This is a genomic window from Oceanimonas marisflavi (assembly GCF_003049725.1).
GTDB classification, from domain to species: domain Bacteria; phylum Pseudomonadota; class Gammaproteobacteria; order Enterobacterales; family Aeromonadaceae; genus Oceanimonas; species Oceanimonas marisflavi.
Map to the genome: position 1 here is coordinate 57,227 of NZ_QAGM01000011.1, position 52,664 is coordinate 109,890.

Consider the following 52,664-nt stretch of genomic DNA (forward strand, 5'->3'; position numbering starts at 1 on the left):
TTTGAGCAGGTGCCCAAAACTCACGGCCGGGCCCATTTCGGCTCGCGGCTTGCGTTTGATCCCGATGGTTATCTTTTTATTACCACAGGCGATCGTTATCACAGCCGCCATCAGGCACAAAAACTCGACAATCATCTCGGCAAGATACTGCGCCTGCACGACAACGGCCGGGTGCCCGCCGACAACCCTTTTGTTAACACACCCGGCGCCCGGCCCGAAATCTGGAGTCTGGGCCACCGCAATGTGCAGGGGGCCGCGATTCATCCGGGCACCGGCGAGCTGTGGGCCCACGAACACGGTCCTCAGGGTGGTGACGAAGTCAACCACATCAAAAAAGGCGCCAACTACGGCTGGCCGGTGGTGACCTTTGGTGAAGAATACGGCGGCGGCACCATTGGCGAGGGCACCAGCAAGGCCGGCATGGCGGATCCGCTCTGGGTGTGGGTGCCCTCCATCGCTCCCTCGGGCATGCTGTTTTACAGCGGTAATGCCTTTCCCGAATGGCAGGGAAACCTGTTTATCGGCGCCCTGGCCGGACGAAAACTGGTGCGGCTGGAACTGGACGGAACCCGGGTGACGGGTGAGCATCATTTGCTGCGTGATCTGAATATGCGTATTCGCACCCTGCATCAGGCCGCCGACGGTGGTATTTACGTGCTGACCGATGCAGACGACGGCCGGTTGCTGAAGCTGATGCCGGCTTCAGCCAAGGGCTGATTTTGCCGCTGAAATGGGGTAACCTGTAACAACTGTACTTTATTTAAGTTACTTTTGTGAACAATAAGGAAGGCAATATGAGCGACAAGATCTGGAACGTCTACCTCTCCGGCGAGATCCACACCGACTGGCGCGAGCAAATCATCAATGGCTGCGAAGCCAAGGGCCTGAAAGTGCGCTTCAGCTCCGCCGTGACCGATCACGACGCCAGCGACATGGTCGGCGTGAACATTCTGGGCAGCGAGGAAGACAACTTCTGGCGTGATCGCAAGGCCTCCGGCATCAACAGCATTCGTACCTCCACCCATATCAAGGAAGCGGATCTGGTAGTGGTGCGTTTCGGCCCCAAATACAAGCAGTGGAACGCCGCTTTTGACGCCGGCTTTGCCGTGGCGTCCGGTGTGCCCATTATCACCCTGCACGATGCCGAAAACGACCACCCGCTGAAGGAAGTGGACGAGGCTGCCAAGGCGACCTGCCGCCACCCCGAGCAGGTGGTAGAGATCCTGGCCTACCTGATGTCCTGATAGACAGCAGTGAAAATCTTCAAACGGAGCCTTAATGGCTCCGTTTTTACTTCCATGTGCCGGTTTCTGTCGGCCGGTGGCCACCTGTGGCTTTGTGACACCCGGTTCTGCTTTACACTGTGGACGAATGTTACTGAACAGGTTTGGCTTTCATGAATGCCCGTTTCCTTGCCCTGCTGCTTCTGGCCACGCCGTTAATGGCCGCCGAACCAGTCTGGGTGGATGTACGCAGTCCCGAGGAGTATCAGCAGGACCACCTGCCGGGCGCCGTGCTCATTCCCCATACTCATATCGCCCGGGGCGTGACCGAGCGCTTTCCCAACCGCAGCACGCCCATCAACCTCTACGGCGAAGACGGTCACCGCTCGCGCATGGCCATGGAAGCCCTGCAGGCACTGGGCTACAGCCGGGTGGAAGACTTTGGCAGCCTGAACAATATTCGTGGCGAAGAGCCTGCACCGGCACTACTGCCACAAGCTGCGGGACACGTTCTGCCTGCGGAGTAAGCCGTTATCACGACGGCTCATGCTCACGCATACCTACTTTCAGAATGCGATCGCCGTCGACATCCGCGACCGTCCAGATCATGCCGTAACGTATAAAGTGATCCCCCACCACAGGATGACCGCTGCTGCCGGCCAGCATAAAGTCCCCCAGGGTCAGATCCTGCTCGTCGAAAGGCACATCCACACCATACATCAGCGCCACATCCCCCATGCGCGCACTGGCATCAAGAATAAAGTCGCCAAAGAAAGCCCGGGCTTTTTCACGGGCCACCTCAATATCACCACCAAACATATTGTTCAGGGTCTTGAGGTGAGTGCTGCGGCCAATGACGCAGAGCACATCATTGATGGCCAGCCGGGTGCTGCCCGACGCAGGCAGCAGGTTTTCGCCCCGGAATACCGCCGCCACCCGGCAATGGGGGGGGAAAGTCAGCTGCCGCACCACCACACCGTCGAGGGACTGACTTTCCACCTGATAGAGAAACATTTCAAAATCGTCTTCCTTGAAAATACCCAGCATGGAGCGACGCCGGGGCGCCGGCTCCGGCGGCACTTCCACTTCCAGCCAGCGGGCGACCGGTGGCAGCGTGGAGCCCTGCACCAGCAGGGAAATCAGCACCACAAAGAAGGCCACGTTAAACAGCATGCTCCCTTCCTCAATGCCGGCCATCAGCGGGAAAATCGCCAGCACAATGGGCACGGCGCCCCGCAGCCCCACCCAGGAGATAAAGCCCAGTTCCCGGGCATTAAAACGGAAAAACGGCAGCAGTGAAGCCAGCACCGCCAGCGGCCGGGCAATAAAGATCATGGCCAGGGCAATCAGGCTGGCGGGCAGCACCAGCGCCCACATGTCGGCGGGCGAAATGAGCAGCCCCAGCACCAGAAACAGGCCAATCTGGCTGAGCCAGGCCAGACCGTCGAACACCGGCAAAATCGCCTCCAGATTGCGCAGCCGGGAGTTGCCCAGCACCAGTCCGGCCAGGTATACCGCCAGAAAACCACTGCCTTCCAGCACGGCGGTCAGGGCAAACAGGGTCAGGCCAAAACCGGCCACCAGCAGTGGATATAATCCCGAAGCCAGGTGCACCCGCCGAATCAGCTGTACCAGCAGCCAGCCGCCCGCCAGGCCGGCCAGGGCCCCCACGCCAAACTGACTCAGCAGAAACAGCAGGGCGTCGCCCATGCTGTTCATTTCACCGGTGATCAGCGCAATCAGGGTCAGGGTCAGAAAGATGGCCATGGGATCGTTGGTGCCCGATTCAATCTCAAGCGACGCGCCCACCCGCTGGTTCAGCTGCATGCCCCTGCCCCCGAGCAGGGAAAATACCGCCGCCGCATCGGTAGAGCCCACAATGGCCCCCAGCAGCAGCCCCTGCAGCCAGCCCAGATCGAGAATATACACCGCCAGCAGACCGGTAATGCCGCTGGTGATCACCACTCCCAGGGTCGCCAGGCTGAGCGCCGGTTTGAGCCCCACCCGAAAGGTATCCATGCGGGTGCGCATGCCACCATCGAGCAAAATAATGGCCAGGGCCAGGTTGCCCACGGTATAGGCCAGGGAATAACTCTCGAACTGAATGCCACCGGGCCCGCTTTCACCGGCGAGCATGCCAATTAACAGAAAAATCAGCAGAATGGGAATGCCTGAACGCGCCGACACCAGGGTGGCCAGCACGCTCAGGCACAACAACACGCCGGTCAGCAAAAACAGATGTTCGATATTATCCAATATTGTTATTCCAGTGCGTTTTTAGATGCGAGTGTTATATCACAATCGAGTAGAAACCCCGGAAGTGAATTTTTAATGGCTATTTTGAAATATAAATTCAACCAGGATTTTTCCACTCGTTCAGCACCCGCTGATAACAGGCCAGATCGGCGTCACTGAACAGCACAAACCGGACTCGCTTCAGACTGCTGCAAGCCGGCAGCGTTGTTAAGACGGTATTGATCGCCACCTGCGCCGCCGGCTCGACAGGATAGCCAAAGATGCCGGTGGAAATGGCCGGAAAAGCCACCGACAAAAGCCCGTGTTGCTCGCACAATGTCATGGCCTCGCGATAACAGGACGCCAGCAGAATATCGGCGGGCTCATCCACCCCGTAGACCGGCCCCAGGCAGTGGATCACATGGGCATTAGGCAAGCGGTGCCCTCCGGTGATCACCGCCTGCCCCGGCCGTATGGGCGCCAGCGGCCGGCATTCCTGCGCCAGCCCGGGACCGGCGGCCCGGTGAATGGCCCCGCACACCCCGCCCCCGGGCAACAATGCGCCGTTGGCGGCATTGACGATGGCGTCCATGTCGGGCTGCTGGGTAATGTCGCCCTGGACACATTCGATGCATACATTGTCTTGCCATCGTTTCATGAGCTTGCCTCCTCGCCGTTAAAGTTCCAATCGAAACCCAAACCCTGCAATTTAACAACGGCCCCGACCACCACCGTCATCAAAGTGTCACTCCAGTGTCACACTGTAATAAAACCGTCATATTGGGGCGGCATAGTGCGCGCATCATGACGATGAGGATGTACCATGAGCACTGACACTTCCGCCCTGCCCGCTTCCGCCGCCCCCGGTCAAAGCCTGCCCCGCTGGGCGTCCTGGCTGCTGGTGGCCACCCTGGTTTATCTGCTGCTGGCTGCTGTGGGCGCCATTGGCAGTGGCTTTAAGGCCGCCGCCGGCGACGATGCCAAGGCCCTGTTTGAATTTGCTTCCAATCCGCTGATTGCGCTGATTATCGGTGTGGTAGCCACGGCGCTGATCCAGAGCTCCAGCACCGTCACCTCTATTATCGTCGGCATGGTGGCCGGCGGCCTGCCGGTGGCCATTGCCATTCCCATGGTGATGGGTGCCAATATCGGCACCTCCCTGACCAGCACTCTGGTGAGTCTGGGCCATGTGCGCAACGGCGAGGAATTTCGCCGCGCCTTTTCTGCCGCCACCGTGCACGACAGCTTTAACCTGCTGGCGGTGGCCATTGTGCTGCCCCTGGAACTGCTGTTCCAGCCCCTGGCCACCGTATCGGGCTGGCTGTCGGCGCTGCTGGTGAGTGATGCCAGCATGAGCATAAAAGACATGAACTTTATGAAGGCCATGCTGGCGCCCGCCACCGGCATGATGAAGGAAAGCGTGGCCTGGCTGCCCGGCATCTGGTCCGGCGTGGCGCTCATTCTGCTGGGTATCGGTCTGATCCTGATGGTAGTGACCCAGATCGGCAAGGTGCTGCGCACCCTGATGGAAGGCCGGGCCATGGGCATTCTGCGTACCGCCGTGGGTCGCGGCCCGGTATCCGGCATGGCCTCGGGCACCCTGGTCACCGTGCTGGTGCAGTCTTCCTCCACCACCACTTCGCTGATTGTGCCCCTGGCCGGCTCCGGCATGTTCAGCCTGAAGCAGGTGTATCCCTTTATTCTGGGCAGCAATATCGGTACCACCATTACCGCTCTGCTGGCCGCCACCGCCATTACCGGCGCCTCGGCCATGGTAGCCCTGCAAATCGCTCTGGTGCACCTGCTGTTCAACATCATGGCCATCGCGCTGATTTACGTGCTGCCGGTGCTGCGCGCCCTGCCCATGTACATGGCCGAAGGTCTGGCCGGGCTGGCCCAGCGCAACAAGGGCTATGTGGCAGCCTATATCGTCGGCGTCTTCTTCGCCCTGCCTCTGGGCCTGGTGGGCCTCAGCCAGTGGCTGTAAGCTGACCACCCGAGTGGAGTTATCAAAAGCAGGCCGCTAAAATGGCGCCTGCTTTTTTTCTTGCCGGACAACGCCATGGACACCACCGCCCTGCCTGCCTTTCAGGCTCACCTGCACACCGCCCTGGAACACCTGCCCGCCGAGGCCCGCCGGCTGTTTCACGGCCGGGGCCGGCGCTGGCCCGGGCTGGAGCAGCTGACTGCCGACTGGCTCGATGGCCAGTTGCTGGTCAGCCTGTTCCGGGAGCCGGCACCTGAGTTTCTGAGCACCCTGGTCAGCCTGCTGAAGGAGCTTGCCACCACTCAGGCCTGGCAACAGAGCGGGGCCAGGGCGCTACTGCTGCAGCACCGCGGCCGCGAGGGCGCACCGCTGGAGGTGATCTGGGGGGAGCTTGAGCCCAGCCCTGTGGTGCGCGAGCACGGGCTGAACTACCAGCTGACCCTGGGCCGCAACCAGAATCACGGCCTGTTTCTGGATATGCGCCTGGGCCGGCAGTGGGTGCGACAGCAGTCACAGGGCAAACGGGTGCTAAACCTGTTCGCCTACACCTGCGGCTTTTCCGTGGCCGCCATCGCCGGCGGTGCCGAGCGAGTGGTGAATCTGGATATGGCCAAATCGTCACTCTCCCGGGGCCGGGACAACCACCGGCTGAATCATCACGATCTGAGCCGGGTCGGCTTTCTCGGCCACGAACTGTTCAAGTCCTGGGGCAAGGTGCGCAAACTGGGGCCTTACGAGCTCATCATTATCGACCCGCCGTCGTTCCAGAAGGGCAGCTTTGCCCTTACCAAAGACTACGCAAAGATCCTGCGCCGGCTGCCGGAGCTGCTAACCGAACAGGGCACCGTGCTGGCCTGCGTCAACGATCCCGATATTGATTCCCGCTTTCTGATCGACGGCATGAAAGAGCAGGCACCACAGCTGCGCTTTGTACAGCGCCTCGACAACCCGCCCGAGTTTGCCGACATTGATCCCGAGGCGGGGCTCAAGGCGCTGGTGTTTGCTCAGGGTTAAGGTCCGGATCCCCTTCACGGGCGTATTTCTGCGCCAGCACGGCGCACACCATCAGCTGGATCTGATGAAACAGCATCAGCGGCAGCAACGCCGGCCCCAGCATGGCGCCGGCAAACAACACCTTGGCCATGGGCACGCCCGTGGCCATGCTCTTTTTGGAGCCGCCAAAAATAATGGTGATGCGATCTGCCCGGTTAAAGCCCAGGCGCCGGCCGAGCATCGCGGTCAGACACAGCACCAGCGTCAGCAAGGCGCAGCACACCAGCGCCAGCATCGCCAGCCGGGTCATGGATACCGTGTGCCACAACCCTTCCACCACGGAGGCACTCAGCGCCGTGTAGACCACCAGCAAAATGGAGCCCTGATCGATTTTGCTCAGCCAGGCCCGGTTGCGATCCACAAAGCCGCCAATGACAGGGCGCAACAGATGGCCGGTGGCAAAAGGCAGCAGCAGCTGGGCGCTGATGGACAGAATGGAGTCGATCGGTGATACCGCCTCACCGGCCTGCATGTTCAGCAATGCCGCCACCAGCAGGGGGGTGAGCAGGATGCCCAGAATGCTGGATGCCGAGGCACTGCACACCGCCGCCGGCACATTGCCGCCCGCCAGCGAAGTAAAGGCGATGGCCGACTGCACCGTGCCCGGCAGCACACACAAAAACAGCACGCCCATATAGAGCTGCTCTCCCAGCAGCGGCAGCAGCAGCGGCTTTAACAACACGCCAATCAGCGGAAACAGCACAAAGGTACAGCCGAATACCAGCAGGTGCAGCCGCCAGTGAGTGGCACCGGCCACAATGGCCTGACGGGACAGCTTGGCGCCGTGCATAAAAAACAGCAGGGCAATGGCCGCCGTGGTCAGCCAGTCAAACAGCACGGCACCCTGCCCCTGGGCCGGCAACAGAGTGGCGGCGGCCACCACCGCCAGCAGGATCAGCGTAAAATTGTCGAACAGCAGACGTAACATTTTTAGCATGACAGTGTCCTGATTGTGACAAGTAGGGTCAGCATTATAATGAGCACATCACTATGACTTTATCGGCAAAAAGAGATGAAGTATCGACAAACGGACAAACAGCAGCATCTTCTGGACCAGCTGGCCCGGCTGCAGCTGCCCCGGCCGCTGCTGGGGCAGCGGTGGTCCTTGCCCAATCAAGCCATTCACACTCCCCATGCTCATCCCTGGATACAGCTGTCCTGGGCCGCCGAAGGGGTGATCACGGTGGACACCCCCCATGCCCGTTTTGTGGCCCCGCCCAGCCGGGCGGTATGGATACCCCCCGGCCTGAGTCACGGTGTGCACTGCACCGCCGGCACCCAAATCCGCAGCCTGTATATCACGCCCGATGCGGTGCCGGCACGGCCCTGCGAGGTGGTGGAAATCAGCCCGCTGCTGCGGGAGCTGATCCTGGCGTTCAGCCACTTTGAGGTGGAATACGATGAGAGCGGTGCCGAAGGCCGGCTGGTGGCGGTATTGCTGGACCGGCTGACGGAGGCACCGGGCTGCGCCCTGATGCTGCCCTGGCCCGACGACAAGCCCCTGGCCGGCATCTGCCGGTATCTGGCCGCTCACCCCGACTGCCGCCGGCCCATGGGTTATTTCAGCCGGCAACTGGGCGTGAGCGACAAGACCCTGGGCCGGTATTTCATGCGCCACACCGGCATGGGCTTTCGCCAGTGGCGTCAGCGCGCCCGCCTGCTCGCCGCCCTGCCCCTGCTGGAGCACAACCTGCGCATTACCGATGTGGCGCTGGAATGCGGCTACGACAGCCTGTCGGCCTTTATCGCCGCCTTTGGCGAACTGATGGGCTGCACACCGGGCGAATATATGCGCAGAAAGTATGAAAGCTCGTGACTTCTGCTTCACCACAAAGCGAAGCAGCAGTGCGGTTGCACTCCGCCGACACGCTTCAAGCCCATCCCTGGGACGCTCGGCACATGCCATCCATGGCATGTGACGGTCGGCTCCGGCAAGCCCCACTGCCGCTTCGTGAAACGCCGGCGCTACCTGCCACTGAGTTTTTCTATTCCCCGGTCCCTATTCCCCAATCCCCTTTTTTGCCCCTAATCCCTCGCTTTTAACGGCAGGGCCGTGGTGTACTTGATTTGCTCCATGGCAAAGCTGGAGGTGATGTCGGACAGGCCTTCGGTGCTGTTGATAAGCTTTTTGTAAAAGCGATCAAAGGCCTTGATGTCGGCCACCACCACCCGCAGCATGTAATCCCATTCCCCGGACATGCGGTAAAACTCCACCACCTCGTCAAAGGCAGTCACCGTTTCGGCAAAGCGCGCCAGCCAGCGGCTGTCGTGGTGCTGGGTTTTTATCTGCACAAATACCGACAGTCCCAGCCCCAGCCGCTCGGCATCGAGCAGCGCCACCCGGCCACGAATGTAACCGGCCTCTTCCAGCCGCTTCACCCGCTTCCAGCAGGGGGTGGTGGACAGGTTCACCGCCTCCGCCAGATCCTTCAGCGCCAGGGTGGCGTCCTGCTGCAACAGAGCCAGTATTTGGCGATCGAAATTATCCATTCGCTTAAACGCTCATTGAGAGAAAAATTTTCTCAAAATTATCCACCATACCGGGAACAAGAGAAAACTTTTTTCGTTGAGTGAGAATACAATTCCTGTTATTCCCCAGTTTTCACGGACGCCTTCTTATGAGCCAGTGGACCCGCACCGCCCTTAAAATTCTCTCCAGCGATCAGCTGCGCACTTCCGATACCCACCTTTACCGGCTGGATATTCCCGCCCTTGACGGCATTGATATCTACCTCAAGGACGAAAGCACCCACCCCACCGGCAGCCTCAAGCACCGGCTGGCCCGCTCGCTGTTTCTGCACGCCATCTGCAGCGGCAAGGTGCGGGAAGGCACCCATGTGGTGGAAGCCTCATCAGGCAGCACGGCGGTGTCGGAAGCCTATTTCGCCAAGCTGCTGGGACTGCCCTTTACCGCCGTGATGCCCGCCTCAACCACCCGCAGCAAAATCGCTCAGGTGGAGCGCCTGGGTGGCCGTTGTCACTTTGTGGAGCATGCCAGCGAGGTCTATGCCGCCGCCGAGCAGCTGGCCCATGACACCGGCGGCCACTACATGGATCAGTTCACCTATGCCGAGCGGGCCACCGACTGGCGTGGTAACAACAACATTGCCGAAAGCATCTTCCGCCAGCTGGCGGAAGAGCCGCACCCGGAGCCAGACGCCATTGTAATGAGCGCCGGCACCGGCGGCACCTCGGCCACCCTGGGCCGTTACATTCGCTATGCCGGCCTGAACACTCGGCTGGTGGTGGTGGATCCGGAAAACTCGGTGTTTTTTGACAGCTTTCAGCAGCAGGATGCCAGTCTTACCAGCCGGGCCTGCGGCCGCATTGAAGGCATTGGCCGCCCCCGGGTGGAGGCCTCGTTTCTGCCCGAGGTGATCGACCGCATGATCAAGGTGCCCGATGCCGCCAGCATCGCCACCATTCACTGGCTGGAGCGCATGCTGGGACGCAAGGCCGGCGGCTCTACCGGCACCAACCTGTGGGGCGTACTGCAACTGGCGCAGGAAATGCAAAAAGCCGGCAAAACCGGCTCCCTGGTCACCCTGATGTGCGACGGCGGCGAGCGCTACCTCGACACCTACTACAACCCGGAATGGGTCGCCGAACATATCGGCGATATTCGGCCCTGGAGCGAACAGCTGGCCCTGTTGGGCTAGCCTGAGCTGTAAGCTATCAGCTTTAAGCTGTAAGAAAAACCAAAAGAATACCGCCAAAAGACATGAAATCTTCATGAACTATGGCGGTATTTTTATAAACGGTCTTGCTTACAAGCACCACACCGCACTCTCCATTTTTCACCACTTATAGCTGACAGCTTATAGCTTACAGCTGCTTTCCGGCTTACAGCTCCCTCGAAGAGGGGTTCAAGACCAGCATGCAGGGAGTGAGCAGCAGGGTCAGCAGAGTGGCAAAGGCCAGGCCACCGGCAATGGCGCTGGACAGCTGGGTCCACCACTGGGTGGACGGCGCGCCCAGCCCCAGAGACGGCGCCAGCAAGTCCACATTCACCCCCAGCACCATGGGCATCAGCCCCAGTACGGTAGTAATGGCGGTGAGCAATACCGGACGCAGACGCAGGCAGCCGGTTTCCAGCGCCGCCTCCACCGGGCTCATGCCATCGGCCCGCAGCTGGTTGAAGGTGTCGATCAGCACGATATTGTTGTTCACCACTATGCCCGCCAGGGCGATGATGCCCATGCCCACCATCACAATGCCGAACGACTGACCGTTCAGCAGCAGCCCCATCAGCACCCCGGCGGTGGAAAACACAATGGCCGACAGCACCAGGGCAGTCTGGTACAGGCTGTTGAACTGGGTCACCAGGATCAGCGTCATCAGCAATACGGCCACCATAAAGGCGGTGGTCAGAAACTGCGCAGCCTCCCGCTGATCCGCGTCTTCTCCGGCCACGGCCAGGGCCACACCTTCGGGCAGTACCACACCGCTTCGCTGCAGCGCCGTCAGCCGCTCGTCGAGGCGAAAGCCCTCGGCAATGTCGGCCTTGATGGTGACGGTGCGCTTGCCGTTTACCCGGTGCAGGGTGCCTACCTTGGGGGCCGGGGTCAGGGTCACAAACTGGCTGAGCGGCACCTGCCCCCGGTGGGTGTTCAGGGTCAGGCGGGAGAGCTGATCCACCGAGCGCCAGTGGCCGGGCAGCCGCACCCGAATATCCACCTCGTCGCTGGCGTCTTCCGGCCGGTAGCTGGCCAGGCGCAGGCCGTTGGTCACCAGCTGCACCGCATTGCCCACGCTGAGCACATCGGCCCCCATGCGGGCGGCGGCTTCCCGGTTCACTTCCAGCCGCCATTCAATGCCCGGCAGGCTGCGATCGTCTTCAATATCGGCAAAACCGCCCAGCTCGCTCATGGCGGTGCGCAACCTATCGGTGGCCTCACTCAGGGTCGCGTCGTCGCTGCCCGACAGCCGGATTTCCACCGGCTTGCCACCTCCCGGTCCCATTTGTTGCTCTCGAAATTCCAGTACCACCCCGGGAATATCGGCGGTACGCGCCAGCATGGTTTCCCGAATGGCGTTGGCCGGGCGGCGCAAATACCAGTCAATAAACTGAAACTGCAGCACGCCAATCACATCGCTGCCGCGCTGGTTGTCGGCCATGGCAAAGCTGCGGGCATAGAGCGCCTTCACCTCGGTGAGGCCGGTCAGCCGACTTTCCACTTCCCGCAGCAGCGCATCCTTCTCATAAACGGACAGATCCCCTCTGGCCCGAACCTGCAACTGAGCGCTGTCGGGCTCGATATCGGGAAAGAACTCCACCCCGTGGTTAAAGCGGGCATAACCGGCATAGATAAGCGCTATCAGCCCGAGGGTACCCAGCAGGGTCAGCCCGGGGCGGCGCAGCAGCCAGGCCAGCAGCCGGCGATAGTGGTTCAGTCCGGGCACCACCACAGGCGCTTTGGGCACGCCGCCGGCCCGGCCCAGGCCGCCCATGGTGGGCAAAAACACCAGCGCCATGGCCAGGGACGCCAGCAGACAGATAATCACGGTGGCGGGCAGATACTGCATAAACTGCCCCACTACCCCGGGCCAGAACAACAGCGGCAGGAACACCGCCAGGGTGGTCAAGGTGGAGGCGATCACCGGCCAGCTCATGCGGTGAGCGGCATTGATCCAGGCTTCCTTTGAGGGCTGACCTTCATGCAGATGGCGGTCGGCCAGCTCGCTCACCACGATGGCGCCGTCCACCAGCATGCCCGCCACCAGAATAAGGGCAAACAGCACGATAATGTTCATGGTAAAGCCAATGCCCCAAATGATCAGAATACCGGTGAGAAAGGCGCCGGGAATGGTGAGCCCCACCATCACCGCCGAGCGCACCCCCATGGTGGCGAGAATAAGAATAAGCACCAGCACCACGGCGGTGAGCACGTTATTGAGCAGGTCCGACAGCATGGTCTCAATCTGAATGGACTGATCCATGATGTAGTCGATGCTCACGCCCTCGGGCAGCAGGGGCTGAGCCTGCGCCAGCAGTGTCTTCACCTGCGCTATGGTCTCGATAATGTTGGCCCCGGCGCGCTTGCTCACCTCCAGCACCACACCGGGCTGGCCGTTAATGCGGGCAAAGCCGGCGGGATCCTTGAAGGTGCGCCGCAGGGTGGCCACATCCCCAAAGGTCACCACGGTATCGCCGCTGACCTTGATGGGCAGACTCAGGATGTCATCCAGATCTTCAATGACGCCGGGCACCTTGATGGCCAGCCGGCCGGCGCCGGTATCCAGGCTGCCGGCGGCCACCAGCCGGTTGTTGCGGGACACCAGATTAAACAGTTGCACATAGTCGATGCCGTAGCCGTCCAGCACCTGAGGGTCCACCAGGATCTCCAGCACGTCTTCCCGGTCACCGCCGATATCCACCTCCAGCACCTCGGCAATGCCTTCAATCTCGTCCTTCAGCCGGCGGGCAATCATCACCAGCTCGCCTTCAGACAGCGGCCCCGACAGGGCCACCGACAGCACCGGAAACAAGGCCACGTTGATCTCGTGCACCACCGGCTCATCCGCCTCCTGAGGCAGATCGCTGCGGGCCGAGTCCACCTTTTCACGCACCTCCTGCAATGCCTGCTTCGGGTCAAAGCCGGCATCGAACTCCAGCATCACGGCGGCATGGCCTTCACTGGCGGTGGAGGTCATTTTCTTGATGCCTTCCAGGGTGCGCAGCGCCTGCTCCATGGGCCGCACCAGCAGGCGCTCGCCGTCTTCCGGACTGATGCCTTCCAGCCCCATGGACACATACATGATGGGAATGGTCACATCGGGGTTGGCTTCCTTGGGGATCACCTGATAGGCCCCGACGCCTCCCAGCAGCAACAGCAAAAAGGCCAGCAGGGTGGCCCGGCTGCGGTACACGGCGGCGGCAATCAGGGCTCTCATTGCTCCGGCTCCTGCACCACCACCTTGTCACCGGGTTCGGCAAAGCCGGCCCCCCGGGTCACCACCCGGGCCTGCTCGGGCAAGCCGGCCACCCAGGCCTCATCGGGGGTAATGGCCAGCAGGGTCACCGGCAACAGCTGCAGACGCTCCTGCTCATCCACCACCGGCACGCCGGGCCGGCCCCGTTGATCCAGACTCAGCAGCGCCGGCGACAGCCGGTGGGCCGGACGGGGCGGCAGCCTGATCACCAGCTCGGCGCTGACCCCGGCCAGCCGCAGGCTCTGCGGATTGGCAAAGCGGCCTTCCACCGCAAAGCTGCGGGTAGCGGCATCGGCGGCGCTGGCCACAAAGGTCAGGCTGCCTTCAAGCTCGCGGCCGTCCAGCAGGGTGGCGGTCACCGGCAGTCCGGGCTGCAGCCCCGCCACCTTCTGCTGCGGTACGGCGGCGGCCAGTTTCAGGGCACTGGCGTCCACCAGGGTGAGCAGCTCGTCCCCGGCCCTGACATAGTCCCCCGGCTCCACATGGTGCGCATCCACGGTGCCGGCAAAGGGGGCCACCGGCCGGCTGTAATCCAGCGCCAGCCGGGCCTGGAGCAGCGCCGTCTCGGCCTGGGCGGCGGCAGACTGGCGCATCAGGTAATCGGTTTCCGCCAGCAGCCCCTTGCGCCTGAGCCGCTCGGCGGCGGTCAGCTCGGCCCGCCGCAATGCCAGCTCCGCATCGGCCCGGGCCAGCGCGGCCCGGCGATCATCCACACTGAGCCGAAGCAGCTCTTCGCCGGCGTTCACCGCCTCGCCCAGCCCGGACAATCGCTCCACCACCCCCTCGGTGCGGGCGCGCAGCACCAGCCGCTGCACCGCCTGCAACTGCCCCTGCAGCACCACCTGAGGCTGATAGAGCTCGGCGGTCAGGGTCTGCACCTGCAGCCGAAGCCCGGGGGCGGGCTCCGCGGTAGCAGGTTCGGGGGCCTCGCTCGCCGCCTGGTACAGGGTGCCCCGCCACAGCCAGAACGCCACCACCAGCAGCACCGCCACTCCCCATGCCCACCCGTTATGATTTTTTATGCGCGCGCGCCAACCCCGAGCCACCATCTGCCTTCCATACCATCAGAGCGATAACTCAGCATACCAAGTTGAGATCGACTCAAACAGCCCTGACACCACGGCACCGGTCCGCCAGACAGGCACCCATGAAAAAGCCCCGCTTTGCAGCGGGGCTTTTTGCATATTACGGTAAAGCGAACTCAGTTAAGCTGACTGCGCAGCCAGTCGAGCACAATGCCGTAGCTGGCGGGGAGCATGGGCTCCAGCTTGTCCAGGGCGGCTTTGGTGTCGGCCGCATTGCTCAGGCAGAAGTTGATATGACCCACCTTGCGACCGGGGCGCACTTCCTTGCCATACCAGTACAGCTCGGCGCCAGGCACCGACAGCCAGTCGTCATTGCGCTCTGTGCCTACCAGATTGACCATGACGCTGGTGCTTTTCACCGTCGGCTCAACCAGCGGCAAGCCGGCCACGGCGCGCAGGTGCGCTTCAAACTGGCTGACGTTGGAACCCGCCTGGGTCCAGTGACCACTGTTGTGCACTCGGGGCGCCAGTTCATTGATCAGCAGATGATCGCCGACCCGGAAGCACTCCATGGCCATGACGCCGACATAATCGAGATCATTCATCAGGGTGCTGAGCATGCGCTCGGCTTCACCCTGCAGGTGTGTCAGCCGCGCCAGGGGCGAGACCGAGCCCAGCAGAATACCGTTCACATGCAGGTTGAGGGTCAACGGATAGAAATAGCACTGGCCGTCTTCACCACGCATGCCAACGATGGAGGCTTCCTCGTCAAAGTCGATGGCCTGTTCGGCAATGGCCTGTTCGTGCCAGTCGTCGGGAATCGCATCCCGGCCCGGCTCGCGCAGCCAGTGCTGGCCACGGCCGTCGTAGCCGCCGGTGCGCCGCTTGAGCAGTACCCGCTCGCCCAGAGCCTGATGCAGATCCTCGGCGCTGGTGTCGGTTTCCACCAGACGCCAGGGTGCGGTGGCCAGACCCAGCCTGTCGATCAGTGACTTCTGGGTGTAGCGATCCGCCAGAATGGGAAAGGTGTTCAGGTTCACAAAGGCCGGGTGGGCCGCCAGCTGTTGAGTGGCGGCGGTCTCGGGCCACTGCTCGCGCTCGGCGGTGACCTTTTCATGGGCTTCCAGCGGAAAGGTTTCTTCGGACTCAATATCAACCGGACGCACGTCCAGATTGAGGGGCATGCCCGCATGTTTCAGCATCTGGCCCAGCTGGCCGGCTCCCAGTACCCAGATACGGCTCATGCGTCCTCCCGCGGATCCGGGCTGCCCAGTACGGTGCTGGTTTGCTCGGTACGGAAGCTTTCCAGTCGCTCGGCCAGTTCGGCATCGTTGTTGGCCAGCATCTGGCAGGCCAGCAGGCCGGCATTAAAGGCACCGGCGGTGCCGATGGCCAGGGTACCCACGGCCACGCCCTTGGGCATTTGCACGATGGACAGCAGGCTGTCGAGGCCGCTCAGGGCCTTGCTCTGTACCGGCACGCCCAGCACCGGCAGGCGGGTCTTGGCGGCCACCATGCCCGGCAGGTGCGCCGCGCCGCCGGCACCGGCGATGATCACCTGATAACCGCGTTCGACGGCCTTTTCACCGAATTCCATCAGTTTGTCGGGGGTGCGGTGCGCCGACACCACTTCCACGGTATAGGAAACCTGCAGCTTGTCCATGATCTCTGCAGCACCCTGCATGGTGGGCCAGTCGCTTTTCGAGCCCATGATGACGGCAACTTTTGCTTGCATGACTACTCCTGTTCAACAACGTTCAGCATATTCTGGTGGATCTGGGGGAGCGCGGATTATAGCGAAACGGCGGTTTTGCGGCTAGCGGCAAACGCTCCGGGGGTGGACATTACCTGACTCTGTCGCTAAGGTATGACCCATGTAACAAATAAGGGTATTGCAACATTGAGGAGGTGTACGCCTTATGATGGGCGCGACCGAAGATTTACCGTAACGCACGACCCTGTGTCGTCGACCGCACAATACCAGGCTAACGCCAACGTCTTTAAGCGCACTGCTTCGCTGCAAAACATACTCGAATTGTTTGCCGAACCCTAACCGGTTCTACACGTCCGTTGCCGTCAGCCAGGTCGTCCAAACCGCGCCCCGCATTTCACCCTGGGTGATGCTGCTGGCGCTTGTCTGTGTTTTTCGCAAGACAGGGAGATGAACTTGGAACTCTATCAATTTTCCAGCACGACTGTGCTGCTGCTGCTGGCCGCCTTCTACGGCGGAACCTATCTGATCACCACCTTCATCAAGAAGGAAGAGGAAGACACCGACGCCTTTATGGTGTCCAACCACAGCGTGGGCTTTGGCATGGGGGCGGCCAGCATGACCGCCACCTGGATCTGGGCCGCCTCGTTTTATGCCGCCGCTACCTCGGGCTACACCTACGGGGTGTCGGGTCCGCTTCACTATGGTCTGTGGGGCGCACTGATGATTTTGTTCATCTACCCCTTTGGCCGTCGCTTCCGCGCCCTGGCGCCCAACGCCCATACTCTTGGGGAAGTCATTCACGCCCGTCACGGCTCCTCGAGCCAGTTGATCCTGGCGTTTTCCAACCTGCTGGGCAGCATCATCAGCCTGATGGTGAACTTCACCGCCGCCGGCGCCCTGGTGTCGGTGCTGTCGCCGCTGTCCTTCCAGACCGGCGTGATCATCGCCGGCGTGGGCGTACTCAGCTACACCCTGTGGTCGGGCTTCCGCGCCTCCGTGCTCACCGACTTCGCCCAGCTGATCGCGCTGATGGCCATCGCCGTGGTGATCATTCCTGCCGTGCTGTTCGCCATGGGCGGCCCGGCCGAGGTGATGAACGGCTTTGATCACCTCACCGCCGAGCAGGCCAACCTGTTCTCCACCGATGCCGTTCTGCATCAGGGTGCGCCCTACTTTGTGGCGGTGCTGGCCTATGCCATCGGTAACCAGACCATTTCCCAGCGGCTGTTTGCGGTCAACGAGAAGCACATCAAACCGACTTTCCTGACCGCTACCCTGGGCTACGGCGCCATTGTGATTGGTCTGGGCATGATCGGCCTGATGGCCCTGACTACAGGTGTTGAGCCGCTGAACGGTGACATGAACAACCTGATCCCGCAGATGGTGTCCAGCTACCTGCCGCCGGTATTTATTGCCCTGTTCTTTATTCTGGTGATCGGCTCGCTCTCATCCACCGCCGACTCGGATCTGTCTGCCCTGTCCGCCATCGTGATGGCCGACGTTTACGGCAAGAACATTGCCAGGGGCAAGGCCGATCCCAAGCGCATGCTGTTTATCGGCCGGCTGACCATGGTGGTGGCCACCATGCTGGGCATTGTCTTTGCCAGCTTCTCTCTCGATATTCTGGTGATGCTGGTGTTCGTGGGCGCACTCTGGGGTGCCATCGTATTCCCGGTCATCGCCAGCTGCTTCTGGAACCGGGTCACCAACCGGGCCTTTACTACCTCGGTAGTGGCTGCCCTGATCATGTTCTGCGTGGCCCGCTTTGAGCTGCTGCCCATGACCGGCGCCGTGGCCGTGCTGTTTGAACTGCTGGCCAGTATCGGTGGCGGTGTGGTGATCGGCCTGATGGCGTTCGGCTTCTTTGGGCGCCACGTCGGCTTTATCGCCGGCATCCTCGCCGGCCTGGCGCTGATGTTCTTTGCCACCGGTTTCCTGCGGGAATATACCGTGTTGCTGTCTTCTCTGGTGGCCTACGGCGTCAGCACCCTGGTTTGCGTGCTGGTGAGCCTGATGGACGACCAGAAGTTCGACTTTAATCTGATTAAAAAGCGTGTGGGCAACTACGACGACCGTTTCGAGCATGCTGCTCCGGCTGCCATGAAAACCGCTCACCTTGCCAAGGAGTCCTGAATGAATGAACTGACCCTGGGGGCCTATATTCTGATCTGGCCCGCCCTCACCCTCTGGGTGCTGATCATGATCTGCCGCGGCGTGTGGAAAGACATCGTCGCCGCCAAGAAGGAAAACCGCGAGCTGGTGTAAGCCACCGCGGAGAGCAAAAAGCGGACCTCAAGGGGTCCGCTTTTTTTGTAATCATACGAAGGCAAGCGATTCATTAGCTTCACGAAGCAGCAGCGGGGATTGCCGTAGCCGACCGTCAAATTCCAGGGATGGAATTTGCCGAGCGTCCCACGGATGGGCTTGGAGCGTGTCGGCGGAGTGCAACCACGCTGTTGCTTCGCATGCTGTGTATATCAGGCCGCCAGCCAGCGGGCGTAGAGCGGAATGCCCACCAGTACATTAAAGGGAAAGGTCACCGCCAGTGAGGCCAGCATGGCGAGGCCAATGTCGGCCTTTTCGATGGCGGCGCCAATGGCCGCCGGGGCGGCAATATAGGAAGCACTGGCCACCAGCGCCACCAGGATCAGCGCGCTGCCCGCCGGCAGACTGAGCGCCGAGGCCGCCACAACCCCCAGGCCCGCCAGCACCAGGGGGGCTGCCAGGGCAAACAGCATCACCGGCCAGCGCTTCCAGGGCACCGGCGTCAACGCCTTGGCCGCGCACAGCCCCATTTCCAGCAAAAACAGCGCCAGCAACGCCTTGAAGGCGTGAATAAACAGATCGCTCACCGGCGCCGCCCGCTCGGGACCGTAGAAATAGCCGATAAGTACGCCGCCGGTAAGCAACACCACGCCCCGGCTGGTGAGCGCTTCATGCCAGACGCTGCCGCTGCTGGCAACACCATCCTGTCCCGCCAGCCGTTTGTACAGGGAAATGGCCACCACGATGGCGGGCAGCTCCAGCAGCACCAGGTAAAGGGTGGTTTCCGGCGCGATTTCCAGCTGCAGGGTCTGGGCATAGGCCAGCGCCACCGCAAAGGTGCCGGCGCTCACCGAGCCGTAGTGGGCGGCCAGGCTGGCGCTGTTGGCCTGATCGAGACGCAGCAGCCGGCGCGCCAGCGGATAGCACACCAGCGGGATCAATACTCCCAGGGACGCCACCGCCAGCAGCTCCGGCACCAGCTGCCAGTGCAGGTTGCCGTGCAGCGCCAGCCCGCCCTTGAAGCCGATGGTCAGCATCAGCAAAATCCCCAGGGTATCGTAGGCGGCCTTGGGCACCTGCAAGTCCGAGCGGGCCAGCCCCGCAACTACCCCCAGCGCAAAAAACGCCACCACTATATCCGGCATATCATTCCCCCTTTGTCTGATAAATAACGTCTGGTAAATCACGCGCACAGCCGGGCCTGCGACAGGGCCAAGGGCCTGCCGGCATGGCAGAAAACGGGCTGTAAACGAGTGCCGGCCGAAGCCGAGTCTGGAAAGTGGGGACATTGTGCGTTGCCGGCGCTATAGTTACCAATAAATGTTATTTAAGCTATATATAGATAATTGTCCATGAATGTACGCCACCTGACCTTCCGCCTGCTGCAGGTATATGTGGCCGTGGTGCGGCTGGGATCCGTGTCCCGGGCCGCCGCCCAGTTGCATCTGACCCAGCCTACTGTTTCCCAGCAGCTCAAACGCCTGGCCGAGGCGGTGGGCGAACCACTGCTCGATAACCAGATGAAACCCACCTTTATCGGCACCGAGCTCTACCATGCCGCCCTCGACGCCCTGTCCCGCTTTGAGGATTTCGGCGGTTTTCTGCAGGATGCCCGCCAGGGCACCCGAGGCAGCTTCAGCATTGGTGTGGTGACCACCGCCAAGTATATTCTGCCCCGGCTGCTGGGGCCCTTTAATCGCCAGTTTCCGGGGGTGGAAGTGTCCATCAGCGTGGGCAACCGGGGCTATATTCTGGAGCGCCATCGCCATCAGCAGGACGATCTGTATTTGTTCAGCCATCCTCCCGCCGGCGAGCACACCCTGAGCGGGCGTTTTATTCACAACCCGCTGGTGCTGATCACCCCTCCGGACCACTGGGCGGTAAAAAACCCGCCGGCCAGCTTTGGCGCCCTGCTGAACGAACGTTTTCTGCTACGGGAACCGGGTAGCGCCACCCGGCTGGTATTCGAGGAATGGCTGCGCAGCCACAATCTGCAGCTGAAGCGGGTAATGCAGATAGAAAGCAACGAAGTCATTCGCATGAGTGTGGAGCAGGGCCTGGGGCTGGCGGTACTGTCGGAGCACACCCTGGCGGAAGGCCAGCACCGGCTGGGCCGCCCGGCATTGCCGGAGTTTCCGCTCACCAGCCACTGGTATCTGGTGTGCCACGGCAACCGACGCTTGCCCTACCCCGCCGCCAACTTTGTGCATTTTGTCAACGACCATCTCGCCCGCTGCGTGGACGAGCGCTACATTCACAACGATCTGGCCGCCCTGCTGGCACACCTTGATCGTTCCTTGTAACTTGTAATAAGCACCATTGAACGGTCAGGCTCACCTGACAGTAATAAACAGATTATCAATGCGATTACCCATTAGCAGGCGGGCTCTGAACCGGCCGCCAGCTCAAGACCATCAATCCCGCCAGGGCGGAAAACACGGAGGCAAGAAATATTCCCGTTTTGGCCGCATCGAGCAGACTATCATCAAACGCCATGTCTGCGATAAACAACGCCATGGTAAAGCCGATCCCGGCGAGCAGACCGCCGCCAGCCAACAGAGGCCAGCTGAGTCCGGGTGGCAGAATGGCAATATGCAGCCGCAGCGCCAGCCAGCTGAACAATAAAATGCCAACCGGTTTACCAAGCACAAACCCCATAAACACCGCCAACGTGACCGGCCCTCCCAAATGATTGAACGACAATGTCACTCCGGCGTTGGCAAAAGCAAAAAGGGGCATAATGACGAACCCCACCCAGGGGTGCAGCGCCATTTCAAGCCGCTCTACCGGCGATAGCGTTTCACGAGCCGCTATTTCCGCCATTTTCAGGGTCTCCCTGTCCTCGGTATGCCCGCTGTTGCCTTCTCGACCAGCGGGATGTGCCACCACCTGATTTAGAATCGCGTACAAACGAGTGTCACTGACCCACCGGCGCGCAGGCGTCATCAGACCCAATATGACTCCGGTTATGGTGGCATGCACTCCGGAGGCATCCACCACGAGCCAAATCAGGACACCCATCAGAATATAGAGTGCAAAACCACGAATCCCCATTCTCGACATCCCTCCGACCACAGCCAGCCCCAGCCCGGCGACGATCAGAAGTGGCCAGGCGATGTCAGTGCTGTAACCGATGGCCACGATCAGAATGGCGCCAATGTCGTCCACTATCGCCAAAGACAACAGAAACATGCGCAGGCTTTGAGGTATACGCGATCCCAGCAGGGCCAGGCAACCGATCACAAACGCCGTATCGGTCGCCATAACGGTCCCCCAGCCTGGCTGGCCGGGCTGAGCATATTGCAACAGCAGGTAAATGGCAGCCGGAACCAGCATCCCCCCCAAAGCGGCAGCAATGGACAAGGCCGCCACTCGTGGCCGACTCAATTCCCCAAGCACCCACTCCCGCTTTAGCTCCAGCGCAACCAGAAAAAAGAACAGCGTCATCAGACCATCATTAATCCACTCACGCAGGGAGCGGACCAACACCATTGGTCCGGCACTCAAGCCTGCCGGCAGCTCCCAGAAATGTTCAAAAGACATCGCCCAGGGTGAGTTGGACACCGCCAGTGCCGCAAGGGTAAACAGCAGCAGCATGGCTCCGGCCGTTGTCTCAACCTGAACAAAACGTACAAAGGGATTTGTCAGCCGCTCGACCAGTGCTTTTGGCAATCGGGTGGTATTGGAAGGAACTGTCGGGTCCGTGTTCATCATGGAATTTCCCGTATAGGAGGCATGGTGCGCTCAGCTTGCATACCAGAGCACCGCAAAGTAATGGCAAACAGTGCCTCCCATCACAAAGAGGTGCCAGATGAAGTGGCCGAAGCGCAGCTTTGAATCGGTTGCAAAAAACACCACGCCCAGGGTGTAGAGCAACCCGCCTCCCGCCAGCCACAGCAGTCCCGGCATGGGCAAAACAGACAACAAGGGTCCGGCAGCCAGCACAATCAGCCAGCCCATAACCAGATAAAGGCCGGTAGCCACCACCGGATGAGGACGTCTCGCCACAATATTCAACACAATGCCGGCAGCCGCCATCCCCCAAATCAACCCGAACAGGGTCCATCCCCAGGCGCCACTGAGCACGCCCAGGGTAAATGGGGTGTAAGTACCGGCAATAAGCAAAAAAATCGCGGCATGCTCAATACGCCGGCACAGCCGCTTGAGACCGCCGGGCCAGAGCAGGTGATAAAGCGCCGAGGAGAAATACAGCAACATGGCCGTTGTAGCAAAGACACTGGCACCCGCCACATCGGCCGCCGTGCCGTAACGCACCTTGTTTATAATCAGCCAGGGGGTGCCGATCGCCATGGCAACCAACGCCAGGCCATGACTGATGCCATTTGCAAGTTCTTCACCGCGCGACTGCTCGCGCGATAGCCTGGAGTCAAATGAACGCATATGGTTGCCTGTCAGCGCGACCGGCAAAATGGTCGTCTCAAACGAGGTTGAGTGCCAAGGAAAATCAAACCGGCTTTGTTCAGCATAGTGGCAGACCTGAACATTGCCTATTAATACGCCATCTGTTGTCAGAACAACACGGCAGCCGAGACCTGAGCAAGAGCCAAAAAAATCGTTGTCGTTAGCATTTGGCAGAGCTCTGGATATCCAGCTGCCACTTGGCCTGCCGGCGGTGCAGCAAGCGGCCCTGTGGCCCCCGCCCCTGCTCCAGAATTCTCACCCGGCCCTGCTCCATACTCAGCACCGTCTGGGCCCGGGTGCCGTAATCGTCGCCGGTAATAAAAATCGACGACAGCCGGCGCTCCAGCTCAAAGGGAATGCCGGTATCGGGCAGGGCGCCGTCGGGAGCTCGCGTGGCGTCGCTCAGCAAGGCCATGGCGGCGCCTTCATCGCCGGCGGACAGCGTGGCCAGGCCGCGTTTCAGCCGCACCGTCTTGGGCCAAGGGGTATTGAGCAAGCCGTTGGAGAGTCCGTAAAGACCGGCCGGCAAGGCGCGGGGCTCAGCGCCAGGGCGGTTGCCGCCATAGTGCAGCTCGCCGGTGAGCAAGTCTCCTGCCAGCAGGTTAAAACCGGCGTACTCTTCTCCCCTGGCCAAAACTTGTTGCAGGTAGTGATGGGGAGATGACTCGCCGGTGAGAAACCCGGTGACCAGCTCGCCCCGGCTGCGCTTGCCGGCCTGGGGCGCGCCTTCCCGAAAATTGGTAAGCGCGGCAAAACGGCCGGCCTGAGTAATGCCCAACCAGGTGCCGCCCGCCTGCCGATCCCGGCCGGCCCAGAGCCCGGGATATTCCGGCCACCAGCCGGCGGGATCCGTGGGCCGGGCATGGAATTCATCCCGGTTGGCCAGCAGCAACAGGCGGCCATCGGCCGGTTGCCAGTCAAAGGCAATTAAACACAAAACGGTTACCCCTTTACATTTACATCGAATTTAACTGGCCCGGACCGGGCTCCGGCCTATGGATTCAGCGGTTCGCGCACCCGCCAGAAGCTGGCAAAACGGGGCAGCCCGGTGGCGGTCTCGCCACGGTAGCGGTACGTCACCACAGTACCCGGCGCCGGCGGGTTGCGCCGTTGCACATCGGTGAAGCCGGTACCCAGTTTAAAGCGCCGGCCATCTTCCGTTTCCACCAGCAGGGATCCCATCATGCCGGCATATTTTCCCTGCCCCGGCAGCTGCGCCAGCACGGTGGCCTCGGCATCCTGAAACTGTTTGAGTTTCAGCAACTCCTGATTACGCTCGGCTGCATAGCGGCTGTGCCGATGGCGCAACATCAGGCCTTCACCACCCTGATCCGTTATTTCATCCAGCAAGGCCGCCAGGGCGGCGGCATCGGCCACCTCACGCTGTTCCACCCATTGCAGCCAGGGTACCTTCAGTGCTGCCAGCAAACGCCCCAGGTGTGCCGCCCGCTGCTCAAAGGGCAGATCGCTTGCCGGTGAGTCAAACACCATAAAACGAATCTCACGCCATTCCTCCTCCACAGGTTCAAAACGGCGCACCGCCGCCGACAGCTCGGCAAACCGGCCGCGACCGATCCACAGCTCACCATCGAGGGGTGTGTCGGGAAAGTCCGCCATAAACCAGCCGGGTGCAGCAAAAACATGGCCGCTGCGCGACACCAGTTGGCGGCCGTTCCAGTATGCCCGCACGCCGTCGAGCTTTTCGCTCACCAGGTAATCAACCGGGTTGTGATGAGGGGCATACTCCGCCGCCAGCTGCAGCGGCGGGGCCTCGGCCAGGGCCGGTACTATTAATCCCGGCCACAGCAGTGGTAATACCAGCGGAAAGTGTTTCATAACGTGCTCCTTGTTGTTGTCCGGCAAAGTCTAGCCGCCCACAACAAAAGCCGTTATTTATCCCGATCGGGCACCACATTAACCGGCCGGGACGCCACCCAGCCACAGCCGAACTGCAGCAATTGCAGGGCCATCATCAGCAGCAGGGCCCCCTGCCAGGCGCCTTCAAGATCCCGTATCACGCCCAGCGCCGCCGGCCCGGTGGCCGCCAGCAGGTAACCGATGCTCTGGGCCATGGCCGACAGCGCCGTGGCCTGGGCGGTATTGGTGGCCCGCAACACAAAAAACGACAACGCCAGGCTGAGCGCACCACCACACCCCACCCCGATCAGCGAGGCCCACAATAAGGGAGCCGTGGCCGGTTGCCACCAGAGCCCGGCCAGACCGGCAAAGGAGGCAAGGAAGATGCCCAGCACCAGCCGGTGCTGACTGGCCATGCGCGCCGCCAGTATGGGCACCACAAAGTTGAACGGAATACTGACCAGGTTGATCAGCGCCGTGGCGGTGCCGGCATGGTGGGCATCCAGGCCGCTTTCCAGCAGTATTTTGGGCAGCCAGGTGGCCATGGAATAAAAGTAAAACGACTGCAGCCCCATATAAAAGGTAATGGCCCAGGCGGTTTTATCCCGCCACAGGCTCACCCTGACCGGATGGGACGGGCGCCCGACACTCTTCACCTTCAGCATGGGCAGCCAGAACAGCACGCACACCAGCGGCAGTACCGCCCACAAGGCGACCGGGTAATGCCAGTGACCAAACCGCTCCAGCAAGGGCACCGCCAGATACACGCCCAGACCGGCACCGGTGCTGAGGGTGACCGAATAAAGGCCGGTCATCAGCCCCACCCTGCGGGGAAAAAACGCCTTCACCAGCCCGGGAATAAGCACATTGAGCAGGGCAATGGCCGCGCCCAGCAGCAGGGTGCCCAGCAACACCACGGCGTAATCGTCTGCCAGCCGCAGCAGCACGCCGAAACTTATTACCAGCAGACCGGCAATGGCCAGCACCTGGGGTGACCAGCGCCGGGACAAGGCCGGCACGCACAGGGAAATAATCCCGAAACAGATCAGCGGCAGTGTGGTCAGCAGGCTGAAGGCACTGGCGCTGATATTCAGGCCGGCGCGGATCTGCTCCACCAGCGGCCCCACCACCACCAGGCCGCCGCGCAGGTTGGCGGCGGCCAGCAGCAGGGCCACCACCGCCAGAAAGGAGACAAAGGGACGACCGAAAAACGGATCGTCCACATCAGGTTGCGTGCTCATTATTGTTATACCTTGTTGTTATGAAAGGGCGTACCGGCCAGCCATGTTAGGAGGGAAAACGGGGCGGCTCAAGCAATTAAAAACCCCGGTAGTGTGACCACCCCCTCTCCCGGGGCATGCTATAAAGAGTTAAAATACATAAAGAAATCATTGAAACGGAAGAGGCCATGCTGGATCCGAAAGACATTACCGCCGTCATTCTGGCCGGTGGCCGGGGGCTGCGCATGCAGGGTGCCGACAAGGGACTGCTGCCCCTGTGGGGCCGTCCTCTGGTCAGCCATGTGCTGGAGCGGCTTGAACCTCAGGTGGGCCGGGTGCTGATCAATGCCAACCGCAACCTGGAACATTACCGGAAGCTGGCCACGGTGATTCCCGACGATGAATATCATTTTGCCGGTCCGCTGGCGGGGTTTGAGGCCGGGTTGACTCATGCTCCCAGCGAGTGGGTGCTGTTCGTGCCCTGCGACAGCCCGCTGGTGCCCGCCGATCTGGCTGTGCGGTTATGCGCTGCCGTACACCGCCACGATCAGATCGCCGTGGTGGATGACGGCCATCAGCTTCACGCCGCCACCGCCCTGATGCACCAGTCGCTGCTGCCATCCCTGTGCAATTATCTGGATGGCGGGGATCGCAAACTGCAGCTGTGGTATGAGCGACACCAGCTGGTGCCGGTAGACTTCAGCGATCAGGCCAGTGCCTTTTGTAACCTGAATACCCCCGAAGCGCTGATTGAGCTGGAAGGGCGCGGAGCGTAAAAAAGGGGTCGGAGTCATTTTATTTAAATGACTTCACCCCTTTTATTGTTTAACGGCCGAAATAGCGCACAAACCGGGCCGGGTCACGCTCGGGCAGCTTGCGTACTTCCACTTCCGGGGTGCCCAGATACAAAAATCCGACGATCTGATCCTGCTCTTCCAGCCCCAGATCCCGGTGCACGCCCCGGTCAAAGGCAAACCAGCCGGTACGCCAGATGCCGTTGAAGCCCATGGTCTGTGCCGCCATCTGCATGGCCATCAGGGCGCAGCCGGCGGACAGTTCCTGCTCCAGACGCGGCACCTTGTCGTGCTCCTTTACCTTGGCCACCACGGTAATCACCATGGGAGCCCGCAGCGGCGCATTGCGGGCCTTGTCGATGGCGTCTTCGCTTTCCCCCTTCGCCTCGGCGGCGGCAGCCAGCACACCCCCCAGGGCCCGGCGCTGCTCGCCTTCAAACACGATAAATTCCCAGGGCATCAGCGCGGCATGATCCGGGGCGCGCAGGGCGGCGCGGAACAGGGTGTCCAGCTGCTCGCCGGCAGGGGCCGGCGCCACCAGACGGGGGTTGGAATGGCGGTTCAGTAACAGTTCCAGTGCGTCCATTTTTTTCTCCTGTTTTGAGACCGCGCTACCTTACCAGCCCCCGCCCGGGGCATAAAGCCTTCTGCCATGGCATACCCAACAGACTTTTTCTTCGGGTTTCGTGAGGCAGCCTTCAGTTGCCGGGGCTATCCGTGGCAATGTCAGCGGCCTCACGTCATAATGGAGCAATTCGACCCTCTTTTATTTCAAGGCGCTGCTATGTGGTCTGCCATCAAATGGTTGTTTCGCACTCTTGGCCGGGTGCTGACTCTTCTTCGCACCTTGCTTGTAAACCTGTTTTTCCTGCTGGCCCTGATTTCCCTGTTTATTCTGTTCTTTGGCGAAAAGGAAGCGCCCGTTCTGCCCGCCACCGCCGCCCTCACCCTGGACATTAACGGCCCGGTACTGGAGCAGGACGCCCAGACCGGCCCGCGCCGCCTGCTCAACAAATGGCTGTCCGGAGACAATACTCCTCCCCCCCTCACTCTGGGGCAGATCAAGGAGGCCCTGGCCGCAGCCCGGCACGATGATCGCATCAAGGTGGTGGTGCTCAGGCTGCAGAACATGACCGAATCCAGCCTCACCCGGCTGGATGAAGTCGGCGCCGCCCTTGAGGCCTTCAAAACCTCGGGAAAACCGGTTTATGCCATTGGCGATTACTACACTCAGGGCCAGTATTATCTGGCCGCCCATGCCGATGAAGTCTGGCTGAACCCCGCCGGGGCCGTCACCATTCAGGGGATGGGGGTCTACCGGCTGCACTACAAGTCGGCCTTTGAGCGCTTTGACATCACGCCCCATGTGTTCCGGGTAGGCACCTACAAATCCTTTGTGGAGCCCTATCTGCGAGACGACATGTCCGATGAAAGCCGGGAAGACGCCCTGCGCTGGCTGGGCCAGCTGTGGCAGCATTATCAGGACAATATCAGCACGTTGCGCAATATTCCCGCCGATCACATCAGCCCGGGCAAGGAGCTGCTGCTGAGCCGGTTTCGTGCCGTGGGCGGCGATCCGGCCCGCTATGCCCTGGAGCAGGGTCTGGTAGACAAGCTGGCAACCCGTCACGATATGCTGCGCCACATTGGCGAACAGGTGGGCTGGAACCACAGCGCCGGCAGTTACCAGAGCCTGAGTGTGCCCCGTTATCTGGCACACCGCTCTCAGGACGACAGCACGGCCCCGGCGGTGGGCCTGATCACCGCCAGCGGCGCCATCATGAGCGGCGAGCCAGCACCCAACACCATCAGCGACGAACGCTTGGCACGGCTTATCGACCAGGCCCGGCGCGACAATGATCTCAACGCCCTGGTGCTGCGTATTGACAGTCCCGGTGGCAGTGCCTTTGCCGCCGAGCAGATCCGTGCCGCCCTGCTGCGCTTCAAGGAGAGCGGCAAGCCGCTGGTGGTGTCCATGGGCAGCACCGCCGCCTCCGGCGGTTACTGGATTGCCGCCGATGCCGACAAAATCTACGCCGCCCCCACCACCCTCACCGGCTCCATCGGCGTCTTTGGGCTGTTTCTCACCTTTGAAGACGCCCTGGCCAAACTCGGCCTGAACACCGATGGCGTCGGCACCACCGATTTTGTCGGCGCCGGGCTGACCACCGGCCTGCCCGAACATGCCCGGGAACTGATTCAATTGGGGGTTGAACACACTTATGATCAGTTCGTGACCCTGGTGGCCAATGGCCGTGAACTCAAGCCCGAGCAGGTGGAAGCCGCCGCTCAGGGGCATGTATGGACCGGTACCGACGCCCAGGCGCTGGGGCTGGTGGATGAACTCGGCTATCTGGACGATGCCCTGGCCGGTGCCGCCGAACTGGCCGGGCTGGCCGAATACCGGGTAAAAAAGGTGCTGCTGCCCCGTTCACCCAAGGATTTGCTGATGGAGCAGCTGCTGGAGTCCAATATCGACGCTCGGGCTCTGCTCCAGGCCAGCCTTCCCGAGGCCTTGCAACCGGCCGGCGAACAGCTGGGCCGCGAGCTGGATGCCCTGTCCCGTTTTAACGACATTCGCGGCCAGTATGTACTGTGCGTGGAATGCCAGGAGTTTTAATGAGCCGCAAAAAAATCTATATCGCCTACACCGGGGGTACCATCGGCATGCAGAAATCCGCCAAGGGCTATGTGCCTCTGGCAGGCTTTATGACCGACAGCCTGGCCGCCACCCCGGAGCTGCACCGCCCGGAAATGCCGGCCTACCATATCAGTGAATATGATCCGCTGATCGATTCGTCCGACATGACCCCTGCAGACTGGCAGCGCATTGCCGACGACATTCGCGCCCATTACCACGATTACGACGGTTTTGTGGTGCTGCATGGCACCGACACCATGGCTTTTACCGCCTCGGCGCTGTCGTTCATGCTGGAAGATCTCGACAAACCGGTGATCGTCACCGGCTCCCAGATACCGTTGGTGGAGCTGCGCTCCGACGGCCGCACCAACCTGCTTAATGCCCTCTATATCGCCGCCGAGTATCCCATTCACGAAGTCGGTCTGTTTTTCAACAACCGGCTCTATCGCGGCAACCGGGCCAGCAAGGTGCACGCCGACGGTTTTAACGCCTTTGATTCGCCCAACTTTCCGCCCCTGCTCAATGCCGGTATTCATATCAGCCTTGAGGCCGGCAAGCTGAGCCAGCCCAGTGGCAAAACCCTGACTGTCAGCCCCATCACGCCCCAGCCTGTCGGCGTGGTCATGCTGTATCCGGGCATCAGCCCGGAGGTGATCGCCAACCTGCTGCGTCAGCCGGTAAAAGCCCTGCTGCTGCTGTCTTACGGTGTGGGTAATGCGCCTCAGAACGAGGCCATGCTGACCCTGCTGGCCGAGGCCTCGGCCCGGGGCGTGATCATTGTTAACCTCACTCAGTGCCGGCGCGGCTCGGTCAACATGGAAGGCTATGCCACCGGCAAGGCCCTGGCCGATGCCGGGGTTATTTCGGGCTATGACATGACCACGGAAGCGGCCCTGACCAAGCTGCATTATCTGCTGAGCAAGAACCTGCCCCCCAACGAAATACGGTTATTGATGGGGCAAAGCTTGCGGGGAGAGCTGACATCCTCTGCCAGCTAAGGCCAATTACATGTAAAAGGTTATGCGGTAGCTGCCACTTTAGTTGGCAGGGCCTGTGCAACAGGCCTTGAAGACACAGTCGTCTGCAGATTTGCGCCGGCTAAAGCGGCGCCTACAGCTCAGGTACGAAATGAGTGCATGATTAACGACACCCACAACGCAAAAAACCCGCCGAAGCGGGTTTTTTAAGGTTTTAAATCATTCAGAAAATGATTACAGAACCTGAATCTGAGAAGCCTGAGGACCCTTGGCACCCTCGGCCGGGGTGTAGGATACCTGCTGACCTTCGGCCAGGGTTTTAAAACCGCTGCCAACGATCTCGGAGAAGTGGGCAAACAGATCCTTGCCACCGTCAGCGGGAGTGATAAAACCAAAACCTTTGGACTCGTTGAACCATTTTACAGTGCCAGTAGCCATGTATACTTACCTTTTTTAAACATATGAATGGGCAATTGCCCGGAACCGCAATAAATCAAATAAGGGAAGCGTGGTGACTGTAGAACCGTAAGGACCAACAATGTACTGATGCTGCGCTGACTTGAGAATCTTGCTGAGGTGCACTCTACGGCAGTGGGGGGGTGCCGTCAAACAATATCGTAAAAAAAGATGAATAAATTTTGAACAGAATGAAGAAAGGCACCCGCAGGTGCCTTTTTCATCAGAGTGAGCCCTGGGCTTACTTGCCGCTGGCTACCCGGGCGTGCATTTCCTGAACGGAAATCACCGACTCGGTGGCGTCGTGAGCCATGGCCATCACGGTGGCAAAGGCACCGTTCAGGGTCGTGGTGTACGACAGCTTCTGAGCCAGGGCACCGCGGCGCAGCTGACGGGAGTCCTCGATGGCCTGACGGCCCTCGGCGGTGTTCACGATGTAGGTGTACTCGTTGTTCTTGATGCGATCAAGAATGTGCGGGCGACCTTCGTGTACCTTGTTCACCAGACGCGGGTTGATGTTGGCTTCACCCAGTACCACGGCGGTGCCGTGAGTGGCGTCGATCTGGTAACCGGCCTCAATCAGGCTGGCGGCCAGGTCAACCACCCGCTGCTTGTCACTGTGACGCACGGACAGCAGGGCACGGCCTTCCTTCGGTACCGCCTTGCCAGCGCCCAGGTGGGCCTTGCCAAAGGCTTCGGCAAAGGTTTCACCCACGCCCATCACCTCACCGGTAGAGCGCATTTCAGGGCCCAGCAGCGGATCAACACCGGGGAACTTGTTGAACGGCAGCACCACTTCCTTCACGGAGTAGTAAGGCGGAATGATTTCCTCGGTCACACCCTGCTCGGCAAGGGACTTGCCGGCCATGGCGCGGGCCGCCACCTTGGCCAGGGGCACACCGGTGGCCTTGGACACGAAGGGCACGGTACGGGCGGCACGGGGGTTTACCTCGATGAGGTAAATATCGTTGCCCTTCACCGCGAACTGTACGTTCATCAGACCGACCACACCCAGCTCCAGGGCCAGCTTGCGCACCTGCTCGCGCATCTCGTCCTGAATGGACTGGCTCAGGGTGTAGGGCGGCAGCGAGCAACCGGAGTCACCGGAGTGAACGCCGGCCTGCTCGATGTGCTCCATGATGCCGCCAATCACCACGTCCTTGCCGTCGCAGATGGCGTCGATGTCCACCTCAGTGGCGTCGTCCAGGAAGCGATCCAGCAGTACCGGTGACTCGTTGGACACACTCACCGCTTCGTTGAAGTAACGGCGCAGATCCTGCTCGTCGTAAACGATTTCCATGGCCCGGCCGCCCAGTACGTAGGACGGACGCACCACCAGCGGGTAACCGATGTCCACGGCCAGGTTCACGGCCTGATCCAGGGCGGTCACGGTGGCGTTCTGGGGCTGTTTCAGGCCCAGACGGTCAACCGCCTGCTGGAAACGCTCGCGGTCTTCGGCGCGGTCAATGGCGTCGGGGCTGGTGCCGATAATGGGCACACCGGCCGCTTCCAGGGCGCGGGCCAGTTTCAGCGGGGTCTGGCCGCCGTACTGTACGATCACGCCCTTGGGCTGCTCGACCCGCACGATTTCCAGCACGTCTTCCAGGGTGACCGGCTCAAAGTAGAGGCGGTCGGAGGTGTCGTAGTCGGTAGACACGGTCTCGGGGTTACAGTTGACCATGATGGTCTCGTAACCGTCTTCGCGCAGGGCCAGTGAGGCGTGCACGCAGCAGTAGTCGAATTCGATGCCCTGACCGATACGGTTGGGGCCGCCACCCAGTACGATGATCTTGTCCTTGTCGGACGGGTTGGCCTCGCACTCTTCGTCGTAGCTGGAGTACATGTAGGCGGTGTTGGTGGCAAACTCGGCGGCACAGGTATCCACCCGCTTGTACACCGGGAAGATTTCGTGACGGTGACGCAGCTTGCGCACCTCATTTTCGCTCACACCCAGCAGCTTGCCCAGACGGGCATCGGCAAAGCCCTTGCGCTTGAGCGCGCGCAGCAGCTCGGGCGTCAGTCCGGCCATGCCGGCTTCCTTCACCTGCTCTTCCAGCTTCACCAGCTCTTCAATCTGCACCAGGAACCAACGGTCCACGTTGGTCAGCTTGAACACGCCGTCCACGGACATGCCGGCGCGGAAGGCATCGGCGATGTACCAGATACGCTCGGCACCCGGATCCTGCAGCTCGTGACGAATGCGGGCCAGGCTTTCGGTGTCGTTCAGGTCAACAACCGGATCGAAACCGCTCATGCCGGTTTCCAGGCCGCGCAGGGCCTTCTGTACCGATTCCTGGAAGTTGCGGCCGATGGCCATGACTTCACCCACGGACTTCATCTGGGTGGTCAGACGGTCGTTGGAGCCGGCGAACTTCTCAAAGTTGAAGCGCGGAATCTTGGTCACAACATAGTCGATGGCCGGCTCAAAGGACGCCGGGGTCAGACCGCCGGTGATGTCGTTCTGCAGTTCGTCCAGGGTGTAACCGATGGCCAGCTTGGCCGCCACCTTGGCGATGGGGAAGCCGGTGGCCTTGGACGCCAGGGCGGAAGAACGGGACACGCGGGGGTTCATCTCGATGATGACCATGCGGCCGTCTTTGGGGTTCACGCCAAACTGCACGTTGGAGCCGCCGGTTTCCACGCCGATTTCACGCAGCACCGCCATGGAGGCGTTGCGCATCAGCTGGTATTCCTTGTCGGTCAGGGTCTGGGCCGGCGCCACGGTAATGGAGTCACCGGTATGCACGCCCATGGCGTCAAAGTTTTCGATGGCGCAGACGATGATGCAGTTGTCGTTGCGATCCCGCACCACTTCCATCTCGTACTCTTTCCAGCCGATCAGTGACTCGTCGATGAGCAGCTCGTTGGTGGGAGACAGATCCAGACCGCGGGTACAAATTTCTTCAAATTCTTCCCGGTTGTAGGCGATGCCGCCGCCGGTGCCGCCCATGGTGAAGGACGGGCGAATGATGCAGGGAAAACCCACTTCATTCAGCACGCCGTAGGCTTCGTCCATGTTGTGGGCGATGCCGGCGCGGGGGCATTCCAGGCCGATGCTCTTCATGGCCTGGTCGAAACGATGACGATCTTCGGCCTTGTCGATGGCGTCGGCGGTGGCGCCGATCATTTCCACACCGAACTCGGCCAGCACACCGTGCTTTTCCAGCTCCAGGGCACAGTTCAGCGCGGTCTGGCCACCCATGGTGGGCAGCACCGCATCCGGGCGCTCCTTCTCGATGATTTTGCGCACTACCTGCCAGTCGATGGGCTCGATGTAGGTGGCGTCGGCCATCTCCGGATCGGTCATGATGGTGGCCGGGTTGGAGTTCACCAGAATGACGCGGTAGCCTTCTTCGCGCAGGGCCTTGCAGGCCTGGGCACCGGAGTAGTCGAATTCACAGGCCTGGCCGATCACGATGGGGCCGGCGCCCAGGATCAGAATGCTCTGTATGTCTGTACGTTTTGGCATGACTCTACCCTACTCCTTATGCGCGGTATTTCTTGATCAGCTCGATGAAATGGTCAAACAGCGGGGCTGCGTCGTGCGGACCCGGGCTCGCCTCGGGGTGTCCCTGAAAGGAGAACGCCGGCTTGTCGGTGCGGTGCATGCCCTGCAGGGTGCCGTCGAACAGCGACACATGGGTGGCGCGCAGGTTGTCGGGCAGGGTGTCGCCGTCTACCGCGAAGCCGTGGTTCTGTGACGTGATCATCACCACATTGTTGTCCAGATCCTTCACCGGGTGGTTGGCGCCGTGATGGCCGTGGCCCATTTTCACGGTCTTGGCACCGCTGGCCAGGCCCAGCAGCTGGTGGCCCAGACAGATGCCGAACACCGGAATGTCGGTTTCCAGGAAGGTCTTGATGGCCTCAATGGCGTAGTCGCAGGGCTCGGGGTCACCGGGACCGTTGGACAGGAAGATGCCGTCCGGATTCATCGCCAGCACCTCGGCGGCCGGGGTCTCGGCCGGCACCACGGTCAGGCGGCAGCCGCGATCCACCAGCATGCGCAGAATGTTGCGCTTGGCGCCAAAGTCATAGGCCACCACATGGTAGGGCAGTTCGGCGTCGGTGGGCTGGCTGTGGCCCAGGCCCAGCTGCCAGCTGCCTTCGCGCCACTGATACTGGCTGGCGGTGGACACTACCTTGGCCAGATCCATGCCCTTGAGGCCGGGGAAGCCCTGGGCTTCGGCCAGCGCCTTGGCTTCATTCAAGTCGGTTCCGGCCAGAATGCAGCCGGCCAGAGAGCCTTTTTCACGCAGAATGCGGGTCAGCTTGCGGGTATCGATATCGGCAATACCCACTATGTTGTGAGCCTTGAGATAGTCGGACAGGGTACGCTGGTTGCGGAAGTTGGAGGCAATCAGCGGAAGATCGCGAATGATCAGTCCCTGAGCGTGAACCCGGTCGGATTCTTCATCTTCGGCGTTAGTGCCGGTATTGCCTATATGAGGATAAGTGAGCGTGACGATCTGGCGGGCATAGGATGGATCGGTAAGGATTTCCTGGTATCCCGTCATCGACGTGTTGAATACCACCTCACCAACGGAGCAACCGTCGGCGCCAATGGCTGTGCCGCGGAAGACCGAGCCATCTTCCAATACGAGCAGCGCTGAGTGATTCAAGACAACCTCCAAGTTAATTCTTATAAATCAACAATTTACCTGGCTGTCCCGAGTTACAGACAAAAAAATTTTACTGCATCTCGGCTAATACTGGGCAAATTCTGTGTATTTTATCTGGAAGTGTCGTTTTCGACAAACTTTTTCGTGAGCAGAAGCACTGAAAGTCGAATATTCCACCACGCACGGCATAAAAATTCATATTAAAAGCATAAGAAAAACGAACGGAAAGGAATAACGAGAAAAAACAGGGGGTTGGATAAATTTTAAGATAAAGTTATTTAACTAATCAAAATTAAACAATTATTTCATTTAAAATCAACAGGTTAAATTAATGCAAAAAGCAAAATACAGGAGTCAGCCCTGCCCGAAAAGCTTCAGCTGACCCCATATTACTGCAACAGCGGTTATTTCAGCCCCAGCACGTCCTGCATATCAAACAGACCAGCGGGCTGAGCGGCAATCCAGGCGGCGGCACGCACGGCGCCGTTGGCAAAGGTCAGCCGGTTGGAAGCCTTGTGGGTGATCTCCACCCGTTCGCCGATGTCGGCAAACAGGGCGGTGTGCTCCCCCACTACATCGCCGGCACGAATGGTGGCAAAACCGATGGTGTTTGAATCCCGCTCACCGGTAATGCCTTCCCGGCCATAGACGGCACATTCCTTCAGATCCCGTCCCAGGGTATTGGCGATCACTTCTCCCATGCTCAGGGCGGTGCCGGACGGCGCATCCACCTTGTGGCGGTGGTGGGCTTCCACAATTTCAATGTCGGTGTAGTCCCCCATCACCTTCGCCGCCTGCTCCAGCAGCTTGAACACCAGGTTCACGCCCACGCTGTAGTTGGACGCCATCACCATGGCGGTGTCGGCAGTGGCTGCCTGAATATCGGCCTTTTGCTCGTCGGTGAAGCCAGTGGTGCCGATCACCAGACGCTTGCCGTGCTGGCGGGCCAGGGCAATATTGGCCAGAGTGGCTTCCGGGCGGGTGAAGTCGATGATCACATCCACGTTCTCTATCACGGCTTCCAGGCTGGCGGTCACCGGCACATTCAGCCGGCCCACATTGGCCAGCTCGCCGGCATCGGCGCCCAGCACGCTGGAGCCGGCGTGTTCGATGGCAGCGGTGAGTACCACGCCCTCGGTATTGGATACGGATTCAACCAGTACCTTGCCCATACGCCCGTTACAGCCGGCAATGGCGATGCGAACCGGATTGCTCATGTCATCTTTCCTTTATTCAATGATGTTCATGGGAATGTTGCGCAGTTTGCCAGAATGCATCCCGCTTGCAAAATACAGCGGGCAAAAAGCAGCCGTAAAAAAACCGGCGGCTGCCGGTTTTTTCAGACTGACCCGAATCAGGCGATTTCGAGCAGTTCCACTTCAAATACCAGGGTGGAGCACGGCGGAATGGAGCCGGCACCCTGCTCACCGTAGGCCAGGTGATGAGGCACGTACAGCTTCCACTTGGAGCCAACGGGCATCAGCTGCAGGGCTTCGACCCAGCCCTTGATCACACCGTTTACCGGGAACTGGGCCGGCTCGCCGCGCAGCACGGAGCTGTCGAACACGGAGCCGTCTACAAAGGTGCCGTGGTAATGCACACGCACGGTGTCTGTGGCAGAAGGCTTGGCGCCTTCGCCAGCAGCCAGCACTTCATACTGCAGGCCGGACTCGGTCTGCTGCACTTCGTCACGGGCGGCGTTGGCACTCAGGAAGGCGGCTTCTTCTTCCCTGGCCTTGGCGGACTGAGCAGACTGCTCGGCCTTCATGCGCTCGGTGATCACGCCAAAGGCGGCGTTGATGTCTTCCCGGGACACGGCGAACTCTTCACCGTTGAGGGAGTCGGCCAGACCCTGCTGTACGGCGGCGATGTCCATTCCTTCAAACGGCTGCTGGGCCAGTTGATCACCAATCTGACGGCCAATGCCATAGCTGGCTTTCTGTTCTACGGTCTCGTATGACGACATGAGATTCCCTTTGTTTGGGTGTAAAAACATAATGCTAACAAATTACACCGCCGAGCTGAATGGCGAATCCGGCCGGCTGGCCAATAATGCCGCACCCCGCACACCCCCGGCACCGCCAAATACCGGCGGGCGTACCTGTGGTGCCTGCATGCCGGTCATCAGATAAGCCGGCAGTCGCATGGCCAGCTCGTCATAAAGCCAGGCCGCTTCACCCAGGCCGCCCCCCAGCACCACCACGTCCGGATCGAGCTGGATGATCAGCGCACCCAGCCCGGAAGCCAGTATATCGAAATAGAGCTCCATGCAGCCGACAGCGGCAGCTTCGCCCTGCTGCCAGGCGGCAATAATGGCCTGGCCAGTTTGTTCGCGGCCGCCGCAGTAACGATACAGGCGGGCCAGACCGGTGCCGGACACATAGGTCTCAAGACAGGCATTCAGGCCACAACCACAGTCAAACAGCGGCAGCCCGGGGTGGCGCGCCAGCAGGGCCGCGCTGATGGGGCCGTGGCCGAATTCACCACAGCCGCCACGGCCGCTGTTGACCAGACAACCCTTGTGTATCAGGGCACCGCCCACCCCGGTGCCCAGGGTCAGTCCCAGCGCCAGCCGGCTGCCGGCCACGGCGCCGCCATGATATTCCGACAGCAAAAAGCAGTTGGCGTCGTTGTCACCGAACAGCGGACGTTGCAGCCGTGCCTGCAAATTTCCCAGCAGATCCCGGCCATGAATGGCCGGCACATTGGGCGCCAGAATACGGCCTTCGGCGTCCAGCACACCGGGAAAGCCCATCCCTACCCGGCCCCGAACGCCCAGGCGCTGATCGGCCTGATGCACCAGGCCGGTCACCAGCGCCAAAAAGGCATCATAACTGTGAACAGGAGTGGCATGCAGGCTCGTCTCAAGGGCATTGAAGCCCTCATCAAACACGCCAAAGGCGATCTTGGTGCCGCCGATATCAAAGCCGTAAACCATCAGCGGCCACAGGCCGGACGACGGCCCTGAGCCCGGGCCTGCATATAGATATTACTGGCCTCGGGCACCAGCGCCGACAGTCCCTGAATGCGGGTACCGTGAGACGGGTGGGTAGACAGCAGTTCAGGCGGCTGGGGGCCGGATTCCGCCGCCGCCATGTTGCGCCACAGAGTAACCGCCTGCTGCGGGTCAAACCCCGCCTGAGCCATCAGCTGCAGCCCCAGCCGGTCGGCTTCGGCTTCCTGCTCGCGGCCATAGGGCAGCAGGTACCCTACCTGTACGCCCAACCCCAGCGCCGCCATGGCCGGCTGACGCAGGCCGGACTGCCCCAGTGCCGCATCGGCGGCACTCAGGCCAATATTGGTGATCTGAGTACGGGACACCCGTTCATTACTGTGCCGGGCCAGCACATGAGCGATCTCGTGCCCAATCACGGCAGCGAGCTGATCCTGAGTATTGGCAATCTTGAGCAGGCCGCTGTATACCCCCACCTTGCCACCGGGCAGCGCAAAGGCGTTAGCCTGTTCAGAGTCGAATAACACCACTTCCCACTGGCCGGCACCAGACAGCTCAGTGACCAGACTGTCGGTCACACACTGCACGTAACGGTTAAGGTTGCGATCATTGCTGATATTTTCCTGTTCCTTTATCTGGGAAAAGGACTGCTCTCCCAGCCGCTGCATATCGTTTTCAGAAAACAGCAACACCTGGCTGCGTCCGGTGGGCGACTGGGTACAGGCAGCGAGCGAGCCCAGGATCAGAGCAAGTAGAATGGCACGCATGTGAACTATCTCATACTAATGAAAGAAAGGACTTTATTAGCATACAAAAAGGCGGGCGCAAACGCATGCAGGAAGGGGACCGCACAAAACGGACGCAGGGCGACCCCGCAGGCCGGCCCTGAGCCGTCAGACCATCATGACTCGGGGCTGACCTGACCCGCTTCAGGCACTGTGGTATCGGCCAATAGCCAGAGCGTGTATTTATGCAGCTCCGGATGCTGTGACAGGGCCACCAGAAAGGCGCCGCCGACCTCCCGATAGCCCAGCTCATAGTTTTTGAGGGTGGTGGGAGGCACCTGAAGCAATTCGGCAAACTTGGGCCGGCTGAGCCCCATCGCCTCACGAATTTGCCGGATTTTCTTTCCGACCAGGCTGGTATCAGGATTCATAATCTTGCTACTCCTATTTGCAGATTACGGCAATGGTATGTGTACATTGTTCAGTTTAACACCAGTCAACAGACTCGTTGTGAACACGCCACTTTTTGTTGAAAAAATGTTTCCAGATGGAAAATTAAGCCTCACATGGAAATCATTTTGCCGCATTTCAGAACATCTGCATGGCATTTATCACGCAATTTCTTCAGCCACTTCGCCTGACTGCTGTCTTGTTAGCCGGTGCAAAACACGCTAGTCTGGCGCCGTGCGGATATCAGTGAAATGGCGGTTTGCCACCAGACATCAAACACATTTCATGATTCAGCAGCACCGTTTTAACGCGGCCATTCTGCTGCAGAGCACGCTTAAACACTCATCTGAAATGAGGAACAAAAAAACATGAAAAAGACAGTGGCTCCTTCTCTGATCGCAATTGCACTGGCTGCCGCCGGTGTTTCCGCCAGCGCACAGGCCAACGACTGGTACCTGGGTGCCGGTGCCGGTTATGCCGATTATGAAGATCTCAATCGTTATGACGCCAACGCCGATGATGACGCCGAAGCCGTGAGCATGTTCGGTGGTTATAACTTCAACCAGTATTTCGGCACCGAGCTGGGCTTCACCAATTTTGGCGGTGACGCCGACACCAAGGCCCTGAACCTGTCCGCCATCGGCCGCCTGCCCCTGAGCGATCGCTTCTCCGTATTCGGTGAAGTGGGCGCCCTGGGCTGGGATGCCGACGTTGCCAGCGGTGACGAAGGTGTCTCTCCCCTCGCCGGCCTGGGCCTGGCCTACCGCGCCAGCGATCTGGTGGACGTACAGCTACGCTATCGTCGCGTTGAAGACATGGGTGATGAAGTCAACAACGGCTTTGAAACCGACGTCAACAACGTGATGCTGGAGCTGGTACTGCACCCCAACCGTCGCGTGGCCGCTCCCGCTCCGGTTGCCCCGGTCGCTCCCCAGCCGCAGCCTGAAGTCACCTACGAAACCCGTACCGTGACTGCCGATGGCTCTGTATATTTCGCCTTTGACAGCTCTGCCCTGTCCCCTGAAGCCCGCGCCACCCTGGACGAAGTGGCCCGTTTTGCCGAGCAAAATCCGAACCACCAGGTTGAACTGGCCGGCTACGCCGACCGTCTGGGCAGTGCCGAATACAACCGCAAGCTGTCCGAGCGCCGTGCGCTGGCTGCCAAGGAATACCTGGTACAGCGCGGTGTAGCCGCTGAAAACATTCAGACCGCCTGGTACGGTGAAGAACTGGCACAGGGTGTGAGCGAAGAAGAGCGTCAGCGCGATCGCCGTGTGGATGCCAAGGCCCAGGCCAGCATTCAGATCGAAATCATCGAATAAGACACGCTGCCAAGCCTGTCACAAACGGCCCTCAGGGGCCGTTTTTGTTTTTCACGATTCTTCCCCTTATCTGGCATACTGCATTTTTGTCTTTTCGAATCAATCTCATGCAATGCCATTGTGACAGCAAACAGCCGTTTTCCGACTGCTGCCAGCCCTTTCTGGAAGGCCGGCTCGAGGCCCCCACCCCCCTGGCGCTGATGCGCTCCCGCTACAGCGCCTACCGGCTCGGGCTGGGAGACTATCTGGTGCACACCTGGCACCCCGACACCCTGGGTGAACTGAACGCCGATACCTTGCGGCAATCAGGGCTCGATACGGAATGGCTGGGACTGGCCATCGTTTTTGCCCGTGGAACCCCCGCCGACAGCGAGGGCGAAGTGGAATTCAAAGTCCGCTACCGTGAGAGCGGCCGGGTGGTGTTGCTGCATGAACGCTCCCGCTTTGTTCGGTTCCAGGGACGCTGGGTATACCATTCCGGTGAGCATAACCCACCCAAAATTGGCCCGAATCAGCCATGTCCCTGTTACAGCGGTAAAAAATACAAACAGTGCTGCGGCCGACGCTGAACTTCTTTACCCATCATCAGAAGAAAGAAAAATGGAACGGAAAATACTGCTGAGCCACAGCCCCGATACTCGCGGGCTTATCTCGAAAATCACCAACATCTGCTATAAACACCAGCTCAATATCGTGCGCAACGACGAGTTTGTGGATCACGACAACGGCCACTTCTTTATGCGCACCGAGCTGGAAGGGCGTTTTAACGATCATACCCTGCTGGCCGATCTGGACGAGGCACTGCCGAATGGGGGCCAGAACCGGCTGGTGCCGGCGGGCAGCAAGCGGGGGGTGATCCTGGTGACCAAGGAAGCCCACTGCCTGGGCGATATCCTGATGAAGCACTTCAGCGGCGCCATGAACATCGACATTGCCGCCGTGGTGGGCAACTACGACACCCTGCAGGGACTGACCGAAAAATTCGACATTCCCTGGCACACCGTGTCTCACGACGGGCTGAACCGCCCCGAGCACGAGCAGCTGCTGGCCGAGGTGATCGACCGCTACCAGCCCGACTATGTGGTGCTGGCCAAATATATGCGCATTCTCAGTCCGGCCTTTGTGGCCCGCTATGAGCAACGCATTATCAATATTCACCACTCCTTTCTGCCCGCCTTTATCGGCGCCAGCCCCTATCGCCAGGCCTATGAACGGGGCGTCAAGATGATCGGCGCCACCGCCCACTTCGTAACCGACGATCTGGACGAAGGCCCCATTATCGAACAGGACGTGACCCATGTGAGTCATGCTTTTTCTGCTGAAGACATGGCCAGGGCCGGCCGGGACGTGGAAAAGTCGGTGCTGAGCCGGGCGCTCAACCTGGTGCTGGAAGAAAAGGTATTTGTGTACGGCAACCGCACCGTGGTGTTTAAATAATCCCCCTTCGGGGGAGCTGTAAGCCGTAAGCTGTCAGCTGTAAGTGGCGGCGTTTGGATGGCTCTCAGCCGTGCTTGCAAACGCCCGTAGGACTGCAGGTAGAAACAGTACCTGCAGACTACACCGGGCGGCTTACAGCTTAAGGCTGACCGCTTACAGCTGTGTTATTTGTGGCTTTTCTCAAAAGCGGCCTTTTGTTCGGCGGTCGCTTCTTGCTGGTATTTATCCTTCCACTCGCCATAGGGCATGCCGTAGACCCGCTCCCGGGCCTGATCGTAGTTCATTTCCACGCCCCGCTCTTCGGCTGCGGCCAGATACCACTTGCTCAGGCAATTGCGACAAAAACCGGCCAGGTTCATCAGATCGATGTTCTGCACGTCCTTGCGCTTGTCCAGGTGGGCCACCAGGGCGCGAAAGGCGGCGGCTTCCAGTTCGGTCTGGGTTTGCTTGTCCATGAATCTTCTCCATTGATAATTGTGATGCCATTATAACGGCAAGCCCCGCAAACCTCATGAGGTAACATCATGAACCGCAGTCACTTTTTTGCCCAGATGGCACGCATGAAGCTTATTCAGCGCTGGCCGCTGATGCGCAATACCGATCCCGAAAACGTGGCCGAGCACAGCCTGCAGGTGGCCATGGTGGCCCACGCCCTGGCGGTGATTAAAAACACCCTCTTTGAAGGCAGACTGGATCCGGGCACCGCCGCCCTGCGCGCGCTCTATCACGACGCCAGTGAAGTGCTCACCGGCGATCTGCCCACCCCGGTGAAATATTTCAACCGGGAGATGGCCACCGCCTACAAGGCCATTGAGCAAAACGCCGAGCAAAGCCTGCTGGCCATGCTGCCTGCCGAGCTGCAGCCGGCCTTTGAGCCGCTGCTGTGCGGCCATGTTGAGGATGACTACGCCCGGCTGGTGAAGTCTGCCGACATTCTCTGCGCCTATCTCAAGTGCGAGGAAGAGCTGTCGGCGGGCAACCGGGAATTCGCCAAGGCCCGGGAGCGCCTCACCGCCATGCTGGATGAGCGCATGAACGACGAAATTCGGTATTTTCTGGAGGTGTTCGTGCCCAGCTTTTCCCTGTCGCTGGATGAGATTTCCACCCCGGGGTTTTGAGTAACACTGTGAGGGGTGAGGGGTGAGGGGTAAAGTTTATCCCCTCACTCTTCCCCCCTCTCTCCTCACAAAGCAGTTTTACGCTCCATCCACAGGGTGACTTCACCGACCTTAAAGCCCCACTTGGTCATCTCGGCCCGGTTGATCAGGCGGTTTTCGTCGAGCAGATACATCCAGTCGTTAAAGTCGATGTCCCAGACCTTGCCGTCCACCGGCACCGCCAGGGTATAGCGCCAGTTCAGGGCATAGCCCTGAGTGCGGCCTTCGGCGGGCGTGACCACGTCATCGGCGGTGCCGGTATAGCGGCCGTCGGGGTGTTTTTCCAGATACCAGACCCGGCGCTGCTGCTCGCCGTCATCGTACACAAAGTCTTCTTCCAGCACGCCCTTGTTGCCTTCCCAGCTGGCCACCATGTCCACCCTGAAGCGCCGCAACACCCGGCCGGATCTGTCCTGCACCATGCCAAAGGCCACCAGCTCACCGTTGAAGAACCGGTCCAGCTCCAGCGCCGGCGTGGTGTTTTCATAGTCGGCAATCTGGCTGCTGCAGGACGTCAGCAGCAGGGTCAGCGCCATCAGCAGAAGTTTCATGTCAGCCTCCTTTGAGCTGTCGGGTCAGGGCCGGATCCCGGCTGTCGGTGGACAGCCAGATCGCCAGAAAGGCGGGAGCAAAGGCCGGGTCGTCGATGCTGCCCAGCAACCGCCAGTTGAAGTAAAACCGGCTGGCGCCGTTTTCATCCACCCTCAGCACCAGCTCGTCATTGGTCCGCACCGATGGCCACAAGCGCTCCAGCTGCTGAGGCCATTCCGGCTTCCAGTTTACTCCCAGCCGCTGCCACTCCTTCACCGTGGCGGTGAGCAGGTCCTCCTTGTCGATATTGCGTTGATAACGCAGCGACAGCGCCTGAGGAAAGCGGTTGGCCTGATAACGGCCATCTTCACTGTAGAAACGGGCGTGGTACAGATCCCAGAACAGCCAGCTCATTTTACCCTGCCCCACCAGAGTGAGATCAGACACCGGGCTGGCCCAGGCCGATGACACCATCAGCAACAGCATGCAACAGAGCTTTTTCATGATTTGCTACCTCCGCAGTCGTTGGTCAAGCACCACCAGCAGCGGCAGCAAGCCCGACCAGATCAGCGCCAGGATCAGCGCCGAAGGCCAGAACCCCAGAGGCAGTACCACCGCCTCCAGTTTCCAGCCGGCAATATAAGAGCTGGCCCCTGCCCCGGCACCGGTCAGCGCCAGCCAGAGCCAGGAAAAGCGCCTGAGCCACACCAGGCTGTGCCCCAGAGTCAGTACAAAGCCCACCCATAACAGCCCCAGCCACAGCGGCCAGTGGCTGAAGGCAAATACGCCGGTCAGGGTAAGCAGGCCGTCCACCGCCATCCCCAGGGCTGCCAGCCACAGCACCCGCACATCGGCCCCCCGGCTGGGGGTAAAGGCAAAGTGCACCAGCAACAGGCCGGTGGTGAGCCAGGCCCAGGCATTTTGTCCGGCTACCGCCAGCAGCCAGAAGCCTTCAAAGGCCAGCAGCTGGGTCCATTGCCATTTCGACATGATCAGCCGGTCCTGTGATCCCGACAGCATCGCCGGGCTTCCGGTTTCACCGCCTCAAAATGGGCCAGACCAATGGTGCCTTCCCGAAAGCCGCCTTCGCAGTAAGCGAAGTAATAGGCCCACAGCCGCTGAAAATCAGTTCCATACCCCAGTCTCGCCAGCTCCGGCTCGGCCCGGCGAAAGCGCTCGGCCCAGATCCGCAGGGTCTCGGCATAGTCCCGGCCATAGTCATGCAGCCGCACCAGCGTCATGTCGGTCTGCTCCCTAAGGTGGCGGGTCATTTCACTGACCGAAGGCAGACAGCCACCGGGAAAGATATAACGCTGAATAAAATCCACGCCCTTGCGGTATTGCTCATAACGCTGATCGGCAATGGTAATGGCCTGGATCAGCAAGCGGCCGTGGGGCCTGAGCAAACGGTTCAGGGTGTTAAAATACACAGGCAGATATTCGTGCCCCACGGCTTCTATCATCTCCACCGACACCAGCTTGTCATACTGACCGCTCAGATCCCGGTAGTCCTTCAGCAACAGGGTCACCCTGTCTTCCAGGCCCTGCTGCCTCACCCGGGCCTGAGCGTGTTCAAACTGCTCCCGGGACAGGGTGGTGGTGGTCACCCGGCAGCCATAGTGACGGGCTGCATAGCAGGCCAGTCCGCCCCAGCCGGTGCCGATCTCCAGCAGATGATCGTCCGGTTTCAGCGCCAGCCGCTCGCAAATCAGTCGCAGTTTGTGCTCCTGAGCCTGCTCCAGGCTGGCATTGACGTCGGGAAACACCGCCGAGGAGTACTGCATATACGGATCCAGAAACAGCTGGTACATGTCGTTGCCCAGATCGTAATGAGCGGCAATATTGGCCCGGCTGCCGGTTTTTGAATTGCGGTTGCGCCTGTGTGCCAGACGGTGCCAGGGCCAGGTCAGCCAGCCCAGACGCCGCTCCAGCCGGTCCAGTACCTCCATATTGCGGGCAAACAACCGGGTCAGGGCGGTCAGATCCGGGCTGTGCCAGCCGCCTTCCACCCAGCATTCGGCAGCCCCTATGCTGCCTCCCGTGATCAGCCGGCGATAACAACGGGGATCATGAACCCGCACGCTGGCCTGAATACCGGCTTCAGGCTCACCGAAAAAGAAGGTATCGTCGCCGTCCTGAATGGTCAGGCCGGCATGCTTCAGGCCGGACAACAAGGAAAATGCCAGACTGCGGGCCCAGCGATCCAGGCGGCGGGGGGCGGCTTGAGTCAGTGTCGTCTCCATCTTGGCATCCTTAAGGGTGTGAGTGATAGGGAATGCGTTTTAACAACAGTTTCAGCGCCTGCCAGTAAATGCCGCGCATCACCGTCAGGGTCATCACCGGCCACTGCCGCAACGCCATTCGCAGCGCATGGGCATTAAAGGGCCGGCGGCGCAGTGCCAGGGTGGCATCAAACAGCAGCTCGGGGTTGCGGTTTTCAATATGCACCAGGGCCCGTTTCGCCGGCGGTGATATGCGCCAGTGATACTGCATGGCCATGCCCATAAAGGGAGAAACATGAAAGGCCTTGTCGGTGGGGCCGGGCCGGGCCAGATCCACCAGATAACAGTGGCGCTCATTCCAGGGGGTGTTGCGCACCTCCGCCAGCAGATAGCGGGCCTCGGTGCCCCGGTAACAGAAAAACAGGTTTACCGGGCTGAAATAAAGGCCGAAACAGCGCACCTGGCCCAGCATCAGCACCCGCTCAAGACCGTCGGTATGGCCGCCCAGGTGAGCCACTTCTTCCAGCACCGCCTGCTTGAGCGGCGTGTGCGCGTTACCCAGGTAGTCGCCACGGCGAAAACTCAGGGGCGCAAAGCCTTCAAGGGCAAAGCAGCGGCTGGCGGCGGCGAGCCGGGGCAGCTCGTCCAGATCCAGCGCCAGCATGTACAGGCCATAGCTGAAGGCATGGGCTCTGGGCTGATAACGGCGATGGCGCACCACGCCGGTATAGATGGCGCTGTTCAGGCTCACAGGCTGACTCCAAAGCGTTCGCACACATCCAGCGCACTGCGCACCCCGTCTTCGTGAAAGCCGTTGTACCAGTAGGCGCCGCAGAAATGGGTATGGTGCCGGCCGCAGATCTCACCGCGCCGGGCCTGAGCGGCAATGGCGGCGTGGTTGTACACCGGATGGGCATAGCGAAAACGGCGCAGAATGCGGGCCGGATCGATGGCGTCGGTGCGGTTCAGGGTCACGCACAGGGTCTCCTCGGCTTCTATACCCTGCAGAATATTCATGTTGTAGGTTACCGCCGGCAGCGCCTGCTCGCCGCCGTCGAGGTAATAGTTCCAGCTGGCCCAGGCCCGGCGCTCGGTGGGCAGCAGGCGCGTGTCGGTATGCAGCACCACCTCATTGTCGCGGTAGGCAAGCCCCCCCAGCACCTCACGCTCGGCCGCGGTGGCATCGGCCAGCATGGCCAGCGCCTGATCCGAGTGGCAGGCCAGGATCACCTCGTCAAACCGCTCGGTACCGGCCGCCGTGGTCACCTCAGCACCGCCATCCACTCTCCGCACCGACTGCACCGGACTGTTCAGCCGCACTTGCTGCACGCCCTGCACCAGCGCCGGAATATAGCTGCGCGAGCCGCCCTTCACCACGTACCACTGGGGCCGGTCCACCAGATTGAGCAGGCCGTGGTGGTTGAAAAAGCGCAGAAAAAAGGCCAGGGGAAAGTCCCGGCTGTCGGCCAGGGACGATGACCAGATGGCCGCCACCATGGGCAGCACATAATGGCCGGCAAAAAAGTCGGAAAAGCCGTGCCGAGCCAGAAACCCGCCCAGGGTGTCCTGCCCGCTCAGGGTGTTTTCCTTCAGCTCCCGCTTGCACAGCAGGTTGAAACGCAGGATTTCCAGCAAAAAACCGTAAAAGCGCCCGTTCACCAGATTGCTGCGCTGGGCAAACAGGGTATTGAGGGTATGGCCGTTGTATTCCAGCCCGGTGGCTGACTGCTGCACGCTGAAGCTCATTTCCGTGGGGCGGGCCTCAACGCCGGCTTTGGCCAACAACTGCTGAAACCGCGGATAGGTGCGGTCGTTGAACACGATAAATCCCGTGTCCACGGCGTGACGGCGGCCATTCAGGGTCACGTCCACGGTGGCGGTGTGGCCGCCCAGATAATCATTGGCCTCGAACAGGGTCACCCTGTGCTGCCGGCTCAGCAGCCAGGCCGAGGTCAGGCCGGCGATGCCGCTGCCGATGACTGCAATGCTGCTCATGCCTGCTCCTTTTTCATGCGCCGGGCCAGACTCAGCCACAGCCCGTGCGGCAGCCAGGACAGCAATCTCAGGGTGGCAATAAAGCCGGTGGGAAAGGTGATTTCACTCCTGCCCCGCGCCAGCCCCCGGCGTATGGCCCGGCTGGCCTGCTCAGGGCTGACCCGTCCTGGCATGGGAAAGTCATTCTTTCGGGTCAGGGGGGTGTCCACAAACCCCGGCCGGATCAGGCTGACGGCCACCCTGGCGGCATTCAGATCCACCGCCAGAGTACGGGCCAGATAATCAACGCCGGCCTTGGAAGCACCGTAGGCTTCGGCCCGGGTCAGGGGAACAAAGGTCACCGAGGAGCTGACCAGCGCCAGCCGGCCGCCGGTTTTGATGCGGGGCAGCACCGCCGCCACGCAGTTGCCGGTGCCAATCAGGTTGGCCTGCACCACCCGCTCAAACAGTTCGGCGTCAAAGGCATGGGCATCGTTCACATACTCGCAGGTGCCGGCGTTGAGAATGGCCAGATCCACCGGCGCCACCTCACTCAAGGCGCCGGCGGCGGCATCGCGGTCATTGATATCAAACACGCCGTATTCCACCCGCTCACCGGACAATACCTGAGCCAGCTTGTCGTGGCTGCGGCCGCACGCCACCACCTGCCAGCCCTCGAATAAATAATCCTGTGCCAGTTGCAGGCCAATGCCGGAGCTGGCCCCGGTGATCAGTACTCTGTTCATGAATTCAGCCTCCGTTTCAGTGCCCGAATCCCCTTGCCCAGCAGCGGCAGCTGTTCATAGAGCATGGCGCCGAGATCAAAGAAGTCTCTGTGGTAATAAATGCTGTCGGCAAAACACAAATGACTGACGCCCGGCACCGTCACCGGCCGGCCGCCATTGAGACGAGGGTGAACAAAGTGCATCTCCCAGCGTACATAGGCTTCGCCGTCCTGCTCCATCACCTGAATAATGTCGAACCGGCACTGCTGCACCCGGGTAAACAACCCTTCAAAGTAGGCCACCAGCGCCTCGATGCCGCGAATGTCATGAGCCGGATCCGCAAACAGCACATCCTTTGAATACACGCCACGCAGCCCTTGCAGCTCGCCGGGAGACAGGCTGCGGTACAGATGGCAAAAGGCGTTCAGGGCCGGACTCATGCGTCCTCCTTGTCCTTCAGGGCGTCAAACATGGCAATGGCGTGCTGGCGGGCGCGGGCATGATCCACCAGGGGCGGCACATAATCCTGCTCGCGCCCCCGCTCCCTGAGCCAGTCGTGAGGAGCGTGAATATGTCTGGCCGGCACCTCTTTCAGCTCCGGCACCCAGCGACGAATAAAGTCTCCGTTGGCATCAAAGCGCTCGCTCTGGGTCACCGGGTTGAATACGCGGAAATAGGGCGCGGCGTCGGCGCCGGTACCCGCCGCCCACTGCCAGCCACCGTTATTGGCGGCCAGCTCGCCGTCTATCAGGTTGGCCATAAACCAGGCTTCGCCCCGGCGCCAGTCGAGATGCAGATCCTTGGTCAGAAAGCTGGCCACTATCATGCGCAGCCGGTTGTGCATCCAGCCGGTTTCCCTGAGGCAGCGCATGGCCGCATCCACAATGGGATAGCCGGTCTGGCCCTCGCACCAGGCCTGAAAACCCTCGTCGTCCCGGCTCCACTGCAGCGCCTCGGTTTCTTCCTTGAAAGCCCGGCCCATGGACAGACGGGGAAACGCCACCAGCAGGTGACGGTAAAACTCCCGCCAGATGATCTCGTTCAGCCAGACAAAGCCCCGCTCGCCCCGCCCCAGAGGCAGACTGCCAAGCTCGCTTTCAATGGCCGCCAGGCACTGGTTGGGGGACAGTACCCCCAGGGCCAGATACGGTGACAGCCGGCTGGTGCCCTCCACCGCGGGAAAATCCCGCTGCTCGCCGTAATCGAGCAGATGCCCGGCGCAAAAACGCGCCAGAGCCTGCTGTGCCGCCTGCTCGCCGGCAGGCCAGGCACTGCTGTCTTTCATGTCCCCAGCCAGAGCAATACCGGCCGGTTCACAGGCGTCGTTCAGCGCCTCAGGCACCGGTAATAACCGGTAGCCTTGGGCCTTGAGCGCACTCAGCCAGGCCTTGGAAAAGGGCGTAAACACCTTGTACATGTCACCGCTTTGGGTAGTGATGCTGCCGTGGTTCATCACGCAGTCGCCGTTAAAGACCCGGCAGGGAATATTCAGGGCCTGCTGCACCGCCTTGTCGCGGCGGCGCTCGTTGATACCGATGTCCCGGTTGGCATAGAGGGCGTCAATGTTGTGCTCCCTGACCCAGCCGGCCAGCAGATCCGGCACATCATCGAAACGGTCGCATACCAGTATCTCAAAAGGCACCCCCAACGCCGCCAGCCGTTCCGCCAGTGCCTGCAGGTTACGACGCAGAAAGTCACGCTGCAGCGGGCTGTTGCCGTGTTCCCGCCACTGACCGGGACAGTCGATATACACAGCACACACACTGTCGCCCTCATTCATGGCGGCATGCAGCGCCGGGTTATCGGCCACCCGCAAGTCGTTTCTAAACCACACCAAATACCGCATCGTGCTTCCTCGCAATCTCACTGACGGTGTTTTCATGGGGCAGGTTCAGCCAGCCCTGCTCGGCATATACGCGTCCCAGCTCGCCGGTAAAGAAACACTGTTCGGGCCAGCAATGAGCCCGCTCAGTGAACCAGCTCTGGGTCAGGCCGCCTCCCAGCACCACCACCAGGGCGTCACACTTCAGCCGCTGGGCCGCCAGTGGCAGCTGTAACGGCTCCAGCACTCCCAGCTCCAAGCTGCGGCATTCCAGCCCCTGCAGCTCATAGCAGGTCAGCAGACCACCAAGCCCATGCCCCTGTCCTGCCCTGGCCACGGCAATGCGCGGGCCGGTCTTGATGGTCAGCAGCTGAGTGAGCACCCGGGCCAGCAGGAACGATGCACTCTGTTCAATCAGCTGGGCATCGGGCCGTTCCAGCCGGGTCAGGCTGACCAGCCAGGGCTCAATCACATGGCGCAACAACAGCTCGGCCGGATACAGGCTGGCCAGCTCGTTCAGCTCCACTTCCAGCCGGCCCAGATTCAGCTCACAGGCTGCGGTCAGCAGCCGGTGGTGCGCCTGCTCCCAGTTGGAGCCGGCTTTCACCGGCTGCGCACTGCTCAGCAGCCCCTTGACCTGACCGATACTGACCCCCTGCTCAACCCAGTGCAGAATTTGCCGGATAAGGGCGATATCCTCGTCGGAATACAGCCGGTGGCCCTTGTCGGTGCGGGCCGGCTTGAGCAGGCCGTAGCGGCGCTGCCAGGCCCGCAGGGTAACCGGGTTAATGCCGGTCAGGCGGGACACTTCACGAATCGGATACTGGGGCTCAGATGCCATAACGCAGTCGCAATGCCTCCGGGTGAGGGTTGAGATACACCTGCTGGCGCAGGTAGTCGTTGGGGTATTCCTCCAGGTAGTGACGCAACAGGGTAATGGGCGCCAGCAGCGGCAATATGCCTTCCCGGTACTGGTGAATGGTGCTGGCCAGCTCCTGCCGCTGTCGGGGGGTTAACTGGCGCTTGAAGTAGCCCTGCAGGTGCTGCAGCACATTGGTATGGCCCTTGCGGCTGACACGGTGGGCCAGGGTCTGCATCAGCCGGTGTATGTATTCATCTGCCCGTTGTTCCGGGTCGTCCGACAGATCCGCCACCAGCCGGCCCAGCTCCTGATAGCTGTCTCTGTGATGGGCCATCAGCAGATACTTGTAGCGGCTGTGAAAGGCGATAAGACGGGACGGCGTCAGCCCCTTGTGCAGCAGACACTGCCAGTCGTGCAGGGCGTACACCCGGGTCACAAAGTTTTCCCGCAGCACGGGATCGTTAAGCCGGCCGTCTTCCTCACAGGGCAGCAGGGGCAGCGCCTGCATGATTTCGGCGGCATAAATGCCCACCCCTTCCTTGGCGTTGCCCTTGCCGCTTTCGTGGTACACCCGCACCCGCTCCATGCCGCAGCTGGGGGACTTGGCGCACAGCACATAGCCGCTCAGGCCCTCGAACTGCGCCGCCATATGGCGGCCGTAGTCCCGCAGCGCTTCGGTTACATCCTGGCCCCTGGCGGTCTGGGCAATTACCTCCCCTTCCCCGCCAATCAGCCGGATACTGGGCCGCGGCGTACCCAGGCCAATGGCCATTTCCGGGCATACCGGCACAAATTCCACAAACTTTGCCAGCTCTTCGGTGCAGAAGTCGGAACGCTTGTGGCCGCCGTCAAAGCGTACTTTCTGGCCCGTCAGGCAGCCACTGATACCGAGTTTAATGACATGGGGATCAAACTTGTACATTGCCAACCCTCTTGTACAACCAATGTGTTTACCATAGCCTTGGTTGTACAAGTTGATCAAGGTTGTACAAGAAAAATTTCAGGGGGACTGGGGACCTGCCCCTTATACACATATCCGAGCCCACCAGACTAAGGCGAA

Annotated in this window: 52 protein-coding genes (1 of these 52 cut by a window edge); 17 read left to right on the plus strand and 35 right to left on the minus strand. The window is 60.7% G+C overall.

Features of this window, described 5'->3' with window-relative positions; all coding sequences use genetic code 11:
* The 3 genes from DA373_RS08795 to DA373_RS08805 form a co-directional block, all read left to right on the plus strand.
* Positions 1-717 carry the 3' portion of a PQQ-dependent sugar dehydrogenase gene (locus DA373_RS08795; protein ID WP_107851943.1) on the plus strand. Its footprint begins 375 nt before the window's first position, so only the last 717 of its 1,092 coding nucleotides appear in the window; the start codon falls outside the window, past its left edge; the stop codon is at positions 715-717.
* A gap of 77 nt (positions 718-794) precedes the next feature.
* A complete protein-coding gene (locus DA373_RS08800) occupies positions 795-1,244 on the plus strand; it encodes a YtoQ family protein (protein ID WP_107851944.1) in 450 nt (149 codons plus the stop codon).
* 152 nt (positions 1,245-1,396) lie between these two features.
* Positions 1,397-1,750, plus strand: coding sequence for a rhodanese-like domain-containing protein (locus DA373_RS08805; protein WP_107851945.1), 354 nt, complete (start codon positions 1,397-1,399; stop codon positions 1,748-1,750).
* 7 nt (positions 1,751-1,757) lie between these two features.
* Here DA373_RS08805 and DA373_RS08810 read toward each other — a convergent pair whose 3' ends face one another.
* Together DA373_RS08810 and DA373_RS08815 are read right to left on the minus strand one after the other, a co-directional pair.
* Complete coding sequence (locus DA373_RS08810; RefSeq protein WP_107851946.1) at positions 1,758-3,479, minus strand: potassium/proton antiporter; 1,722 nt, start codon at positions 3,477-3,479, stop codon at positions 1,758-1,760.
* Positions 3,480-3,576: 97 nt separating this feature from the next.
* Entirely contained in the window at positions 3,577-4,116 is a 540-nt protein-coding gene (locus DA373_RS08815) for a macro domain-containing protein (RefSeq protein WP_107851947.1), read from the minus strand.
* A 165-nt stretch (positions 4,117-4,281) separates the two neighbouring features.
* On the opposite strand from DA373_RS08815, the gene DA373_RS08820 reads away from it, so the two are divergent.
* Both DA373_RS08820 and DA373_RS08825 read left to right on the plus strand, forming a co-directional pair.
* Positions 4,282-5,445: a Na/Pi symporter gene (locus DA373_RS08820; RefSeq protein WP_107851948.1), complete on the plus strand. Its 1,164-nt coding sequence runs from the start codon at positions 4,282-4,284 to the stop codon at positions 5,443-5,445.
* A 75-nt stretch (positions 5,446-5,520) separates the two neighbouring features.
* Positions 5,521-6,459, plus strand: a complete 939-nt coding sequence (locus DA373_RS08825; protein ID WP_107851949.1) for a class I SAM-dependent methyltransferase — start codon at positions 5,521-5,523, stop codon at positions 6,457-6,459.
* Here the strand turns inward: DA373_RS08825 and DA373_RS08830 are convergent.
* Positions 6,431-7,417, minus strand: coding sequence for a bile acid:sodium symporter family protein (locus DA373_RS08830; RefSeq protein WP_198650280.1), 987 nt, complete (start codon positions 7,415-7,417; stop codon positions 6,431-6,433). The two genes, DA373_RS08825 and DA373_RS08830, sit on opposite strands and share 29 nt — an antisense overlap.
* A gap of 93 nt (positions 7,418-7,510) precedes the next feature.
* On the opposite strand from DA373_RS08830, the gene DA373_RS08835 reads away from it, so the two are divergent.
* Complete coding sequence (locus tag DA373_RS08835) at positions 7,511-8,314, plus strand: AraC family transcriptional regulator (RefSeq protein WP_107851951.1); 804 nt, start codon at positions 7,511-7,513, stop codon at positions 8,312-8,314.
* 209 nt (positions 8,315-8,523) lie between these two features.
* On the opposite strand, the gene DA373_RS08840 is transcribed toward DA373_RS08835, so the two are convergent.
* Entirely contained in the window at positions 8,524-8,988 is a 465-nt protein-coding gene (locus DA373_RS08840) for an Lrp/AsnC family transcriptional regulator (protein WP_107851952.1), read from the minus strand.
* A 128-nt stretch (positions 8,989-9,116) separates the two neighbouring features.
* Here DA373_RS08840 and DA373_RS08845 point away from each other — a divergent pair, with 128 nt between their 5' ends.
* A complete protein-coding gene (locus tag DA373_RS08845; protein WP_107851953.1) occupies positions 9,117-10,157 on the plus strand; it encodes a PLP-dependent cysteine synthase family protein in 1,041 nt (346 codons plus the stop codon).
* Between the two features lie 184 nt (positions 10,158-10,341).
* On the opposite strand, the gene DA373_RS08850 is transcribed toward DA373_RS08845, so the two are convergent.
* The 4 genes from DA373_RS08850 to purE all read right to left on the minus strand — a co-directional run bounded on the left by DA373_RS08850 (position 10,342) and on the right by purE (position 16,191).
* On the minus strand, positions 10,342-13,392 hold the full coding sequence (locus DA373_RS08850; RefSeq protein WP_107851954.1) for an efflux RND transporter permease subunit: 3,051 nt from the start codon (positions 13,390-13,392) through the stop codon (positions 10,342-10,344).
* Complete coding sequence (locus DA373_RS08855; protein WP_232821235.1) at positions 13,389-14,423, minus strand: efflux RND transporter periplasmic adaptor subunit; 1,035 nt, start codon at positions 14,421-14,423, stop codon at positions 13,389-13,391. The genes DA373_RS08850 and DA373_RS08855 overlap by 4 nt, the downstream gene beginning before the upstream one ends.
* 209 nt (positions 14,424-14,632) lie before the next feature.
* Positions 14,633-15,700, minus strand: coding sequence for a 5-(carboxyamino)imidazole ribonucleotide synthase (gene purK / locus DA373_RS08860; protein ID WP_107851956.1), 1,068 nt, complete (start codon positions 15,698-15,700; stop codon positions 14,633-14,635).
* Complete coding sequence (purE, locus tag DA373_RS08865; RefSeq protein ID WP_107851957.1) at positions 15,697-16,191, minus strand: 5-(carboxyamino)imidazole ribonucleotide mutase; 495 nt, start codon at positions 16,189-16,191, stop codon at positions 15,697-15,699. Before purE ends, purK begins: the two co-directional genes overlap by 4 nt.
* 426 nt (positions 16,192-16,617) lie before the next feature.
* Between purE and DA373_RS08870 the strand changes: the two genes are divergently transcribed.
* Together DA373_RS08870 and DA373_RS16460 are read left to right on the plus strand one after the other, a co-directional pair.
* On the plus strand, positions 16,618-18,303 hold the full coding sequence (locus DA373_RS08870) for a sodium:solute symporter family protein (RefSeq protein ID WP_107851958.1): 1,686 nt from the start codon (positions 16,618-16,620) through the stop codon (positions 18,301-18,303).
* Positions 18,304-18,435: a putative transporter small subunit gene (locus DA373_RS16460; protein WP_232821236.1), complete on the plus strand. Its 132-nt coding sequence runs from the start codon at positions 18,304-18,306 to the stop codon at positions 18,433-18,435. It abuts the gene before it with no gap.
* Between the two features lie 212 nt (positions 18,436-18,647).
* Here the strand turns inward: DA373_RS16460 and DA373_RS08875 are convergent, their stop codons facing one another.
* Positions 18,648-19,580 (minus strand): sodium-dependent bicarbonate transport family permease, encoded by a 933-nt coding sequence (locus DA373_RS08875; RefSeq protein ID WP_107851959.1) that lies wholly within the window; start codon positions 19,578-19,580, stop codon positions 18,648-18,650.
* Between the two features lie 207 nt (positions 19,581-19,787).
* On the opposite strand from DA373_RS08875, the gene DA373_RS08880 reads away from it, so the two are divergent.
* Positions 19,788-20,738 (plus strand): LysR family transcriptional regulator, encoded by a 951-nt coding sequence (locus DA373_RS08880; protein WP_107851960.1) that lies wholly within the window; start codon positions 19,788-19,790, stop codon positions 20,736-20,738.
* 64 nt (positions 20,739-20,802) lie between these two features.
* On the opposite strand, the gene nhaA is transcribed toward DA373_RS08880, so the two are convergent.
* From nhaA to DA373_RS08905, 5 genes are all read right to left on the minus strand, one after another.
* On the minus strand, positions 20,803-22,149 hold the full coding sequence (nhaA, locus tag DA373_RS08885) for a Na+/H+ antiporter NhaA (protein ID WP_232821237.1): 1,347 nt from the start codon (positions 22,147-22,149) through the stop codon (positions 20,803-20,805).
* Between the two features lie 30 nt (positions 22,150-22,179).
* Positions 22,180-22,863 (minus strand): PAQR family membrane homeostasis protein TrhA, encoded by a 684-nt coding sequence (trhA, locus tag DA373_RS08890; RefSeq protein ID WP_232821238.1) that lies wholly within the window; start codon positions 22,861-22,863, stop codon positions 22,180-22,182.
* Positions 22,864-23,017: 154 nt separating this feature from the next.
* Positions 23,018-23,794, minus strand: coding sequence for an NRDE family protein (locus DA373_RS08895; protein WP_107851962.1), 777 nt, complete (start codon positions 23,792-23,794; stop codon positions 23,018-23,020).
* Positions 23,795-23,850: 56 nt separating this feature from the next.
* On the minus strand, positions 23,851-24,693 hold the full coding sequence (locus DA373_RS08900) for a DNA ligase (RefSeq protein WP_107851963.1): 843 nt from the start codon (positions 24,691-24,693) through the stop codon (positions 23,851-23,853).
* 53 nt (positions 24,694-24,746) lie between these two features.
* Positions 24,747-25,955, minus strand: a complete 1,209-nt coding sequence (locus DA373_RS08905) for a CynX/NimT family MFS transporter (RefSeq protein WP_107851964.1) — start codon at positions 25,953-25,955, stop codon at positions 24,747-24,749.
* A gap of 167 nt (positions 25,956-26,122) precedes the next feature.
* Here DA373_RS08905 and mobA point away from each other — a divergent pair, with 167 nt between their 5' ends.
* Positions 26,123-26,710: a molybdenum cofactor guanylyltransferase MobA gene (gene mobA, locus DA373_RS08910; RefSeq protein ID WP_107851965.1), complete on the plus strand. Its 588-nt coding sequence runs from the start codon at positions 26,123-26,125 to the stop codon at positions 26,708-26,710.
* A 49-nt stretch (positions 26,711-26,759) separates the two neighbouring features.
* Here the strand turns inward: mobA and DA373_RS08915 are convergent, their stop codons facing one another.
* A complete protein-coding gene (locus DA373_RS08915) occupies positions 26,760-27,314 on the minus strand; it encodes an NAD(P)H nitroreductase (protein ID WP_107851966.1) in 555 nt (184 codons plus the stop codon).
* Between the two features lie 198 nt (positions 27,315-27,512).
* Here DA373_RS08915 and sppA point away from each other — a divergent pair, with 198 nt between their 5' ends.
* Positions 27,513-29,348: a signal peptide peptidase SppA gene (gene sppA, locus DA373_RS08920; RefSeq protein WP_107851967.1), complete on the plus strand. Its 1,836-nt coding sequence runs from the start codon at positions 27,513-27,515 to the stop codon at positions 29,346-29,348.
* Positions 29,348-30,367, plus strand: coding sequence for an asparaginase (ansA, locus tag DA373_RS08925; protein ID WP_107851968.1), 1,020 nt, complete (start codon positions 29,348-29,350; stop codon positions 30,365-30,367). Before sppA ends, ansA begins: the two co-directional genes overlap by 1 nt.
* Before the next feature lie 213 nt (positions 30,368-30,580).
* Here ansA and DA373_RS08930 read toward each other — a convergent pair whose 3' ends face one another.
* From DA373_RS08930 to DA373_RS08965, 8 genes are all read right to left on the minus strand, one after another.
* Complete coding sequence (locus tag DA373_RS08930; RefSeq protein WP_019934918.1) at positions 30,581-30,784, minus strand: cold-shock protein; 204 nt, start codon at positions 30,782-30,784, stop codon at positions 30,581-30,583.
* Between the two features lie 259 nt (positions 30,785-31,043).
* Positions 31,044-34,271 carry a carbamoyl-phosphate synthase large subunit gene (gene carB, locus DA373_RS08935; protein WP_107851969.1) on the minus strand — a complete coding sequence of 1,076 codons (3,228 nt, stop codon included), beginning with the start codon at positions 34,269-34,271 and terminating at the stop codon, positions 31,044-31,046.
* 16 nt (positions 34,272-34,287) lie between these two features.
* On the minus strand, positions 34,288-35,424 hold the full coding sequence (gene carA / locus DA373_RS08940) for a glutamine-hydrolyzing carbamoyl-phosphate synthase small subunit (RefSeq protein WP_107851970.1): 1,137 nt from the start codon (positions 35,422-35,424) through the stop codon (positions 34,288-34,290).
* Positions 35,425-35,828: 404 nt separating this feature from the next.
* Positions 35,829-36,641 (minus strand): 4-hydroxy-tetrahydrodipicolinate reductase, encoded by an 813-nt coding sequence (gene dapB / locus DA373_RS08945; protein WP_107851971.1) that lies wholly within the window; start codon positions 36,639-36,641, stop codon positions 35,829-35,831.
* Between the two features lie 137 nt (positions 36,642-36,778).
* Positions 36,779-37,390: an FKBP-type peptidyl-prolyl cis-trans isomerase gene (locus DA373_RS08950; RefSeq protein WP_107851972.1), complete on the minus strand. Its 612-nt coding sequence runs from the start codon at positions 37,388-37,390 to the stop codon at positions 36,779-36,781.
* A gap of 42 nt (positions 37,391-37,432) precedes the next feature.
* Positions 37,433-38,362: an ROK family protein gene (locus DA373_RS08955; RefSeq protein ID WP_107851973.1), complete on the minus strand. Its 930-nt coding sequence runs from the start codon at positions 38,360-38,362 to the stop codon at positions 37,433-37,435.
* Positions 38,362-39,144, minus strand: a complete 783-nt coding sequence (locus DA373_RS08960) for a M48 family metallopeptidase (protein WP_107851974.1) — start codon at positions 39,142-39,144, stop codon at positions 38,362-38,364. The genes DA373_RS08955 and DA373_RS08960 overlap by 1 nt, the downstream gene beginning before the upstream one ends.
* Before the next feature lie 134 nt (positions 39,145-39,278).
* Complete coding sequence (locus DA373_RS08965; protein ID WP_107851975.1) at positions 39,279-39,533, minus strand: helix-turn-helix domain-containing protein; 255 nt, start codon at positions 39,531-39,533, stop codon at positions 39,279-39,281.
* 387 nt (positions 39,534-39,920) lie between these two features.
* On the opposite strand from DA373_RS08965, the gene DA373_RS08970 reads away from it, so the two are divergent.
* From DA373_RS08970 to purU, 3 genes are all read left to right on the plus strand, one after another.
* Complete coding sequence (locus DA373_RS08970) at positions 39,921-40,874, plus strand: OmpA family protein (RefSeq protein WP_107851976.1); 954 nt, start codon at positions 39,921-39,923, stop codon at positions 40,872-40,874.
* Between the two features lie 107 nt (positions 40,875-40,981).
* Positions 40,982-41,443, plus strand: coding sequence for a YchJ family protein (locus DA373_RS08975; RefSeq protein ID WP_107851977.1), 462 nt, complete (start codon positions 40,982-40,984; stop codon positions 41,441-41,443).
* A 31-nt stretch (positions 41,444-41,474) separates the two neighbouring features.
* The gene (gene purU / locus DA373_RS08980; RefSeq protein WP_107851978.1) at positions 41,475-42,311 is read left to right on the plus strand and encodes a formyltetrahydrofolate deformylase; all 837 of its coding nucleotides are present in this window, start codon (positions 41,475-41,477) and stop codon (positions 42,309-42,311) included.
* Positions 42,312-42,475: 164 nt separating this feature from the next.
* Here purU and DA373_RS08985 read toward each other — a convergent pair whose 3' ends face one another.
* Positions 42,476-42,766: a DUF1244 domain-containing protein gene (locus DA373_RS08985; protein ID WP_107851979.1), complete on the minus strand. Its 291-nt coding sequence runs from the start codon at positions 42,764-42,766 to the stop codon at positions 42,476-42,478.
* 69 nt (positions 42,767-42,835) lie between these two features.
* On the opposite strand from DA373_RS08985, the gene yfbR reads away from it, so the two are divergent.
* Positions 42,836-43,429, plus strand: coding sequence for a 5'-deoxynucleotidase (gene yfbR, locus DA373_RS08990; RefSeq protein ID WP_107851980.1), 594 nt, complete (start codon positions 42,836-42,838; stop codon positions 43,427-43,429).
* Positions 43,430-43,494: 65 nt separating this feature from the next.
* On the opposite strand, the gene DA373_RS08995 is transcribed toward yfbR, so the two are convergent.
* The 11 genes from DA373_RS08995 to DA373_RS09045 are packed head-to-tail and all read right to left on the minus strand — an operon-like array spanning position 43,495 to position 52,526.
* Positions 43,495-44,019 carry a DUF3833 domain-containing protein gene (locus DA373_RS08995; protein WP_107851981.1) on the minus strand — a complete coding sequence of 175 codons (525 nt, stop codon included), beginning with the start codon at positions 44,017-44,019 and terminating at the stop codon, positions 43,495-43,497.
* A gap of 1 nt (position 44,020) precedes the next feature.
* Entirely contained in the window at positions 44,021-44,503 is a 483-nt protein-coding gene (locus DA373_RS09000) for a chalcone isomerase family protein (RefSeq protein ID WP_107851982.1), read from the minus strand.
* A 6-nt stretch (positions 44,504-44,509) separates the two neighbouring features.
* Positions 44,510-44,989: a DUF2878 domain-containing protein gene (locus DA373_RS09005; protein ID WP_107851993.1), complete on the minus strand. Its 480-nt coding sequence runs from the start codon at positions 44,987-44,989 to the stop codon at positions 44,510-44,512.
* A gap of 2 nt (positions 44,990-44,991) precedes the next feature.
* On the minus strand, positions 44,992-46,242 hold the full coding sequence (locus DA373_RS09010) for an SAM-dependent methyltransferase (RefSeq protein WP_107851983.1): 1,251 nt from the start codon (positions 46,240-46,242) through the stop codon (positions 44,992-44,994).
* A gap of 10 nt (positions 46,243-46,252) precedes the next feature.
* Positions 46,253-46,972: a DUF1365 domain-containing protein gene (locus tag DA373_RS09015; RefSeq protein ID WP_107851984.1), complete on the minus strand. Its 720-nt coding sequence runs from the start codon at positions 46,970-46,972 to the stop codon at positions 46,253-46,255.
* Positions 46,969-48,216, minus strand: coding sequence for an NAD(P)/FAD-dependent oxidoreductase (locus DA373_RS09020; RefSeq protein WP_107851985.1), 1,248 nt, complete (start codon positions 48,214-48,216; stop codon positions 46,969-46,971). Before DA373_RS09020 ends, DA373_RS09015 begins: the two co-directional genes overlap by 4 nt.
* Complete coding sequence (locus DA373_RS09025; protein ID WP_107851986.1) at positions 48,213-48,941, minus strand: SDR family NAD(P)-dependent oxidoreductase; 729 nt, start codon at positions 48,939-48,941, stop codon at positions 48,213-48,215. The genes DA373_RS09020 and DA373_RS09025 overlap by 4 nt, the downstream gene beginning before the upstream one ends.
* The gene (locus tag DA373_RS09030; protein WP_107851987.1) at positions 48,938-49,360 is read right to left on the minus strand and encodes a nuclear transport factor 2 family protein; all 423 of its coding nucleotides are present in this window, start codon (positions 49,358-49,360) and stop codon (positions 48,938-48,940) included. Before DA373_RS09030 ends, DA373_RS09025 begins: the two co-directional genes overlap by 4 nt.
* On the minus strand, positions 49,357-50,766 hold the full coding sequence (phrB, locus tag DA373_RS09035) for a deoxyribodipyrimidine photo-lyase (protein WP_107851988.1): 1,410 nt from the start codon (positions 50,764-50,766) through the stop codon (positions 49,357-49,359). Before phrB ends, DA373_RS09030 begins: the two co-directional genes overlap by 4 nt.
* Positions 50,744-51,583 carry a MerR family transcriptional regulator gene (locus DA373_RS09040; RefSeq protein ID WP_107851989.1) on the minus strand — a complete coding sequence of 280 codons (840 nt, stop codon included), beginning with the start codon at positions 51,581-51,583 and terminating at the stop codon, positions 50,744-50,746. The genes phrB and DA373_RS09040 overlap by 23 nt, the downstream gene beginning before the upstream one ends.
* Positions 51,573-52,526 (minus strand): YbgA family protein, encoded by a 954-nt coding sequence (locus DA373_RS09045; RefSeq protein ID WP_107851990.1) that lies wholly within the window; start codon positions 52,524-52,526, stop codon positions 51,573-51,575. Before DA373_RS09045 ends, DA373_RS09040 begins: the two co-directional genes overlap by 11 nt.
* Between the last annotated feature and the right edge of the window lie 138 nt (positions 52,527-52,664).

What these genes read in the sequence shown, in the direction of transcription:
- DA373_RS08800 (WP_107851944.1), top strand. Translation starts at nt 795, where the DNA reads ATGAGCGACAAGATCTGGAACGTCTACCTCTCCGGCGAGATCCACACC.
- DA373_RS08805 (WP_107851945.1), top strand. Translation starts at nt 1,397, where the DNA reads ATGAATGCCCGTTTCCTTGCCCTGCTGCTTCTGGCCACGCCGTTAATG.
- DA373_RS08815 (WP_107851947.1), bottom strand. Translation starts at nt 4,116, where the DNA reads ATGAAACGATGGCAAGACAATGTATGCATCGAATGTGTCCAGGGCGAC.
- DA373_RS08820 (WP_107851948.1), top strand. Translation starts at nt 4,282, where the DNA reads ATGAGCACTGACACTTCCGCCCTGCCCGCTTCCGCCGCCCCCGGTCAA.
- DA373_RS08825 (WP_107851949.1), top strand. Translation starts at nt 5,521, where the DNA reads ATGGACACCACCGCCCTGCCTGCCTTTCAGGCTCACCTGCACACCGCC.
- DA373_RS08835 (WP_107851951.1), top strand. Translation starts at nt 7,511, where the DNA reads ATGAAGTATCGACAAACGGACAAACAGCAGCATCTTCTGGACCAGCTG.
- DA373_RS08840 (WP_107851952.1), bottom strand. Translation starts at nt 8,988, where the DNA reads ATGGATAATTTCGATCGCCAAATACTGGCTCTGTTGCAGCAGGACGCC.
- DA373_RS08845 (WP_107851953.1), top strand. Translation starts at nt 9,117, where the DNA reads ATGAGCCAGTGGACCCGCACCGCCCTTAAAATTCTCTCCAGCGATCAG.
- DA373_RS08850 (WP_107851954.1), bottom strand. Translation starts at nt 13,392, where the DNA reads ATGAGAGCCCTGATTGCCGCCGCCGTGTACCGCAGCCGGGCCACCCTG.
- purK (WP_107851956.1), bottom strand. Translation starts at nt 15,700, where the DNA reads ATGAGCCGTATCTGGGTACTGGGAGCCGGCCAGCTGGGCCAGATGCTG.
- purE (WP_107851957.1), bottom strand. Translation starts at nt 16,191, where the DNA reads ATGCAAGCAAAAGTTGCCGTCATCATGGGCTCGAAAAGCGACTGGCCC.
- DA373_RS08870 (WP_107851958.1), top strand. Translation starts at nt 16,618, where the DNA reads ATGAACTTGGAACTCTATCAATTTTCCAGCACGACTGTGCTGCTGCTG.
- DA373_RS16460 (WP_232821236.1), top strand. Translation starts at nt 18,304, where the DNA reads ATGAATGAACTGACCCTGGGGGCCTATATTCTGATCTGGCCCGCCCTC.
- DA373_RS08875 (WP_107851959.1), bottom strand. Translation starts at nt 19,580, where the DNA reads ATGCCGGATATAGTGGTGGCGTTTTTTGCGCTGGGGGTAGTTGCGGGG.
- DA373_RS08880 (WP_107851960.1), top strand. Translation starts at nt 19,788, where the DNA reads ATGAATGTACGCCACCTGACCTTCCGCCTGCTGCAGGTATATGTGGCC.
- nhaA (WP_232821237.1), bottom strand. Translation starts at nt 22,149, where the DNA reads ATGATGAACACGGACCCGACAGTTCCTTCCAATACCACCCGATTGCCA.
- DA373_RS08900 (WP_107851963.1), bottom strand. Translation starts at nt 24,693, where the DNA reads ATGAAACACTTTCCGCTGGTATTACCACTGCTGTGGCCGGGATTAATA.
- DA373_RS08905 (WP_107851964.1), bottom strand. Translation starts at nt 25,955, where the DNA reads ATGAGCACGCAACCTGATGTGGACGATCCGTTTTTCGGTCGTCCCTTT.
- mobA (WP_107851965.1), top strand. Translation starts at nt 26,123, where the DNA reads ATGCTGGATCCGAAAGACATTACCGCCGTCATTCTGGCCGGTGGCCGG.
- DA373_RS08915 (WP_107851966.1), bottom strand. Translation starts at nt 27,314, where the DNA reads ATGGACGCACTGGAACTGTTACTGAACCGCCATTCCAACCCCCGTCTG.
- sppA (WP_107851967.1), top strand. Translation starts at nt 27,513, where the DNA reads ATGTGGTCTGCCATCAAATGGTTGTTTCGCACTCTTGGCCGGGTGCTG.
- ansA (WP_107851968.1), top strand. Translation starts at nt 29,348, where the DNA reads ATGAGCCGCAAAAAAATCTATATCGCCTACACCGGGGGTACCATCGGC.
- DA373_RS08930 (WP_019934918.1), bottom strand. Translation starts at nt 30,784, where the DNA reads ATGGCTACTGGCACTGTAAAATGGTTCAACGAGTCCAAAGGTTTTGGT.
- carB (WP_107851969.1), bottom strand. Translation starts at nt 34,271, where the DNA reads ATGCCAAAACGTACAGACATACAGAGCATTCTGATCCTGGGCGCCGGC.
- dapB (WP_107851971.1), bottom strand. Translation starts at nt 36,641, where the DNA reads ATGAGCAATCCGGTTCGCATCGCCATTGCCGGCTGTAACGGGCGTATG.
- DA373_RS08950 (WP_107851972.1), bottom strand. Translation starts at nt 37,390, where the DNA reads ATGTCGTCATACGAGACCGTAGAACAGAAAGCCAGCTATGGCATTGGC.
- DA373_RS08955 (WP_107851973.1), bottom strand. Translation starts at nt 38,362, where the DNA reads ATGGTTTACGGCTTTGATATCGGCGGCACCAAGATCGCCTTTGGCGTG.
- DA373_RS08960 (WP_107851974.1), bottom strand. Translation starts at nt 39,144, where the DNA reads ATGCGTGCCATTCTACTTGCTCTGATCCTGGGCTCGCTCGCTGCCTGT.
- DA373_RS08965 (WP_107851975.1), bottom strand. Translation starts at nt 39,533, where the DNA reads ATGAATCCTGATACCAGCCTGGTCGGAAAGAAAATCCGGCAAATTCGT.
- DA373_RS08970 (WP_107851976.1), top strand. Translation starts at nt 39,921, where the DNA reads ATGAAAAAGACAGTGGCTCCTTCTCTGATCGCAATTGCACTGGCTGCC.
- DA373_RS08975 (WP_107851977.1), top strand. Translation starts at nt 40,982, where the DNA reads ATGCAATGCCATTGTGACAGCAAACAGCCGTTTTCCGACTGCTGCCAG.
- purU (WP_107851978.1), top strand. Translation starts at nt 41,475, where the DNA reads ATGGAACGGAAAATACTGCTGAGCCACAGCCCCGATACTCGCGGGCTT.
- DA373_RS08985 (WP_107851979.1), bottom strand. Translation starts at nt 42,766, where the DNA reads ATGGACAAGCAAACCCAGACCGAACTGGAAGCCGCCGCCTTTCGCGCC.
- yfbR (WP_107851980.1), top strand. Translation starts at nt 42,836, where the DNA reads ATGAACCGCAGTCACTTTTTTGCCCAGATGGCACGCATGAAGCTTATT.
- DA373_RS08995 (WP_107851981.1), bottom strand. Translation starts at nt 44,019, where the DNA reads ATGAAACTTCTGCTGATGGCGCTGACCCTGCTGCTGACGTCCTGCAGC.
- DA373_RS09000 (WP_107851982.1), bottom strand. Translation starts at nt 44,503, where the DNA reads ATGAAAAAGCTCTGTTGCATGCTGTTGCTGATGGTGTCATCGGCCTGG.
- DA373_RS09005 (WP_107851993.1), bottom strand. Translation starts at nt 44,989, where the DNA reads ATGTCGAAATGGCAATGGACCCAGCTGCTGGCCTTTGAAGGCTTCTGG.
- DA373_RS09010 (WP_107851983.1), bottom strand. Translation starts at nt 46,242, where the DNA reads ATGGAGACGACACTGACTCAAGCCGCCCCCCGCCGCCTGGATCGCTGG.
- DA373_RS09020 (WP_107851985.1), bottom strand. Translation starts at nt 48,216, where the DNA reads ATGAGCAGCATTGCAGTCATCGGCAGCGGCATCGCCGGCCTGACCTCG.
- DA373_RS09025 (WP_107851986.1), bottom strand. Translation starts at nt 48,941, where the DNA reads ATGAACAGAGTACTGATCACCGGGGCCAGCTCCGGCATTGGCCTGCAA.
- DA373_RS09030 (WP_107851987.1), bottom strand. Translation starts at nt 49,360, where the DNA reads ATGAGTCCGGCCCTGAACGCCTTTTGCCATCTGTACCGCAGCCTGTCT.
- phrB (WP_107851988.1), bottom strand. Translation starts at nt 50,766, where the DNA reads ATGCGGTATTTGGTGTGGTTTAGAAACGACTTGCGGGTGGCCGATAAC.
- DA373_RS09040 (WP_107851989.1), bottom strand. Translation starts at nt 51,583, where the DNA reads ATGGCATCTGAGCCCCAGTATCCGATTCGTGAAGTGTCCCGCCTGACC.
- DA373_RS09045 (WP_107851990.1), bottom strand. Translation starts at nt 52,526, where the DNA reads ATGTACAAGTTTGATCCCCATGTCATTAAACTCGGTATCAGTGGCTGC.